Origin of the sequence: Janthinobacterium sp. UMAB-60 (assembly GCF_900095235.1) — a bacterium.
Lineage (GTDB): Bacteria > Pseudomonadota > Gammaproteobacteria > Burkholderiales > Burkholderiaceae_D > Janthinobacterium.
The window spans coordinates 48,451-98,148 of record NZ_LT607494.1 but is presented as its reverse complement, the minus strand read 5'-3'; the positions used below and the strand labels follow the sequence as shown (position 1 = coordinate 98,148).

The window sequence follows — 49,698 nt, the reverse complement described above, 5'->3', positions numbered from 1 at the left end:
CGGCGGACCACCGCCGCGCGGCAGCAGCGTCATCGACTCCTTGGTGCCGAGCATCATCCTGCCCTCGCTGCCGCCCACCGACCTGTCCGTCCTGCCGGCCGTGCCGGAACCGCAGACCTGGGCCATGCTGCTGGCGGGATTGGCGCTGCTGGCCTGCGCCACGCTGCGCCGCCGGCCAGCGGCGACCTGAACGCCGAGGGCGCTATTCGCCGTCGGCCTCGGCGGACAGCCCCGCGTCCGCCGCGCCCAGCAGCAAGGCGGCCGCCTCGCCCGGCAAGGCTTCCACGGATTTCAGTTTGCGCGCCATCTGCCGGCTGCGCACTTCCGCGCTTTCGATATTTTTCGCCGCCTTTTCCAGGGTCAGCCGGGTTTGCGACAGCACATCGCCAAACTTGCCGAATTCCGTCTTGACGGCGCCCAGCACTTGCCACACTTCCGACGAGCGTTTTTCCAGCGCCAGGGTGCGGAAACCCATCTGCAGGCTGTTGAGCAAGGCCGTCAGCGTGGATGGCCCGGCAATGCTGACCCTGTGTACGCGCTGCAATTCGTCGGCCAAGCCCGGGCGGCGCAGCACTTCCGCATACAAGCCTTCCGTGGGCAGGAACAAAATGGCGAAATCCGTCGTCTGCGGCGGCGCCAGGTATTTCTCGGCGATGGTTTTCGCCTCGCCCCGCACGGCCCGTTCCAGCTCGCGGCCGGCCACGGCCACACCGTCCGCATCGGCCCGCTCGGCCGCGTCCACCAGGCGCTCGTACTGTTCCTTGGGGAACTTCGCGTCAATCGGCATCCACACGGGCGGACCGCCGTCGACCATGCCCGGCAGTTTCAGCGCGAATTCCACGCGCGCGCCGCTACCCGGCAGCGTTTCCACGTTCTTCGCGTACTGGTCGACAGTGAGTACCTGCTCCAGCAGCATTTCCAGCTGCACTTCGCCCCACGTTCCCCGTGTCTTGACGTTGGTGAGCACCCGCTTCAGATCGCCCACGCCCAGCGCCAGCTGCTGCATTTCACCGAGGCCCTGGTGGACTTTTTCCAGCCGCTCCGACACTTGCTGGAACGACGCACTAAGGCGCGTTTCCAAGGTGGCGTGCAGTTTTTCATCGACCGTCTTGCGCATCTCTTCCAGGCGCGCGCCGTTATCGGCCTGCAAGTCGCGGATCTTGTTTTCCAGGGTGGCGCGCACTTCCAGCATGCGCTGCGCATTCGATTCCGTCAGCTGCGCCAGCGTTTGATTGGTGCTGTCGGCAAAACGCGCCAGGCTTTGCGCCTGTTCCTCGCGCCCGACTTTCCCCTGCGCCTGCATCTGCGTGCGCAGGCTGTCGAGCTGTTGCAAAGTTGCCGCCTGGAATTGCGCCAGGCCGGCCGCCAGGTCTTGCCGCGTGGCTTGCGCCGACGCCTGCAACTGCAGCCGCACTTCGCGTTCGACCCGGTCGATGCGTTCCAGGCTTTGCTGCTGGTGCTGTTGCACCAGCGCCAGCGTGGTGGCGCCATCGCCGGCCGCGCCACGCGGGCGCAGCAGCAGCAAAATCAACAGGACGATGGCGACGATGGCGGCGCCCAGCAGGCTGTAAAACTCGATTGGACTCATGGGTGTCAGTCAGGTTTGTTGCGCATCCAGTCGGCCGTCTGATAGAACGATTCCATCAGGCGCACGCGCAGGGACTCTTCGATGCCCGTGTCTTCCATGGCCCAGGCCATGGCGCGCAGCCACTGGTCGCGCTCGCTGGTGCCGATGGCGTAAGGCAAGTGGCGGGCGCGCAGGCGCGGGTGGCCGAATTTCTCGATATACAAATCCGGCCCGCCCATCCAGCCCGTCAGGAAAAAATACAGCTTGTCGCGCGAACCGTCCGTCGATGGCGGATGCATGACGCGGATGCCGGCAAACTCGGGCTCAAGTTCCATCAGATCATAAAAACGGTCGACCATTTCACGCAGCACAGGGGCGCCGCCGATGGTCTCGTACAGGGTGGGGGCAGTGGTATCAGTCATGGCCGCCATGATAGCGCAAGCGCCGGCGGCCCACGCGGCGCCCGCTGTCACTGCCACAATAAATGGCAACATACTTGACTACTCAAGCTTGAATCAACTACCATGCAATCTTTAAACCCGAACTGATAACCATGTCGACCACCGCAGAATCCCCTTTGCTACGCAATAGCAACTTCCGCTGGCTGCTGGGCGGCGGCCTCGTTTCCATGCTGGGCGACCAGTTCAGCATGCTGGCCCTGCCGTGGCTGGTGCTGAGCCTGACGGGCGATAGCCTCAGCCTGGGCATCGCCGTGGCCCTGATGGGCGCCCCGCGCGCCGTACTCATCTTGCTGGGCGGCACCGTCGCCGACCGTTACTCGCCCCGGCGCGTGCTGCTGCTGAGCAAATATGCGAACGCTGTCATCCTGCTGGCGCTGGCCGGGCTGCTGATGCTGGACCAGGTCAGCCTGGCACTCGCGTATGCGGCCGCGCTGGCGCTGGGCATCGCGTCCGCCTTTGGCATCCCGGCCGGCACGGCCATCCTGCCGCAAGCCGTGCCGCCGCAATCGCTGCAGAATGCCAACGGCTTGCAGATGGGCACGCGCCAGTTGTCGCTGCTGGCCGGCCCCCTGCTGGCGGCGCTGGTGCTGGGCGCCCACGACGGCGCGCAGAAAACCCCCATGGCGGCGCTGGCCGTCGCCTTTGCCATCGATGCGCTGACGTTTGTGTTTTCCGCCTGGACCTTGCGCCAAGTCAAGCTGCGGCCACTGGCCGCCGCCGCGACGCAAGGCATGTGGCGCGACATGGCGGCGGGCCTGTCCATGGTGTGGCGCGACCTGCCCCTGCGCAGCTGCTATGCCTACTGGGCGCTGGTGGCCTTCTTCGTCATGGGGCCGCTGCACGTGGCCTTACCCGTGCTGGCCAGCGAACGCCTGCACGGCGCCGCGGCGCTGGGCTTGCTGATGGGCGCGCACGGCGCCGGCACCCTGGCCGGCATGCTGGCCTCCAGCCTGGGCGGCGCCTGGCTGCGCCGCCATTTCGGCGCCACCCTGCTGCTGGTCGATGCCGTCGTGGCTTGCTTGCTGATGGCGCTGGGACAAATCAGCACAGCCTGGCAAGGCGCGGCCCTGCTGGCCGTCACGGGGCTGCTGGGCGGCTACTTGCAGGTGGCCATCTTTACGTGGATACAGCGGCGCGTGGCGCCCGCCATGCTGGGACGGGCGATGGCGCTGTTCATGGGCATCTTCCTGGGCCTCGCGCCGCTGTCGGCGGCCGCCACGGGCGCGCTGCTGCGCCACCTGAGCGTGGGCGAGCTGTTCTGCGGCGGCGGCGCCCTGCTGCTGGCGGCCGCCGTGGCCGCCGCCCTGTGGACGGACATCCCGCACATCGCGGGCAACCCTTCCGTATCTTCACCTTGAGAAAGTTCCACCATGGATAAAACACGACAAGCGGCCCTGAAAACGGCCTACCGGCAACAAGCGCCAGCGCTGGGCATCATCGCGCTGTGCCACGTGCCCAGCGGGCGCACCCTGCTCGAACGCAGCCGCAACGCGCCGGGCGCGCTGAACCGCCACCGCTTCGAACTCAAGCTGGGCACGCACCGCAACGCCCGCCTGCAGGCGGACTGGCGGCGCGACGGGGAAGCGGCCTTCCACTTCGAGCTGCTCGACGCCGTCAAGGTGCCCGACGACCCCGCCTTCGATGCGGAGGCCGAGCTCGATGCCCTGCTGGCGCTGCACCAGGAGCAACTGCAGGAGCGGGGGCAAGCACTGTATTGAACAGTATTGCTTTACACTTGCGCACTCAAGCACTGCGCAGCCAACACAAAGAAAACCATGACCGATCACACTTCCCCGTCGCCGGACGGCGCCAGCGCGCTGGACTTTTGCCTGCGCCTGGCGCGCGCCCAGGCGCTCATCGTGCGCCGCTTCGACAGCATCCTGGGCAATCTGCACGGCCTGAGCTTTGGCGATTATCAATTGCTGTACCACTTGCAGCGGGCGCCCGGTGGCCGCCTGCGCCGCATCGACCTGGCCGAGCGCCTGGCGCTGACGGCGTCCGGCATCACGCGCTCGCTGATACCGCTGGAAAAAATCGGCCTGGTGGCGCGCCAGGCCGATGCGCGCGATGCCCGCGTCGGCTATGCCGTCATCACCGAGGCGGGGCAAGCCCTGCTGATCCACGCCGATGCGACGGCGCAGGCGCTGGGCCAGGAATTGCTGGGCAGCGCCAGCGCGGAGCAGCTGGCACCGCTGTCCATGCTGCTGGGCGGCATCGCCGGCAGCCAGCCAGGCAACGGCTGACGCGCTCCCCCTTATACCAGCGCCAGCCTGCGCAGGCGCCGCGTCGATGGCCACTGCTCCACGCCCGTCTCGTCGCGGATGGCGGTGCAGGCGGCCAGCAGCCTGGCGATGTCTGCGTCGTCGAGGGCGGAATTGAGGGTCAGGCGCACGAGGGCGCGGTTCTTCGCCGTGGCCGGGGCGCAGAACATGGCGCCATAAATGCCGTGCCGTTCCAGCGCCTGGCGCAGGGCCAGGGTGGCCGGTTCGCCGCCCGCCTCCAGCGCCACGATCTGCTCCGTGCCGTCGCTGACGTTGTAGCCGAGCTCGCGCAAGCCCTCGCGCACCTGCAGCGTGTGGCGCCGCAAGGCGGCGCGGCGCCCGTCGGCGGCCATGATGAAATCGAGCGCCGCCCCCAGCCAGGCCAGTTCATGCGCCAGCAGGCAGGAACTGAAGATGGCGGGGCGCGATTCGGACAAGAAATATCCCTTGAAGCGGCTGGAACAGCTGATGAAGCCGGCACGCCCGGCAAACGCCTTGGCCAGCGAAGCCGTGCGGAAATGCACACGGTGTCCCAGTCCCCACTCCTCCACCAGGCCCGCGCCCTGCGGGCCGTGCGTGCCCAGCGAATGCGACTCGTCGACCACCACCACGCAATCGCTGCGCTCGGCGATGTCCAGCAATTCCAGCAGGGGCGCCAGGCTGCCGTTGGTGCTGTACAGGGCATCGACGACGATCACGCCGCGGCCATGCTTTTCTACCTGCCGCCGCAAATGCGTCATGTCGTTGTGCAAAAAGGCGACGGCCTGGGCCTGGGCCGACAGCACGCCTTCCCACAGCGACGCATGGGCCTGCATATCGAGGTAGACGGGAATGCCGGGGCCGGCAATACACTGCAACAAGCCGACGTTAGCCGCCATGCCGGACTGCGCCAGGATGCCATCCTCGCAGCCCATGAAGCGGGCCAGCCGGCTTTCCAGCCGGTGCTGCTCGCTGCCTTCCTGCAAATACACGGCCGACATCAGCATGCCGCCCGCGTTCGCCTGCAGGGATGCCACCTGGGCCGCCACCAGGGCCGGTTCGGCGGCGATGGACAGGTAATCATTACCTGCCAGAAAAATGGCATCGGCCGGCGTGGGCTGCCAGGCATGCGGATGCTGGCCGCCCAGCAATTGCTCGATGCGCGTGACATGATGCGCATCCATGCGCCGCACGATGTAATCGGGCAGGCAGTGTTCGGCGCGGGCAAACGACGGGGCGTGAAGGCTGGTCATAATGGTCATAAGTTTTCTCCTGGGGAAATGTTTGCTGCAGATTAAAACCTTGACCGTGTTGCCAACCCGTCCATTGACGTATATCAATGTCCAGTCAGATAGCCGTTCAACCAGGAAAAATTACGCGATGATGACGTTCTGGAAAGCATCAAGGCAGAGTCATGACGCAGCAATGGCAAGGACGATGGACATACTGGCGGCAACGCGTGCGCCAGACACTGCTCCATTCGCTGCTGCATGAGCGCGCGCCGCATGAGCACCTGGCCACCCGGGTTGCCATGCTGGCTGCCGTGGGCACGGTGGCCATGCCGCTGTACTACCTGCTGTGGCAGTTTTTTTTCCCGCAAGCCTATGAAAACCTGACCCTGCGCCTGACGGGCGTGGGCATCTGCGTGGCCGGCCTGTTCGCGCGCTGCTTTTCGGCCCGCTGGCTGTCGCGCTACCTGCTGTTCGCCCTCAGCTACATCCTGCCGTTCTTCTTTACCTTCATGTTCGTGATGAACCATGCGTCGTCCATCTGGAGCGAATCGCTGCTGATCGGCCTGGTGGTGCTGTTTCATTTCGAGACAAAACTGGCGTGCCGCGCCTACCTGATCGGCACGGGCGCCGCCTGCCTGGCCGTCATCGTGCAGGGCGAAGGCGGCTTCCTGCTGCAGCGCGCAGTGCTGCAGCAGCTGCCCGTGCACTGGTTCACCATCGCCGCGCTGTCCGTCGTGAAAGTGGGCGGCAAGGTGCTGGAACAGGAGCGGCTGGCGGGTCTGGCCGCCGGGCTCGGTTCCGTGGCGCACGAACTGCGCACGCCGCTGACCAGCGTGGAGGCGAACGTGCGCGGCATGCGCCGCCTGCTGCCGCAGCTGGCGGGCGAAGCCGAGGCCATGTCGCCGCTGCAGGAAGCGCTGTCGCGCATCCAGTTCGAGGTGCGCCACATGCAGCACATGATCGACCTGTTCCTCCTGAGCGCCAGCGCCGTCAACCGCAACCTGGAACCGAGCCAGGCGCTGTCGATGCTGGACATGGTGAATTCCGTGCTCAAGCGCTATCCGTTTACCGGCAACAAGCAGCGCGCCAGCGTCACGGTGGACGTGCGCGCCGACTTCCAGTTCGCGGGACAGGACGAACTGTGCGTGGTGATCCTGCTGAACCTGCTGCGCAATGCCTTGAAAAGCATCCACCGCGCCGGCAAGGGCCGCGTGCGCATCATCATCGACGGCGCCCGCCCCGTGCCCAGGCTGCTGTTCATCGACACGGGCTGCGGCATCGCGCGCAACCGCCTGCCGCTGATCTTCGAGCGTTTTTATTCGTATCCCGTGCACAACGGCAGCGGCATCGGCCTGGCCCTGTGCCGGCAGATCGCCCACGCCTGGCAGGCGCGCATCCGCTGCGTCTCGCGCGAGCATGCGTATGCGATCTTCATCCTGGAATTTCCCCAGCCCGTGCCTGCCCGCTTCCAACCCACTTCCTAGCAAGGTGACGCATGCAACTGCCCGTCTACACCCATCCGACCCTCACCGTGCTGATCGATGACAGCGATTCCTTTCTGAAAAGCATGGCTTTCCAGCTCGATCCCGCGCTGGCGCGCAAGACCTTCCACGACACGAGCACCGCGCTGCGCTGGCTGCAGCAAACGCACCAGAGTGAAGCCATGCCCCTGCATGTGAATTTCGACCTGCACAGCACGGCGCCCAACGACTGCAATGTCGCCATCGACATCGAGCGCATCTGGCGCATCAGCGGCCAGCCCCAGCGCTTTGCCGTGCCCTCCGTACTGGTGGTTGATTATTCGATGCCGCAGATGAATGGGCTGGAATTCTGCCAGGCCGTACGCGACTTGCCGTGCAAGAAGATTCTATTTACGGGGGCGGCCGATGAAAAAGTGGCCGTGACAGCGTTCAACCGGGGCTTGATCGACCGCTACATCAAGAAGAGCGACGACGATGCGCTCGATATCCTGGAACTGGAAATCGTTGCCCTGCAACGCGAATTTTTCCTGCAGCAATCGGACACCGTACGCGACTTGCTATTGCTGCACGACTATAGTTTTCTGCAAGACGATGCGCTGGCCGCCGTCGTGCACGAGCTGTGCCGGCGCCATGGCTTTGTCGAGTTCTATATTTTTCCGAATCCCAGCGGCATCCTGTTTTTCACGCGCGACGGCCACGCCAGGCTGATGATCATCGAGACGGAACGCAGCCTGCACACGCAGTACGAAATGGCGCGCGACAACGACGCGCCCGAATCCTTGCTGCTGGCCCTGCTGGAAATGCGCGTGATTCCGTATTTTTCCGACGCCGACAGCGATGGCATGTACGCGGCGCACATCGGCGAAAACTGGTTCCGCTACTGCGCCGCGCCCACCATCTGCCTGGGCCGCGTGACGTATTTCTGGGCCCTGTTCGACGTGCCGCCGCATCAGCTTGGCCAGCCGATTCTGTCCTACGCACAATTTTTACGCGCGCAGGCGGGCGACAGCGTGGGCGCTTAGCCTTCGCGCAAGGTTTGCAGCGGTGGATGCTTGAGCACGTTGCGCAAGCCCAGCCAGCCGCCGGCGATCGCGCACAGGGCGCCGGCCAGCAAGCCGAACGCCCACACGCCCGGCGCGAAGCTCCAGGCGAACTTGAACTGGTACGTGGCCAGGGCCCAGCCCATGGCCGCCGCACCCGTCGCCGCCAGCAAGCCGGCCAGCGCGCCGACGAGCGAAAATTCGATCAGCTGCGCCTGCGCCAGCTGGCGCCGCGTGGCGCCCAGCGCGCGCAGCAGGCCCGCTTCGCGCGTGCGCTCGTCCTGCGAGCCCATCAAGGCCGCATACAGCACCAGCAAGCCCGAGGCCAAAGTGAAGGCAAAGAGGAATTCGACGGCCGTGACCACTTGGTCCAGCACGCCCTGTATCTGTTTCAGCACGCCGCCCACGTCGACCACCGTCAAATTCGGGTAGTCGCGCAGCAAGGCGTTGCCCAGGTCCGCCTGCGCGGGCGGCAGGTGAAACGCCGTGATCCACGTCTGCGGCGTGTCCGCCATGGCGGCCGGATTGATGATGACAAAGAAATTGACGCGCATCGAGCCCCATTCCAGCTTGCGCAAACTGGTAATGGCCGCTTCGACGGGTTGGCCGGCGATGTCGAAACGCAGCTTGTCGCCCAGTTTCAGCTTCAATGTCCTGGCGATGCCCTCTTCCACCGACGCCTCAGCCGGCGCACCGGGCGCATTGCTGAACCACTTGCCGGCCACCAGCTTGTTTTCTTCCTGCATGGTCGCCATCGTCGACAGGTTGAATTCGCGGTCGGCCAGGCCCTTGGCGCGGTCATCCTCGTAGGTGCTTTCCGTGATGGCATTGCCGTTCACGGCCACCAGACGCCCGCGTATCATCGGGTACAGCGGCGCATTGGCCACGCCGGCCTGGGCCAGGCGCGCGGCGATCGGGTCTTTTTGCTCGGGCAGAATATTGATCATGAAGCGGTTCGGCGCATCGGGCGGCGTGGCATTGCGCCAAGCCACCATCAAGTCGCCGCGCACCACCGTCAGCAGCAGCAAGGCCATCAGGCCCAGCGCCAGCGATACCACCTGGATGACGGTGGCGCCCGGACGGCGCTGCAGGGACGTGACGGCAAAGCGCCAGCCCTGGTGATTGAAAGCGCCGCGCAGGGTTTTCAGCGAGCGGATGCCCAGCCAGCCGGCCAGGCCGAACAGGGCGAAGCCGCCCAGGAAGCCGGCCGCCGTCAGCAAGGCCAGTTTCACGTCGCCCGCCTGCCACAGCAGCAGCACGACGAAGGCGGCAATGCCCAGGCCATACGTGGCCAGGGCCAGCGCCTGCGGCGGCTCCTGTTCGCGGCGGATCACGCGGTTGTGCGGCACATTGCGCAATTGCAAAATCGGCGGCAGGGCAAAGCCCAGCAACAGCAGCATGCCGGTGGCCACGCCCTGCAGCGCGGGCAGTACGGAGACGGGCGGCAAGTCGCTCTGCACCAGCTTGCCCAACAGCTCCAGCAGCACCAGGTGGCCGCCGAAGCCCACCATCACGCCGATCAGGCTGCCCACCAGGCCGACCAGTAAAAATTCGATCACGTACATGGCCGTCACCTGGTTTTGCGTCAAGCCCAGGCAGCGCAGCATGGCGCAGGCATCGAGGTGCCGCAGCATGAAGCGGCGCGCCGCCATGGCCACGGCGACGGCCGCCAGCATGGCCGACAGCAAGCCGACGAGGGACAGGAAACGGTCGGCGCGGTCCAGGGTCGATTGCATCTGCGGGCTGCCCGATTCCAGCGATTCGATGCGCACGCCTTTTATTGATTGCGCCTTGATCTGGCTTTCCAGCCAGGCTTGATATTGCGCAAGCTCGGCTGCCTTGGCGGGCGGCGCCGACAGCAGCAGCCGGTACGATACGCGCGAGCCGTTCTGCACCAGCGCCGTGGCGGCCAGGTCGCTCAAGGGCAGCATCACGCGCGGGGCGAAATTGAGGAAGGAGGCACCCCGGTCCGGCTCGCTGGCGATCAGTTGCGTAACGGTAAATGCCTTGTCGCCCAGGGTCAGCGTGTCGCCCAGCTTCGCGTTCAGGCTGGACAAGATCGCCGCGTCGACCCACACGGTGCCCGGCGCCGGTACCTGGCTGGTCGGCCGGCCCACGGCATCCTGCGCCTCGCTGAGCCTGGTCGTGATTTTCAGCTTGCCCCGCTGCGGGTAGCCCGGTGACACAGCCTTGATGGACGCCAGTTGCGAGGTCGATTGCTCGCCTTCGCCCGCCTGCGCCATGCTGGGAAACGTGACCGTGTCGGCCAGGATAAAACCGCGCTTGACGGCTTCGGCGCGCCAGACCGCATTGACGGGCTGGTCGGCGCTGATGACCAGGTCGGCCCCCAGCAGCTGGTGCGCGTCGCGGTTCAGGCCCGCGCGCAAACGGTCGACGAAAAAGCCCACGGCCGACAGGGCCGCCACGGCGACGATCAGCGCGACGAGCAGGAAACGCAGTTGCCCGGCGCGCCAGTCGCGGCCGGTCATTTTCAGGGAGAGGCGGAACATGGGCGGCGGGTCTTTATGCAGATTTTATTGCGCGATGCCGTGGGCGGCCGCGTGTTGGGCGAAATACGCATCGACGGTAGCGAGAAACGCGTCTTTTTGCGCCTGCGGCAGGAAAGCGGCAATAAAACCGTTGCGCGCCAGGCGCTGCCCGTGGGACAGGCCCAGCGGCAGCGCATCGAAGATGGCGTCGAAGTTGTCGTTCATGTAGCCGCCGAAATACGCGGGATCGTCGGAATTGACAGTCACGAGCAGACCGGCGTCGAGCAGTTGCACCAGGTTATGGTCATGCATCTGGTCGAACACGCGCAGCTTGGTGTTCGACAGCGGGCAGACGGTGAGCGCGATCTGTTCGCGCGCCAGGCGGGCCGTCAGTTCCGCGTCTTCCAGGCAGCGCACGCCATGGTCGATGCGCTCGACTTTTAAGTCGTCGAGCGCCGTGCGGATGTAGGCTGGCGGACCTTCCTCGCCCGCATGGGCCACCAGGTGCAGGCCCAGCTCGCGGCAGCGGGCAAACACGCGCGAGAATTTCTCGGGCGGATTACCCACTTCCGAGGAATCGAGGCCGATGCCGATGAATTTGTCGCGGTGCGGCAGCGCGTCTTCCAGGGTCTCGAACGCTTCTTCCTCGCTCAGGTGGCGCAGGAAGCACAGGATCAGGGCCGCGCTGACGGGGCTGTCCTGGCAGGCGCGGTGGATGCCGTTGATCACATCGGCGATGGCCACGCCGCGCGCCGTGTGCGTTTGCGGGTCGAAGAAGATTTCCGTGTGCAGCACGTTATCGGCTTCGGCGCGGCGCAGATAGGCTTGCGTCATGTCATAGAAATCCTGCTCTTTCAAGAGCACGCTTGCGCCAGCGTAATAAATGTCGAGAAAAGACTGCAAATCTGTAAAAGCATAGGCGCTGCGCAAGTGTTCTACCGATTCATAGCCCAGCGGCACGCCATTGCGCTCGGCCAGTGCGAAAATCAGTTCTGGCTCCAGCGAGCCTTCGATATGGATATGCAACTCGGCCTTCGGCATGCCGCGGACGATCGCGCGCAATTGGGGGTTCATCATGGGGGTTCCTCATAGGGTGACAATAACAATGCTGGCTCGCGCACGCGCACGCGCAGGGCCATCAGACATGCAGGCATCTTAGCGCAAGATGGCCGGCCGCACCGGCGAGCGGCCGCCGTGGCGCCGGCAACGGCAGCGCCATGGGCCGTACCGGCACGCGCTGGCGAATTGTCGTATGATGGTTTAAAAGGTACAAAAAGGTTCCTTGAAATCGATGAAAAATTTGATGATTTATCCAATTAAATCAACAATTTACAAACAAGTATTAAGGATATGCTGACATATCTTTTGACTTCCTGATCCTTTAGAGCAATAATAAATTTCATGGGGTAATGGTAGGTGCAACAAGCGCTATCAACAGTGAAAAAAAGCCGGCTGGCCACGTCAGCGCACGGCATCAAGCGCCAGTTTTTTGGTCCGGGCAATCCGGACTCGCAAAGACAGCCGGGCTTGAAACAACAATAAAAATCGGTACGGGGTACAGGAAAAATTCAGACGGCAAGCCCAGGCGAGTGCCAGGCGGGCGGCCATGGTGACTGGCAGTTCAGGTTTACATTAAAGGACATTGACATGACCATTTTTGATAACTATGCAGCACGCTACGAGCGCACCCGCGAAGAGGAAATGTCGCTCACCGAATACCTGGCCCTGTGCAAGAAGGACAAGCTGACGTATGCCAGCGCGCCCGAACGCATGCTGGCCGCCATCGGCGAGCCGCAACTGGTCGACACGCGCAACGATACGCGCCTGTCGCGCATCTTCGCCAACAAGGTCATCAAGATTTATCCCGCCTTCCGCGAGTTCTACGGCACCGAGGAAGTCATCGAGCAAGTCGTCTCCTACTTCCGCCACGCGGCGCAAGGCCTGGAAGAACGCAAGCAGATCCTGTATCTGCTGGGGCCTGTCGGCGGCGGCAAGTCGTCGATCGCGGAAAAACTCAAGTCGCTGATGGAACACGTGCCCTTCTATTGCCTGAAAGGCTCGCCCGTCAACGAATCGCCGCTGGGCCTGTTCAACGAGCAAGAGGACGGCACCATCCTGGAAGAGGATTACGGCATCCCGCGCCGCTACCTGCGCAACATCCCCAGCCCGTGGGCCGTGAAACGCCTGCATGAATACAATGGCGACATCAACCAGTTCCGCGTCGTCAAGCGCTACCCGTCCGTGCTGAAACAGATCGCCATCTCGAAAACGGAGCCGGGCGACGAGAACAACCAGGATATTTCCTCACTGGTGGGCAAGGTCGACATCCGCAAGCTGGAGGACTATGCGCAGGACGACCCGGACGCCTACAGCTATTCGGGCGGCCTGTGCCTGGCCAACCAGGGCTTGATGGAATTCGTGGAAATGTTCAAGGCGCCGATCAAGGTCTTGCATCCGCTGCTGACGGCCACGCAGGAAGGCAACTACAAGGGCACGGAAGGCTTCGGCGCGATTCCGTTCGACGGCATCATCCTGGCCCACTCGAACGAGTCGGAATGGAAGACCTTCAAGAACAACCGCAACAACGAGGCCTTCCTTGACCGTATCTATATCGTCAAGGTGCCGTATTGCCTGCGCGTGACCGATGAAATCAAGATCTACGACAAACTGGTGGCCAATTCCTCGCTCGTCAAGGCCCCGTGCGCGCCCGGCACCCTGCGCATGATGGCGCAGTTCGCCATCCTGTCACGGCTGAAAGACCCGGAAAACTCCAGCATTTTCTCGAAAATGCTCGTCTACGATGGCGAAAACCTCAAGGATACGGACCCGAAAGCCAAGTCCATGCACGAATACGTCGATTACGCGGGCGTGGACGAGGGCATGAACGGGCTGTCGACGCGCTTTGCCTTCAAGATCCTGTCAAAAGTATTCAACTTTGACAATTCCGAAGTGGCCGCCAATCCCGTGCACTTATTATATGTACTGGAACAGCAGGTCGAGCGCGAGCAGTTCGCGCCGGAACTCGAGCAGCGCTACTTCTCTTATATTAAAGAGCACCTGGCGCAGCGCTATGTGGAATTCATCGGCAAGGAGATTCAGACGGCTTACCTGGAAAGCTATTCGGAATACGGCCAGAACATCTTCGACCGCTATGTGACGTTTGCCGATTTCTGGATACAGGACCAGGAATACCGCGATCCGGACACGGGCGAAAGTTTCGATCGCGAATCGCTGAACAATGAACTGGAAAAAATCGAGAAACCGGCGGGCATTTCCAATCCGAAAGACTTCCGCAACGAAATCGTGAATTTCGGGCTGCGCGCGCGGGCCTCGAACGGCGGCAAGAATCCCGCCTGGACCAGTTATGAAAAGTTCCGCACCGTGATCGAAAAGAAAATGTTCTCGAATACGGAGGAATTGCTGCCCGTGATTTCCTTCAATGCCAAGGCCAGCGCCGACGATGCCAACAAGCACGCCGACTTCGTGGCCCGCATGGTGGAAAAAGGCTATACGGCCAAGCAGGTACGCCTGTTATGCGAATGGTACTTGCGCGTACGCAAGTCATCCTAGCGCGGACAGCGGAGGCGCGCTCCCGCCCGGCGACTGGCGGGGCGCGCAAGACGAGAGGCAAGGAGGCACCCTTTGACATACCTCATCGACAGGCGCTTGCAAAGCAAGAATAAATCCGCCGTCAACCGCGAGCGTTTCCTGCGGCGTTACAAGGGCCAGATCAAGGATGCCGTGGGGCGCGCCATCAAGGGGCGCTCGATCACGGACGTCGAGAATGGCGAAAAGGTCAGCATCCCCGTCAAGGACGTGGGCGAACCGTCGTTCGGCCACGCGCATGGCGGCGTATGGGAAGTGGTCAATCCCGGCAACAAGGAATACCTGAAAGGCGACCAGATCGCCCGGCCGAAAGGCGGCGCTGGCGGCGGGCGGGGCAAGGCCGGCAATAGCGACGAGACGACGGAAGACGACTTCATCTTCGAATTGTCGCGCGAAGAATTCATGAATTATTTCTTCGAGGACCTGGAATTGCCGCACATGGTGAAAACCCAGCTGACGGCCACCACGGAATTCAAGAACCAGCGCGCCGGCTACAATATGTCGGGCACGCCATCGAATATCCATGTGCTGCGCTCCCTGCGCGGCGCGCTGGGCCGGCGCATCGCCGTCGGCGGCGGCGCCCGCAAGCAGCTGGCGCAGGCCGAGGAACAGCTGGCCGCCCTGCTGCTCGACGGCGCCGCCGAGGACGACGTGCTGGTGCAGGAATTGCGGCAATTGATCCACCACATCCATACGCGTTTGCTGGCGATTCCCTTCATCGACCCGTTCGACTTGCGCTACAGCAACCGCATCAAGGTGCCCAAGCCGATGACGCAAGCCGTCATGTTCTGCATCATGGACGTCTCCGGCTCCATGGACGAATCGCGCAAGGACACGGCCAAGCGCTTCTTCATCCTCTTGTATCTGTTCCTCAAGCGCGCCTACGACAAGATCGAGGTGGTCTTCATCCGCCACCATACGGCGGCGGCGGAAGTGGACGAGCATGAATTCTTCAATTCGCGCGAGTCAGGCGGCACCGTGGTGTCGTCCGCCCTGCACTTGCTCAATACCATCATCGACGAACGCTATGGCGCCGGGCAATGGAACAGCTATGTGGCGCAGGCGTCCGACGGCGATAACTGGGACAACGATTCCGTGCTGTGCCGCCAATTGCTGATCAACACCATCCTGCCCAAGGTGCAGTACTACACCTATGTCGAGATCACCGACGGCCCGCAGCAAAACCTGTGGGAGCAATACGCGGGCGTGCTCGACCATCACGCCCATTTCGCCATGCAAAAGATCGTCACGCCGGCCGATATCTACCCGGTCTTCCGCGAACTGTTCAAGAAACAGGTGAAATGATGAGTGCAGCCTTTGACCGCGCCAGCAACACCCCGGGCGAACCGTTCGTGCGCCTGCGCCACCCGAACGCCCTGCCCGAGCAGTCGGAATGGACGTTCGAACTGATCGAGCAAATCCACGAGGAAATTCGCCGTGTGGCGAAGCAGTTCGGCCTGGACACCTATCCGAACCAGCTGGAAATCATCACGGCCGAGCAGATGATGGATGCCTACACCTCGGTCGGCATGCCCGTCTCGTATAACCACTGGTCGTTCGGCAAGCATTTCCTTTCCACCGAGAAAAGCTACAAGCGGGGCCAGATGGGCCTGGCCTACGAGATCGTCATCAACTCGAACCCGTGCATCGCCTATTTAATGGAGGAAAACAGCCTGACCATGCAGTCGCTGGTGATCGCGCATGCGGCTTACGGCCACAACTCCTTCTTCAAGGGCAACTATCTGTTCCGCGCCTGGACGGATGCGGACGCCATCATCGACTATATGGTGTTTGCCAAGAATTACATCGCCGAATGCGAGCAGCGCCATGGCGTCGATGCGGTGGAATTGCTGCTCGACTCGTGCCACGCCATCCAGAACTATGGCGTGGACCGCTACAAGCGCCCGGCGAAACTGTCGATGGCGAAGGAATATGCCCGCCAGAAAGAGCGCGAAGCCTATGTGCAGTCGCAGATCAACCAGCTGTGGCGCACCCTGCCCCGGCGCGAGGATGACGATGACGAGGACGAGCAGCGCAAGGCCGCGCCCCGTTTTCCGCCCGAGCCCGAGGAAAACCTGCTGTACTTCATAGAGAAGTACGCGCCGCTGCTGGAACCATGGCAGCGCGAGATGGTGCGCATCGTGCGCAAGATTTCCCAGTATTTCTATCCGCAGCGGCAAACCCAGGTCATGAACGAGGGCTGGGCCACCTTCTGGCACTACACGATCTTGAACCAGCTGTATGACGAAGGCGTGGTGGGCGACGGCTTCATGATGGAATTCCTGAAAAGCCATACCAACGTGGTCTACCAGCCGCCCATCGACAGCCCGTATTACAGCGGCATCAATCCGTATGCGCTGGGTTTTGCCATGATGAGCGACATCCGCCGCATCTGCGAGCATCCGACGGACGAAGACCGCGCCTGGTTCCCCGACATGGCCGGCAGCGACTGGCGCAAGAGCCTGGACTTCGCCATGCGCAATTTCAAGGATGAAAGCTTCATCGCCCAGTACCTGTCGCCGCGGCTGATCCGCGAATTCCACTTCTTTGCCGTGCTCGACGACGACAAGAATGAAAAACTGGCCGTTTCCGCCATCCACGACGATGCCGGCTACCGCTACGTGCGCCAGCAGCTGGCCGAGCAGTACAACCTGGGCAACCGCGAGCCGAATATCCAGGTCTGGTCCGTCAATACGCGCGACGACAGGGCATTGACCCTGCGCCACACGCAATTCCAGCGCCGCCCGCTGAACCAGCAGGCGGCCGAAGTGCTCAAGCACGTAGCACGGCTGTGGGGCTTCGATGTCCACCTCGATACGGTCGATCCGCAAGGCATCGTCCTGGGCACCCTGAATTGCCGGCGCGAGAAGCGCAACCGGCGCGACGATGCGCCGGCACGGCCATAAGTAGATTTCTTGACAATTATTTTAGCAAGAATATAAGCGGATCCTATGCCGCCATAGGAATTCCGTATGGCCTGGCGACGTCGAAACGGCCGCCGGAAGCGTCTTTTTTGACCTGGGTGAAGTTTCTTTCGCACCTGATTGGTGCGCGCGTATGGCGAAGTGGTCTGGTTCAGAGGCAAAACATTTCCTATGGGAAATATTTTTCTCCAAATTTAGCGGTTTCCATATTGATTATCACGAAATATAATTCCGCCATATGGGCACATCGGAGAACTTAGCAGTGGTCGCCCAAAACGGCTGTCAAAAACCGATAAGACCGCCTTTTTTTATGTCCGAAAGCGTGCAAAGATGACATAAGCAAGTACGTTTTCAGGGCGCAAAAGCGCCAAAAATTTAACCGGTTTTAGGCGTTAAAAATCTGTGTAAAATAAAGAATTCGTATGTATAATTCGGCGACGTCCCGGATACGGCTGGAGCTTTGTGTCGTCATTTTGGGGTTCAGTTGCAAGACAAGAGATGGTATTTGGAGAAAGCAGGCATGAATTTTTCGAACGAGAAAAGTCCCAAGAACTACACAGGCATAACCGTCGTTGTCCTGCTGCACGTTCTCGCGGCTTACGGGATCGCGACGGGCTTGGGCAAGCGGTTGGTCACCAAAATGATGGAACCGGTTGAAACCAAGATTATCGAGGAAGTCAAACCGCCTCCACCGAAGGATCTTCCACCGCCACCACCGCCGCCAGAAATGAAGGCGCCACCGCCGCCATTCATTCCGCCAGTCGAGGTGAACGTGCAGCAGCCGCCACCACAGCAGAACGTGATTGCAAATACGACTGCCGTGAAGCCAGCCACGAATGTATTGGCACCGCCAACGGCGCCTGCACAGCCTGCGCCAACTCCTGGACCAGCCAAATCGGTGCGTACGCCCGCCGTGGTTGACTTCAGTGTCTGCGAAAAACCGGCTTATCCAAAGTCGTCGCAGCGCAACGAGGAAACCGGTGTGGTGACACTGTCGTTCCTGATCGGTGTGGACGGCAAGGTCGCTGATTCGAAGATCGTGAAGTCCAGCGGCTTCAGAGACCTGGACAAAGCTGCGGTGCAAGGTATCAGCCGCTGTACATTTAAGCCGGCAACAGTTGACGGCAAGCCGGAACAAGGCTGGCAGCAAATGCAATACGTTTGGTCGCTGGATTAAAACCCGAGACAGTTATCCCCTGTCTCACACCATGATTTCGTTGTCATTACGTTCAGCGATCTGTTATTTTTAATTTTGGAGGAAGCATGTTTAAGAATACCCGTTTGTCCGCATTTTTTGCCGCGGTTCTGTTGTCCGTCACCGCTACTACCGCTCTGGTAGCAGCTCCGGCATTCGCTGACGCGCCAGCATCGGCTGCCGCTTCGGCCCCTGCGGCAGACGCTGCACCAGCACCGGCACCAGTTGCCGCCGATGCAGCCGCTCCAGCAGCAGACGCAGCAGCTCCAGCCAAAACCGAAGAAGTGCACAACCCGTTCGGCCTGTCCGCAGTCTGGGACGGCGGCTTCGTGCCACGCGCTACCCTGATCATCCTGTCCATCATGTCGATCGGCAGCTGGTACATCATCATCACCAAGCTGCTGGATCAAATGAAGATCTTCAAGCAAGCCAAAGAAGCCGCTTCCAAATTCTGGAAAGCTCCTTCGATCGCTGCTGGTTCGGCAACCTTGAGCGAAGGCTCGCCATTCCGCTTCATCGCTGAATCGGGCACCAAGGCAACCGCGCACCATGACGGCGCCCTGCTGGAACAAATCGATCTGTCGACCTGGGTAACGATGTCGATCCAGCGCGCTTCGGACAAAGTCCAATCGCGTCTGCAAGATGGCCTGTCGTTCCTGGCAACCGTTGGTTCGACCGCACCGTTTATCGGTCTGTTCGGTACCGTCTGGGGTATTTACGGCGCGCTGACCGCTATCGGCATGACCGGTAACGCATCGATCGATAAAGTGGCAGGTCCAGTTGGTGAAGCACTGATCATGACCGCTTTCGGTCTGCTGGTCGCCGTTCCTGCCGTTCTGGGTTACAACTGGCTGGTGCGTCGTAACAAATCCGCAATGGAAGACATCCGCTCGTTCAGCGCCGACGTTCACTCGGTACTGATCTCCGGCGCCATGTCGACCAGCGAAGCTGGCCGTGCTGCCGGCGCTAAAAAGATCGGATAAGAATCATGTCGATGTCCGTCGGCTCCGACAGCGGAGATGAAGATCAAGTAATGTCAGAAATCAACACGACGCCGCTCGTCGACATCATGTTGGTTTTGCTGATCATTTTCTTGATTACGAGTCCAGTTGTCCTCAAGCTGCAGAAAATCGATCTGCCGATTGAGGCCAATCAAGCCCTGCAAACCAAGCCAGAGAACGTTAACATCGTTGTTAACAAGGATGGCGATATTTACCTGGGCCAGACCAGACTGAAAGACACGAACGAACTGTTCGATTATCTTAAAGTTGAAGCAGTGAAAGTACCGCAGCCGGAAGTACACGTTCGTGGCGACCAAGAAACACGCTACGAATCGATCGGCCGGGTTATTTACACGACCCAACGTGCCGGGATCCAGAAGGTCGGCTTCATCACCGAACCACCTGACAAGGGCTGATAGCGGCTGGCAGCGGCGTCCCGGCAACAGGGGATGCCACTGCCGGAAGCTGACCGGGCGGCAGTTTCGCCCGGTGCTTCGTTGGACTTCTTAAAGGAAACACTATGAGTATGAATGTCGGTTCGGGAAGCGCAGCAGGCGCGGATCCGGAACCAATGATGGAACTGAACATGACGCCCCTCATCGACGTGATGCTGGTGCTGATTATCATGTTGATCATCACGATTCCTAAGCAAAACCACTCGGTGAACTTGAACATGCCGGTCGGCACCCCGCCGCCACCGACAACCGAACCAGTGGTCGTCACGATCGATGTCGATTTCGACGGTACGATCTTGTGGGACAATCAGGTCGTTCCTGACCGCGCTTCGCTGGAAGCCAAGCTGAGCAACGTTGCTGCGCAAGCAGACCAGCCGGAAGTGCATCTGCGTCCGAACAAGCTGGTGGAATACAAAGTCGTCGCCGGTGTGATGGCGTCGGCGCAGCGTCTGGGCGTGACCAAAATCGGTCTGGTCGGCAACGAGCAATTCCAGTAAGCTGCAGCAATCAGGTTCTCTTTACATCCGAATAGGCAGGACTTCCTGCCTATTCGCTTTTTACTGAAAGACTTTCTTATGTCCAAGTTTCGTCTCGCTCATCTCGGCCTCGTCATGGCCGCTATCGGTTTTACCGCAGCAACTCCCGTAATCGGCCTGGGCTCGCTGGCATACGCCGCGGACACCGTGCGTGCCGAAGTGGGCAAGCCACTGCAAGAAGCGCAAAAACTCGCTAGCAGCGGCAAAAACAAGGAAGCGCTGGCCAAGCTGCGCGAAGCTGACAGCGTCGGCGGCAAGACCGCCTTTGAAAGCTACCAGATCGAGCGCGTGCGCGCCTCGGCCGCCGCTGCCTCCGGCGATAACGGCACCGCCATCAAGGCTTTCGAAGCCGTCATCAATTCCGGCCGCCTGAGCGCCGCCGAAGCCCCCAAATTCACGCAAGCGCTGGCAGGCATGTACTACCGCGCCAAGGACTGGCCGAACACCATCACCTGGATCAAACGCTCGCTGAAAGACCGCGAAGATCCACAGATGCGCGAACTGCTGATCCAGACCTACTACGTCAGCGGCAACTACGCCGAAGCGGCGAAAGAACTGCAATCGCGCGGCGGCAACTCGGAAGCGAGCCTGCAAATGCTGGCCAACATCCAGTTGAAGCAAAACGACAAGGCCGGCTATGTGGCCACCCTGGAAAAACTGGCATCGAGCTATCCGAAAACCAGCTACTGGGCCGACCTGCTGAACCGCGTTTCGGGCAAACCTGGCTTCTCGCAACGCCTGAGCCTGGACGTCCAGCGCCTGCGCCTGGCCAACGGCCTGTTCACCAAGCCGTCCGAATACATGGAAATCAGCCAGCTGGCCCTGCAAGCAGGCAATCCAGGCGAAGCTTTGAGCATCATCGAGCAAGGCTACAAAAAAGGCGTGCTGGGCACCGGCGCCGACGCACCGCGTCACCAGCGCCTGAAAGACCTGGCCCTGAAAACCCAGGCCGAGCTGAAAGCCAGCGCCGCCAAGTCGGAAGCGGAATACGTCAAGAACAAGGACGCCGACAGCTTGAGCAAGCTGGGCTTCGCCCTGGTCTACGATGGCCAGGCCGACAAGGGCCTGGGCTTGATGAACGACGCCGTGAAACTGGGCACCGCCAAGTACGCGGAAGAAGCCAAGCTGCATCTGGGCATCGCCTACATGCACGCAGGCAAGAAGGCCAATGCCACGACGGCGTTCAAGGCCGTCAAGGGCACGGATGGCGCGGCTGACCTGGCCCGTTACTGGACTTTGATGAATAAATAAGTTCACGTTGAGATTGCGCTGAGTATTTGGCGCGTCCCCAAAAGCGTTGCCAGCACACCCGCCGGCAACGCTTTTTGTTATTTCAGCAGTGAAATTCACCCTGCGCCAGCCCTGCCGGGTGTGCATCCCTGAAACAGTCCGTATAATCCCCCTTTTGGCACAGTTTTTCATCAGATTCCTATGAAGGTATTCCGCGGACTTCCCAATGCCCAGGCACGAGCGCCTTGCGCTCTGACCATCGGCAATTTTGACGGTGTCCACATCGGCCATCAGGCGTTGCTGGCGCGCGTGCGCGGCGCGGCGACCGAACTCGGCATTGAAGCGGCCGTGATGACGTTCGAACCGCACCCGCGCGAATTCTTCGCGCAGCGCGCGGGCGACCTGTCGAAGGCGCCGCAGCGCATCGCCAACCTGCGCGACAAGCTGCAATCGCTGGACGACGCCGGCATCGACAGAGTCGTCGTCGAGCACTTCAGCGCGCAATTCGCCGCCTTGACGCCGCAGGAATTCACGCAAAAAGTCCTCGTCGACGGCTTGCACGTGAAATGGCTGATGGTCGGCGACGATTTCTGCTACGGCGCCCGGCGCGCCGGCGACGTCGCCATGCTGCAGGAAGCGGGCCGCGAATACGGCTTCCATGTGGAAACATTGCCGACCGTCATGAATGGCAGCACGCGCATCTCGTCGTCGGCCGTGCGCCTGGCCCTGGCCGCCGGCGACTTCCCGCTGGCCACGCAGTTGCTGGGCCACCCGTACGCCATTTCCGGCCATGTGATCCACGGTCAGAAGCTGGGCCGCACCCTGGGTTTTCCCACCCTGAACCTGCGCGTGGCGCACCGCCCCGCCCTGTCCGGCGTCTTCATCGTGCAAGTGCACGGTCTGGCCTCAACGCCGCTGCCGGCCGTGGCCAGCCTGGGCGTGCGCCCCACCGTCGACGACAGCGGCCGCGTCTTGCTGGAAGTGCATCTGTTTAATTTCAATCAATCCTGTTACGGCAAGCTGGTACGCGTGGAGTTTTTGCAAAAGCTGCGCGATGAAGAAAAGTATGACGACTTGCCCACCCTGACGGCCGCCATCGAGCGCGACTCGAACCAGGCGCGCGCCTATTTTGAGCAGCGCAGCGGTGCCATTACCGCCACCGACCGAATTTGACGCCGGCCAACTCCGCTGCCTGGCGGCACTTGCCGCCGCAAACCATTCAATATCATTAAAGAAGATTATGTCCGATCAAAACAAGCCAGCCACGCCCAAACAGAACAAGAAGCCAGAAAGCAAATACCCGGTCAACATGACGGAAACCCCGTTCCCGATGCGCGGCGACATGGCCAAGCGCGAGCCGCAATGGGTACAGCAATGGCAAGACAAGAAGATTTACGAGCGCGTGCGCAAGGCTGCCGCCGGCCGTCCTAAATTCATCCTGCATGACGGTCCGCCATACGCGAATGGCGACATCCACCTGGGCCACGCCGTCAACAAGATCCTGAAGGACATGGTCGTCAAGTCGCGCTCGCTGGCCGGCTTCGACGCGCCGTATGTACCGGGCTGGGATTGCCACGGCATGCCGATCGAGATCCAGATCGAAAAACTGCACGGCAAGAACCTGCCGACGGCCGAGGTGCTGGAAAAGGCCCGCGCCTATGCCAACGTGCAGGTCGAGCGCCAGAAGAAGGATTTCATCCGCCTGGGCGTGCTGGGCGAGTGGGACAACCCGTACCTGACCATGGCGCACGGCAATGAAGCCGACGAATTGCGCGCGCTGGGCAAGCTGCTGGAAAAAGGCTATGTCTACCGTGGCCTGAAACCCGTCAACTGGTGTTTTGACTGCCAGTCGGCGCTGGCGGAAGCTGAAATCGAATACGAAAACAAACGCGACCCGGCCATCGATGTCGGCTTCAAGTTCGCCCAATTCGACAAGCTGGCCAAGGCTTTCAATCTGCCGAAACTGCCGACCGAAAACGGCTTCGTCGTCATCTGGACGACGACCCCGTGGACCATCCCGTCGAATCAGGCACTGAACGTCCATCCTGAATTGAAATACGCGCTGGTCGAAACCACTCGCGACGGCCAGCCTTTGCTGCTGATCCTGGCGCAAGACCTGGTCGAATCCTGCCTGGCGCGCTTCAAGCTCGATGGCACGACGATCGCCACCTGCGACGGCGCCGCGCTGGAAGGCATCAGCTTCCGCCATCCGCTGCACGCATCGGACGCTTTCTACGACCGCCTGTCGCCGATGTATCTGGCCGATTACGTGACCGCCGAAAGCGGCACGGGCGTGGTGCACTCGGCGCCCGCGTATGGCGTGGACGACTTTATCTCGTGCAAAGCGCACGGCATGAAGGACGACGACATCATCAAGCCCGTCATGGGCGACGGCAATTACGTTTCGACCTTGCCGCTGTTCGGTGGCATGAGCATCTGGGACGCTTCCAAGCCGATCTGCGCCGCCCTGAAAGAAGCGGGCGCCCTGTTCGAAGTCAAGATGTTCGACCACAGCTACATGCACTGCTGGCGTCATAAAAAGCCTGTCATCTACCGCGCCACCTCGCAGTGGTTCGCCGGCATGGACGTGACGCCGAAGGACGGCGGCGCGACCCTGCGCGAAACCGCGTTGAAAGGCATCGCCGAAACCGAATTCTTCCCGGACTGGGGCCAGGCGCGCCTGCACGGCATGATCGCCAACCGTCCTGACTGGACCTTGTCGCGCCAGCGCCAGTGGGGCGTGCCGATGGCCTTCATCGTGCACAAGGAAACGGGCGACCTGCATCCGCGCACGCCGGAACTGCTGGAGCAAGTGGCCAAGCTGATCGAAAAAGACGGCATCGAGGCATGGCAGTCGCTGGACCTGAAAGACCTGATCGGCGACGAAGCGGCCATCTACGCGAAGAACAAGGATACCTTGGACGTATGGTTCGATTCCGGCGCCACGCACCAGACGGTGCTGGGCGGCCCGCAAGGCCATGGCTCGCACTCGACGCAGCTGCAATTCCCGGCCGACCTGTACCTGGAAGGCTCGGACCAGCATCGCGGCTGGTTCCACTCGTCGCTGCTCGTGTCGTCGATGCTGAACGGCCGTCCGCCGTACAAAGCCCTGCTGACGCACGGCTTCACGGTCGATGGCGAAGGCAAGAAGATGTCCAAGTCGCTGGGCAACACCCTGGCGCCGCAAAAGATCTCGGACACCCTGGGCGCCGACATCCTGCGCCTGTGGATCGCCTCGACCGACTACACGGGCGAGCTGTCGATCTCCGACGAGATCCTGAAACGCGTGACCGAATCGTACCGCCGCATCCGCAACACCCTGCGCTTCCTGCTGGCCAACACCTCGGACTTCAATCCGGCCACGGACGCCGTGCCGGTGGCGGAGATGGTCGAGATCGACCGCTATGCGCTGGCCAACATGGCATCGCTGCAGCAGCAGATCGAAAACAACTACGCGCGCTACGAGTTCCACCCTATCGTGTCGAAGCTGCAGACGTACTGTTCGGAAGACCTGGGCGGCTTCTACCTGGACATCCTGAAGGACCGCCTGTACACGACGGGCCTGAGCTCGCACGCGCGCCGTTCGGCGCAGACGGCCCTGTGGCACATCACGCAAAGCCTGCTGCGCCTGATGGCCCCGGCCCTGTCGTTCACGGCCGAAGAAGCGTGGGCCGTCTTCGCCGGAGCGGAAGCGTATGCCGCCAGCGATGAAACCATCTTCACGCAAACCTGGTGGCAACTGCCGGAAGTGTCGGACGCGGCCGCCCTGCTGGAGAAATACACGGCCCTGCGCGCCGTGCGCACGGACGTGACGAAACAGCTGGAAGACTTGCGTACCTCGGGCGCCATCGGCTCCTCGCTGCAGGCGGAACTGACGATCAAGGCCGCGCCGATGAAGTACAAGCTGTTGACGACCCTGGGCGACGACTTGAAATTCGTCTTCATCACCTCGCAGGCCACCGTGGCCGAAGTCGCCGACGAAGCGGCAGAGGAAGTGGTCGTGGCCGCGTCGACGGCGCCGAAGTGCGAGCGCTGCTGGCACTACCGTGCGGACGTGGGCACGGACGCCGCGCATGCTACCCTGTGCGGCCGCTGCGTCAGCAACCTGTTTGGCGCGGGCGAGAAACGCCGCTTCGCATAAAACAGCGCGGGACAGATTCCTGCGCCGCTTCCCACCGCCGCTGCCCGCAAGGGTGGCGGCGGCTTTATCTTCCCTGGAAAAATATGGCCACTAAAAACCGTTTTTCATCGAAATCGTCCTCCTCCTCGTCGCTGGTGCCCTGGCTGGGCATTGCCGCCATCGTCATCCTGTTCGACCAGATCACCAAGATCACGATCCTGAAAACCTTCCGTTATGCGCAGGAGATGGTCATCACCTCGTATTTCAACCTGGTGCTCGCGTATAACAAGGGCGCCGCATTCAGCTTCCTGTCCGACCAGGGCGGCTGGCAGCGCTATTTCTTCACCGCCATCGCCCTCGTGGCGGCCGTCTACATCATCTATCTGCTGAAAAAGCACGCCGGCCAGCGCATGTTCTGCTGGGCCCTGGCGCTGATCCTGGGCGGCGCGCTGGGCAATGCCATCGACCGCCTGATCTACGGCCACGTGGTCGACTTCCTCGACTTCCACTGGAAAAGCTGGGGCCACTTCCCCGCCTTCAACATCGCCGACAGCGCCATCTGCATCGGCGCGGCGCTGTTCATCATCGATGAACTGCGCCGGGTAAACAAATAAACACGCGGGAGAACGGCATGGAATTGTCCGGCAAAAAAATCGTCCTGGGACTCTCGGGCGGCGTCGCCTGCTACAAGGCGGCGGAACTGTGCCGCGCCCTGACCAAGTCTGGCGCCTCGGTGCAGGTGGTGATGACGGATGCGGCCAGCCACTTCATCACGGCCGTGACCATGCAGGCGCTGTCCGGCCACCCCGTGCACACGAGCCAGTGGGATGCGCGCATCGATAACAACATGGCGCATATCGATTTGACGCGCCATGCGGATGCCATCCTGATCGCGCCGTGTTCGGCCGATTTTCTGCGTAAACTCACGCACGGCGTGTGCGACGACCTGCTCTCGACCCTGTGCCTGGCCCGCCCGGCCCACCTGCCCCTGCTGGTGGCGCCGGCCATGAACGTGGAAATGTGGCAGAACCCCGCCACGCAGCGCAATGTGCAGCAACTGCGCGACGACGGCATCAAGCTGTTCGGCCCTGCCGCCGGCGAACAGGCCTGCGGCGAAGTTGGCCTGGGCCGCATGCTTGAACCGGAACAGCTGTTGACGGAGCTGATCGCCGCCTTCCAGCCGAAAGTCCTGGCCGGCAGGCGCGTGCTGGTCACGGCCGGTCCTACTTTTGAAGCCATCGACCCCGTACGCGGCATCACCAATCTATCCTCGGGCAAGATGGGCTATGCTGTGGCGCGCGCGGCGCGCGAAGCGGGCGCCGAAGTGCTGCTCATTTCCGGCCCCACGGCCCTGGAAGCACCGTTTGGCGTGCGCCGCATCGACGTGCAAAGCGCGCAGCAGATGCACGATGCGGTACTGGCCCACGTCGACGGCCAGCATGTCTTCGTCGCCGTGGCCGCCGTGGCCGACTGGAGAGTCGCCAACGCCAGCGACCAGAAGATGAAAAAGCAGGCCGACGGCTCCGTGCCCGAACTGCAGTTCGTGCAAAATCCCGATATCCTCGCCACCGTGGCGGCGCGCACCAACCTGGCCGGCTATCCCTACTGCGTGGGGTTTGCCGCCGAATCGGAAAACCTGGTGGAATTCGGCTCGGTCAAGCGCGAGAAAAAAGGCATTCCTCTCCTGGTCGGCAATATCGGCCAGAACACCTTTGGCCAGGACGACAACACCATCATCCTGTTCGATGAAGAAGGCCATACCGTGCTGCCGCGCGCCTCGAAACTGAACCTGGCGCGCCAGCTGATTTCGGAAATCTCGAAGCGACTGGCAAAAAATTCGCTGCTCAAATAATCACTTTTAAACGACTTAGCTTCAATGAAAAATATCGACATCAAGATCCTCGACGCCCGCATGCAGGAACTGCTGCCGGCCTACGCCACCCCGGGCAGCGCGGGGCTGGACCTGCGCGCCTGCATCGATGCGCCCATCACCATCGAAGCGGGCCAGACCGTGCTCATTCCCACCGGCCTGGCCATCCACATCGGCGACCCGTCGTATGCGGCAATGATTTTGCCGCGTAGCGGCATGGGCCACAAAAACGGCATCGTCCTGGGGAATCTGGTAGGCTTGATCGATTCCGATTACCAGGGCCAGCTGATGGTATCGACCTGGAACCGGGGCCAGAGCGCTTTCACGCTCAATCCCATGGAACGCCTGGCGCAGCTGATTATCGTGCCGGTGCTGCAAGTGGGCTTTAACGTCGTCGAGGAATTCGGCGACAGCGAACGCGGTGTTGGCGGTTTCGGCAGCACCGGCAAACATTAAGGATTTACACTTATGCCAGGTTTCCGCCATCTGATCCCAGCCCCAACCTCGCTGCGCCGATTGGCCACTCCCCTCCTGTTGGCCGGCGCGGCCATTCTGGCCGGCTGCACCACGCCGACGACGACTGTCAGCGGCCCGTTCAATGTCGTGCCGGCGCCCGATGCGCCCGCGCCGACGGCGCAACAGAAGGCGGCGCAGGAAGAGCTGGTGAAGATGGTGGCACTGCAGGATCGCCTGTCGAAAGTTTCGGCGCCCCTGCTGATCAACAATGCGGACCTGTGCAAGACGTATGCGCGCAACCTGCTGGGCTTCACGGCGCAGAACAAGTATTCCTACCCCGGTATCTATGCCGATGCGGCGCAGGCGGCGCTCGGCTATGGCGAACAGATGCAAGTCTCGGGCGTGCTGCCTGGCAGCGGCGCCGCGCGCGCCGGCTTGCGCAAGGGCGACGGCTTGCTGGCCGCGGAAGGCAAGCCGCTGCCGGCCGGCCCGAAAGCGGAAGGCCCGTTCGCCGCCATCGTCGGCCCGCTGGCCTCGAAGAGCGCCAGCCTGAACATGACCATCGCCCGCGACGGCCAGCCGCAGGATTTAAAGATTCCCGTCACGCGCGCCTGCGCCTTCCGCGTCGCCCTGGGCAATGCGGACAATGTCAACGCGTATTCGGACGGCGCACGCATCATGCTCACGCGCGGCATGCTCAATGCGGCGCAAAACGACGAAGGCATCGCCTTCGTGATCGCCCGTGAAATGGCGCACAACATCCTCGATCATGCGCGCAGCCAGCGCACGGCCGGTACGGCCGGCAGCATCATCGACAGCCTGGGCGCCGTGCAGCCCGACGTATCGATGCTGACGGGCGCCGCCGGCATCAAGGCCATGCCGCAGGAACTCGACGTACAAGCCGATACCCTGGCCATCTACCTGCTGGCGCGCGCCGGCTACAACGTCGACAACGCCGCCCGCTTCTGGCAGCGCCTGGCCACGCAAGTGCCGGCGACAGTCGCCAACGGCTACACGGCCCTGCATCCGGGTACCAACTCACGCATGGCGGCCATCAACCGCGCCGTCACCGACGTGCGCGCCAAGCAGGCAGCCAAGAAACCGCTCAAGCCTTAAGCACGGAGGCGCCTGACAAAACCGGGGTTGCTCAGGCGCCGGGAAAGTTCGGGAAGTAAGTACCCATGATCCAGGTCAGGGCGCCGCAGAACACCACGGCCAGAAACAGGACGATGAGCAGCTTGCCGAACTTGGGAATACCCTCTTCTTGCGTCTTGACTTCATTTGACATGAAAATTCTCCGCAGGGTGGTGGAGCAGGTAGTATATCCACAATCTTGAATACTTTTCCATACTTTGCCGCAAACATGCGACATCACTCCCGCGCCCCATGGACAGCATCGACCTTGAAGTTCTGAAAACCAGCGCCGCCTGGCTCGCCGCCGGGCATCGCTGCGAACTCGTCACCGTCATCAAGACCTGGGGTTCCAGCCCGCGCCCCGTGGGCGCCACGCTGGCCATCTGCGACGATGGCACGGTGGTCGGTTCCGTTTCCGGCGGCTGCATCGAAGATGACCTGATCGACACCGTCCGCACACGCGGCATCGTGCGCACGCTGCCCGAAATCGTCAGCTACGGCATCAGCGCCGACGAGGCGCACCGCTTCGGCCTGCCCTGCGGCGGCACCATCGAACTGGCCATCGAGCCGCTGCATGCGGACAGCCGCGTGGCCGAACTGCTGGCGCGCCTGGAAGCGCATGAACTGGTCGAACGCCGTCTGGATTTGCACAGCGGCGCCGTCACCCTGCGCACCGCCGTGCCGGGCGCCGTGCTGGCCCTGGAAAACACCGTGCTCACCACGCAGCACGGCCCGCGCTGGCGCTTGCTGATCATCGGCGCCAGCCAGCTGTCGCGCTTCGTGGCGCAGATCGCCATGGCCATGGATTACCACGTCATCGTCTGCGACCCGCGCGAGGAATACCGGGGCGGCTGGAACGTGCCCGGCGTGCCCCTGCTGTACGCCATGCCCGACGACCTCGTGCTGGATTTAAAGCTCGACAGCCGCAGCGCCGTCGTCGCCCTCACGCACGATCCCAAGCTCGACGACCTGGCCCTGATGGAAGCGCTCAAATCCCCGGCTTTTTATGTCGGCGCCATCGGCTCGCGCGCGAATAACGCCAAGCGCCGCGAGCGGCTGCTGCAGTTCGACGTCAGCGCCGAACAACTGGCACGCCTGCACGGCCCCATCGGCCTGTACATCGGCAGCAAGACGCCGGCCGAAATCGCCATTTCCATCCTGGCCGAGCTGACTGCCGTGAAAAACGGCGTGCCCGACGCGCTGCAGATCCAGCACGCGGCCGCCTTGACGCCGCCCAACCCGGACCTCTGCGTGCGCTGAAGCCTGAAAGCAAGAAACAAGATGCGCCTGCGGCGCGCCCCTGCTACCTTCCCTGATTTTTGGCCACCATGACCCTGCTGCACTGGACCCTGCCCCTGCCCGCCGGCTACCGCCGCGACGATGTCATCGCCTTCCATGGCCGCGACGGGGAAGGCGTGGCGGAACAGGTCACCGCGACAGGCCTGCGCAAGGGCATCCTGCTTGCCGGCGTGCCCGTGGTGCTGGACGCGGCCTTCACCGGCGATGCCGCCATCTGCCGCGCCGAAATCGACGGCAGCGCCAGCGACGCTCTGCAAACGCCGCTGCACGGCGCCCTGCTCAACATCCTCGGCCTGCGTATCGACCCGCAGCCATTCGCGCAACTGGCCGCCGGAGACCCGCTGCTGGCGCCTTTGATCCGGCTCAATCCGGGCTTGCGCATCGTGCAATCGGCCAGCCCGTTCGAGGCGCTGACCTGGGCCATCATCGGCCAGCAGATCAACCTGCCGTTCGCCATTTCCCTGCGCCGCACGTTTATTCTGCAGGCGGGACGCCGGCACGGCAGCGGTTTGTGGTGCTACCCGGAGGCGCGCGACGTGGCGCAGCTTGAGATCGAGGATTTGACCAGCCGCAAATTCTCGCGCGCCAAGGCGGAAACCGTGCTGCGCCTGGCGCGCCTGGTCGATGACGGGGAATTGTCGCTGGAACTCCCCCCTTCCGGCGACGTGGCGGCCATTTCGCAGGCGCTGCTGGCCGTGAAGGGCATCGGCCCGTGGACCGTCAACTACGCGCTGCTGCGCGGCTACGGCTATGCCGACTGCTCGCTGCACGGCGACGTGGCCATCCGCGCCGCCCTGCAAAAGCTGCTCGGCGAAGTAACGAAACCTGACATGGCGCGCACGGAACAGTGGCTGCGCCAGTATGCGCCGCACCGCACCATGGCCGCCGCCCACCTGTGGGCCAGCCTGCACCCGAAAAATAATCCATCAGCGGTGGAATAAACGGGCCGCGTCGCGCGTCTATCCCTTGCAAGCCCACCAAACCTCAAGGAGATCATCATGCGCTTTACTGCTATCGCCACCCTCGCCGCCCTGTTGTCCGCTCCCCTCGCCTTCGCCGCCGACGTCATGCCCGCCAACGGCATGCTGGTCAACGCCAGCGGCATGACCGTGTACGTGTTCGACAAGGATGTCGCCGACAGCGGCAAGAGCGCCTGCGGCGGCGGCTGCCTGGTGGCCTGGCCCGCCGTCATTGCCACCGACGCGGCGCCCGCCGCCCCGTATGGCAGCATCAAGCGCGAAGACAACGGCGCCATGCAGCTGACGTACAAGGGCAAGCCCCTGTACCTGTACAAGGAAGACAAGAAGCCGGGCGACGTGGCCGGCGACAATTTCAAGAACGTGTGGCACGTCGTCAAGCCCTAAGCCCCTTCCCGCCACCACGATGACCACGCCAGAGGACAGCCGCCAGCTGCAAGCCTGCCTGCCGGGCCTGCGCCGCTATGCGCGCGCGCTGGCGGGCGCCGTGCACGCGGACGACCTGGTGCAGGACACCGTGGAGCGGGCCTGGCGCAAATTCGACCAGTGGCAGCGCGGCGGCGAGCTGCGGCCCTGGCTGTTCTCCATCATGCACAACCTGCACGTGGATCAATTGCGCCGCCCCGGCCTGGCGCTGCAGGAGCTGGACGACGACAGCGTGCTGCCCGCCCCTGAACGGGCGCCGGGCCAGGCCATCGCCATCGGCGAAATGGATGCGGCGCTGGCCCGCCTGCCGCTGGGGCAGCGCGAAGTGATCCTGCTCGTCGCGCTGGAACAGATGCCGTACGAGCAGGTGGCGGCCACCCTGGACATCCCCGTCGGCACCGTCATGTCGCGCCTGTCGCGCGGACGCGACAAACTGCGCGCCCTGCTCGATGGCCGCCCTGCCGGCAGCCAGGGCAGCGGCCCACCCACCCTGAAAGTCGTGAAATGACAAGGCAAGCCATCAGCGAAGCGCAATTGCACGCCCTGGCCGACGGCGTCCTGCCCGAAGAGCAGCGCGCGGCCGTCGACGCCCACCTGCGCGCGCATCCGCAAGACGCCGCCAGGGTCGATGCGTGGCGCGAACAGAACCGCCAGTTGCGCGCGCTGTTCGACCCCGTGCTGGACGAAGCCGTGCCGCCTGCCCTGCTGCAGGCGGCGCCGCCGCTGGCGGCGAACGGCGCCTGGCATCGCCCCGCCATGCAGGCGGCGGCAGCCGTCGTGCTGGTGCTCGCTGGCGGCATGGGCGGCTGGCTGCTGCGTGGCGGCGACAGCGTGACTGCCAGCGCCAGCCCGATCTCCCTGGCGCGCAGCGCCGCCATCGCCCATGCCGTCTACACGCCCGAGGTGCGCCACCCCGTCGAAGTGGGGGTGGCACAGGAAGCGCACCTGGTGCAATGGCTGTCGAAACGCCTGGGCACGAAACTGCAGCCACCCGCGCTGTCGCCGCTCGGCTACCAGCTGATCGGCGGGCGCCTGCTGCCCGGCGATGGCGACGGCCCCGTGGCGCAATTCATGTATGAAGATGGCAAAGGCCAGCGCCTGACCCTGTACGTGGCCAGGGAACGGGCCGGCAAGCAGGAAACGGCCTTCCGCTACACGCAGGAAAAGGACCTGGGCGTGTTTTACTGGATCGATGGCCAGATGGGCTACGCCCTCTCGGCCAGGCTGCCGAAAACCGAGTTGGGCAAGATCGCCGACGCCGTGTATGCGCAGCTGGAAAGTCACTAAACAGACTCTTCCATTTTCCGGAATTCTGCAATCCATTTCACGCCGCACCATTGCAGCAGCAACGCCGCGGTGGCGACCAGGGCGGTGCCGGCCGCCAGCAGCCACATGGGCCAGTCCAGCAGGAGCAGCACCCCGCCCGTGGCGGCGCCGATGGCGCTGCCCAGGTACAGCGCCGATTCATTGAGGGCGATGGCCAGGTTGCCGTCGCCCTGCCGCGCGCGCACGGCCAGCAACTGCTGGTTCTGCGGCACTTGCAGGGCCCAGCCAGCCGCGCCCCACAACGCAATCGGCGCCAGCATCAGCCAGGCCGACCAGCCGGCTGCCAACGGCAGCGCGCACAGGGCCAGCGCCAGCAGCAGCAAGATGAAACAGCTCAGTTTCGGCGCCGCCACCTTGTCCGCCCATGGCCCCACCAGCACGCTGCCCGCGATCCCTCCCACGCCCCATGCCCACAGGAGGGGCGTGGCGGACACCGGCGCGCCGTGCGCGGACCAGGCCAGCAGCGGCGCGATGAAGGTGTACATGCCCAGGCTGGCAATCGCCGCCAGTAGCGACACCAGCAGGATGCCCAGCACCTGCCCATCGGCCAGCAAGGCCAGCTTGCGGCGCAGTGACATGGCCGGTGCGGCCGATGCCGTCGGCAGCGCGGGCAGCTTCCACAGCAAGCCCGCCAGCGCCAGCGCGCCGAGGACGGCGACCAGCCACAAGGCCGCCGTCCAGCCCAGCTGCTGCGCCAGCAACAGGCTCAATGGCACGCCCAGCACCGTGCCGCCCGCCATGCCGCCCATGATCACGCCGATGGCCTTGCCCCGCTGCCGCGGCGCCGACACGCCCGCCGCCGCCGCGATACCCAGCGCCAGATACACGCCTGCCCCGATGCCGGCAATGGCCCGCCACGCCAGCAAACTGGCAAATCCGGGCGCCAGCGCGCTGGCCCCGTTCGCCAGCACGAACACGCCCAGGGCGAGCAACAGGCCGGTGCGTTGCGCGCGCGCCGGCAGCAAGGCCACGACAAGCGGCGAGCCCAGGCCATAGGCCAGGGTAAATGCCGTCACCAGTTGCGCGGCCATGGCCAGCGAGATGGAAAACGCGCTGGCGATCAGCGGCATCAAGCCCGCCGTCACATACGACGCCATGCCCAGCGCGAACGCGCCCACGGCGATCAGATAGACGGTGGCGGGAAGAACGGCACGGGAAGAAGAAGAGTCAGACATGGGCCAGCTTTCGGAAAGAAAGCAGGCATTCTGGAATACAATATAAACAATTACAATTTAACTGTTTATGCTATTACTGATAGCAACAGGCTCACAGGAAAGACCGCACCATGCGCACTTTGGCCCGCACCCGCCACGAACTGGCCGCCTACCTGCAGGCGCGGCGCGCGCGGCTGTCGCCGGAAGACGTGGGCTTGCCCGGCGGTGGAAGGCGGCGTACGCCGGGTTTACGCCGCGAAGAAGTGGCGGCGCTGGCCGGCGTGGGGCTGACCTGGTACACCTGGCTGGAGCAGGGGCGCGACATCGGCGTCTCCAGCGTCTTCCTCGACAAACTGGCCGAAGTGCTGAAACTGGACGGGGGCGAGCGCCGCCACCTGTTCCTGCTGGCGCATGCGCGTCCGCCGGCCGAAGAGGGCAAGACGTTTTGCGTGGTGCCGCCGCTGGTACGGCGCCTGATGCACGAGCTGGCGCATCCGGCCTATGTGCTCAATCTGCGCTGGGACGTGCTGGCGTTCAATGCGGGCGCCGATGCCCTGTTTGGCTTCGGCGCGCATGCCGCCTCGCGCCGCAACCTGCTGTGGCTCTTGTTTACCGATCCGCTGCTGCGCTCGCGCTTTGCCGGCTGGGAAGAGCAGGCGCCGCTGATGCTGTCGAGCTTTCGCCGCGACTACGCGCGCGCCACGCAGGAAGCGGACATCCACGCACTGGTGCAGGAACTGGAAAAAGTCTCGCCCGAGTTCAAGCTGTGGTGGCGCCGCCACGACGTGCATGCGCCGTGCGTCGGCGTGCGCCAGCTGGACGTCGACGGCGAGCAGGTCGCATATGAGCACACCTCGCTGACCATCGATGCGGACCGCCACTTGCGCCTGGTGGTGTATGCGAGCCAGGTGCAAGAGTAAACACTACCGCACAACGAAAAAACCGCTGGCCCTCTTGCGAGGAACCAGCGGCTTCGAATTGGTTGCGGGGACAGGATTTGAACCTGTGACCTTCGGGTTATGAGCCCGACGAGCTGCCAGACTGCTCCACCCCGCACTCGAATTATATACCAGATTGTTGCGCGGCGTAAAGGGCAAGAATTGACAATCGCATTCCTGCCCCGTCTGCCGGAGTTTGCCGCGGGCCAGCAATGGAAAAAGCCGCTGATCTTTTGCAAGAGTCAGCGGCTTTCCGGTATTGGTTGCGGGGACAGGATTTGAACCTGTGACCTTCGGGTTATGAGCCCGACGAGCTGCCAGACTGCTCCACCCCGCACTCGAATTATAAGGGCAAACGGGTGGCTTAGGCAATAGCTATCTCAACTTAGACTGCAATAGAGCTATTTAATTATAAAACTTGGCCAATTGCCGGTTGGCATTGTGTCCGCTCGTCACGCCACACAGCACGCAATCGGTGTACAGTAAGCGTTACACCAGACACCCATTTTTCCGAAGCCCGCCCATGAAATTCTGCTCCGAATGCGCCCATCCTGTCAGCCTGTCCATCCCGGAAGGCGACAACCGTCCGCGCTATGTGTGCGCCAACTGTGACGCCATCCATTACCAGAACCCGAAAATGGTGGTCGGCTCGATTCCCGTCTGGGAAGAGGATGGCCAGCTGCAGGTCTTGCTGTGCAAGCGCGCCATCGAGCCGCGCCTCGGCTACTGGACCCTGCCGGCCGGCTTCATGGAAAACGATGAAACCACGTCCGACGCGGCCGAGCGCGAAACGGTGGAGGAAGCGGGCGCCAATATCGAACTGGGGCCCCTGTTTTCGCTGCTCAACGTACAGCGCGTGCACCAGGTGCACCTGTTCTACCTGGCGCGCTTGCGCGACCTCGATTTCGCGCCGGGCATCGAAAGCCTGGAGGTGCAGCTGTTTACGGAAGCGCAGATTCCCTGGGATGACCTGGCCTTCCCCACCATCCGCGCCACCTTGGAACTGTTCTTTGCCGACCGCGTGAAAATCCGCGAAGGCGGCAGCTATGGTTTCCATACGGGCGACATCACGCGCCCGATGGCGCGCGCCGACGCCGAGTAAGCCCATCCACCCCATTACCATTGCGATGGCATGATTCCCTGGCTCGATATCCACACCCCCTTTCCCGACGTCTCGCGCGCCCTCACCGATGAAGCGCCCGGCCTGCTGGCGGCCGGCGCCGACCTGTCGCCCGCGCGCCTGCTCGACGCCTACAAACACGGCATCTTCCCCTGGTTTTCCGAAGGCCAGCCCATACTCTGGTGGAGCACCGATCCGCGCATGGTGCTGATGACGGAGGACTTCAAGGTCTCCGACAGTCTGGCCAAGGCCATCCGCAAGGTCGAGCGCAGCGCCGCCACGGACGGGCGCTGGCAGCTGCGCTTCGACGGCGATTTCGACGCCGTCATGCGCGCCTGCGCGGCGCCGCGCAAGGATGGCCCGGGCACCTGGATTTCCGACGAGATCATCGCCGGCTACACGGGCTTGCACAAGCTGGGCTACGCGCACTCGTCGGAGTTGTGGCTGGACGGCGAACTGGTGGGCGGCGCGTATGGCGTGTCGATCGGGCGCATGTTCTATGGCGAATCGATGTTTGCGCGCGTCTCGGATGGGTCGAAGATCGCGCTGGCGCACCTCGTGCGCTTTTTGCGGGCGCGCGGCGTGACCATGATTGACTGCCAGCAAGAAACAAAACACCTGGCCTCGCTGGGCGCGGCGCCCATTTCGCGCGCGCGCTTCCTGGCCCATGTGAGGATCGCCATTGAAGCAGCGCAAATCACCGATTGGCATGCTGCGCCAGCGACGTAAAAAAGCTATGATAGCTTCACACAGACATCCATTGCCGCGGCCAGACCAGACAGGATCAGCATGACGCACCTGAACGAACTACCGTTTGCCACCCTGCAGTTCTACACGACGGCGCCGTATCCGTGCAGCTACCTGGACGACCGCCAGGCCCGCTCGCAGGTGGCCACGCCTTCGCACCTGATCAACAGCGACGTGTATTCGGAACTGGTGCGCAACGGCTTTCGCCGCAGCGGCATTTTTACTTACCGGCCGTACTGCGACGGCTGCCAGGCCTGCATCCCCGTGCGCGTGGTGGCGCAATCGTTCACCCCCAACCGCAACCAGCGCCGCGCCTGGAACCGGCACGCCGACCTGCAAGCGGGCGTGGCCACCCTGTCCTTCCTCGACGAGCACTACGAACTGTATCTGCGCTACCAGAGCACGCGCCACGCGGGCGGCGGCATGGACCAGGACAGCCGCGACCAGTACGCGCAATTTTTGCTGCAAAGCCGGGTCAACACGCGCCTGGTGGAATTTCGCGATACCGACGGCATCCTGCGCATGGTCAGCATCATCGACGTGCTGGCCGATGGCCTGTCGTCCGTCTACACGTTTTTCGATCCCGACGTGCCGGGCGCCTCGTACGGCACCTACAACGTGCTGTGGCAAATCGCCCAGGCGCGCGAACTGAACCTGCCGTATATCTACCTGGGCTACTGGATAGAACAAAGCCCGAAGATGGCGTATAAAATCAACTTCAAGCCGCTGGAAGCGCGCATCAAGGGGCAGTGGGTGATCATGTAAGGTAGGTCGGATTAGCGCAAAGCGCGTAATCCGACACTGCAAAGCCAACAATGGTGTCGGATTACGCTGCGCTAATCCGACCTACCAGCTCGAACATTTAATCCAACGCCCCCGGTCTTTGCAACGGGGTTGCCGTTTTTATTTGCTCTTGTCCGGAAATGCCGGACGCGCAGGCCGCGCGGGCGGATTCTTCGCCAGTTCGGCCTGGATCACCTCGATCGCCTTTTCCAGTTGCGGATCGCGTCCGGCGATGACGTCGGCCGGCGTTTGCTCGACTTCGATATCGGGCGGCACGCCTTCGTTTTCCACGCCCCAACCGTTTTCGCGCGTCCAGAACGCCAGGTTCGGCGCCGTGATGAAGCCGCCATCCATCAGCACGGGAAAACCCAGCACGCCCACCAGGCCGCCCCACGTCGCCTTGCCGATCAGCGGGCCCATGTTGTTTTTGCGGAACATCCACGGCAGCAGGTCGCCGCCCGAACCGGCCGTCTCGTCGATCAGCATGGCGCGCGGTCCCTGGATCGAGGCGGACGGCGTCTTCATGTCGGCGCCGTAGCGCATGGTCCACCAGGCGATTTCCTTCTTCTGCAGGATCTCGATGTAGTAATCGGCCACGCTGCCGCCGCCATTGAAACGCTCGTCGACGATGATGGCCTGCTTGTCCGCCTGCGGGAAGAAATAGCGCTTGAAGTAAGTGTGGCCCAGGCCCGCCGTATTGGGCACGTACACGTATGCCACCTTGCCGCCCGTCGCCGCATTGACCTTGCGCATATTGCCTTCAATCCAGTCGCGGTTGCGCAAGGCATCTTCGGTCGGCACGGGCACCACGGTGATCGTGCGCGCGCCCTTGCCGTCGGCCGATGGCCCCACGGTCAGGTCGATGGCCTTGCCGGCCGTGTTCTCGAAGGCGCTGTACAAGTTGGTGGGCGGCAACAAAGGGCGGCTATCGACGGCCAGCAGGTATTCGCCCGCCTTCACATTCAAGCCCGGCTCTGTCAGCGGCGCGCGCAGGGCCGGATTCCAGTTCAAGCCGCCATACACTTTCTTGAAGCGGTAATGGCCGTCGCGCACTTCGTAATCGGCGCCCAGCAAGCCGCCCGGCACTTTCTTCGCCTCGACAAAATCGTCGCCGCCGCCGCCGCGGTGGTGGCCCACGGCCAGTTCGCTGCACATCCACTGGATCAATCGGTTCAGATCCGCGCGGCTAGCCAGTTCGGGCAGGAACACGGCGTACTTGTCGCGCATGGCCTTCCAGTCCACCCCATGCATGCCCGGATCATAGAAATAGTCGCGGTTGATGCGCCACACCTCATTGAAAATCTGCGCCCACTCGGCGCGCGGATCGGCTTTCACTTCGATGGCGTCGACCTTGATCTTGCCCTCGCCAGGCGCCAGCAGCTTGCCCGTGGCGGAGCCCATGGCCCAGTTATCCTTCTGCCGGTACAGCAGCTTCTTGCCGTCGGCCGACACTTCGAAGTCGTCCGCTTCGGCCACCACGGTTTCCGCCTTGCGCTCTTTCAGGTCAAAGCGCTGCACGGCCTTCTTGCCGTCGCTTTCGCGCAGCAAAAAGATCTGCCCTGCGGCGCCGGCGGCCAGGCTGGAGAACTGCGCGGCCGGCAGCGGCAAGTCGACGATGCGCGTGGCGATGCCGTCGAAATCGATGGCAATCGGCGCCACGGGCGCCACCGCCACTTTCGGATCGTCGCGGCCCGTCTTCGGATCGACCTTCGGCTCGTTTTTCGACTCCGCTTCCGCCTTCGCCGTGTCTTTCTTGCTCTCCGCGCTGGCGGCCTTTTCCTCGTCGCTTTCCTTGATCAGCGGCGACGGCAAGTCGCGCCGCAGCACGGCCATCCACACGGTGCGCGTCACCAGGTTGTCTTCGTTCTGCTGCGAGAACCAGTTGTTGCTGGGGCCTGCGTTGGTCGACGCGAAGAAGTACAGATATTTGCCGCTCTTGTCGAACACGGGTTCGGCCACGTCGGACAGGCCATCGGTCACTGGCATGGACTTGTTCTGCTCGACGGAATAGATGTAGGCGCTGCGCGTGTAGGTGGGCGAATTGAGCGTATAGGCCAGCCAGCGCGAATCGGGTGCCCACGAGGCGCGCATGCTCTTGTCGACGCCATACATCGGCTCCGTGGCTATCTTTTGCACCTTGCCGTTGCCCACGTCGATCACGTACATGCTCCAGCCATTGTCGGCAAACGCGATCTTCCGGCTGTCGGGCGACCAGACGGCGTTGTCATAGAAGCCGCTGCCATTGAGCTTGAACTTGCGCACGGCGCCCTTGCCGTCCTGCGCCCGCACATGCAGTTCATATTCTCCCGACTCGTCCGAGAAATACGCGACCGAGCGGCCATCGAGCGACCAGATGGGCGTGCGCTCGTGCGCGCCGGCCGTCTGCGTCAGGTTGCGCACGTCGCCCTTGTCGGCGGGGATGGTGACGATCTCGCCCCGGTACTCGAAGGCGATGCGCGCGCCCGACGGCGAAATCGACGCGTCGCGGATGTATTTCGCATTCTTGACCCAGCGGGGGCGCGTCTGCCCCAGGTCGCTGGCCACGCCGATGGCAAGTTTCCGCGCCTGGCCGCTGGCGATGTCAAACGCGTGCAGGTAACCCGCCTGCTCGTAGACGATGGTGCCGTCCGCGGCCGAAGCGTTCAGCACGGGGAAATCCGCATGCCGCGTCAGCTGGCGCACAGCCTTCGTCTTGACGTCATACGCGAACAGGTTGAATTCGCCGTTGCGGTCCGAGCGGAAGTACACGGTGTCCTTGATCCACATCGGATCGACGTCGTTCGAGCGCGTGGTCGGCTGGGGGATTTTTTCAATGGATTTGTCGCTGGACGAAAACAGCCACAGCCAGGAATTGGTGCCGCCCCGGTAGCGCTTCCACTGTTTGAAGGCCGGCATCAGCGGGTTGTACGCAATGCGCTGGCCATCGGGCGAATACGCGGCGCGCGACGCGTTGGGGATTTCCAGCTGGGTTTCCACGCCGCCCGCCACGGGCACCGTGAACAGCTTCTGGAAGCGGTTATTGAAGGCGGCGCGGGGCGAGGTGAACATCACGGCCTGACCATCGGGCGTGAACGACTGCGCCAGGTCCGCGCCCGGGTGGAAGGTCAGGCGGCGCGGCACGCCGCCCGCCGCCGCGATCACATACACGTCGATATTGCCGTCGATGTTGGCGCTATACGCGATCTGGCTGCCGTCGGGCGAGAACACAGGGTTGGACTTGTCGCCCAGGTCGGACGTGAGGCGCCGCGCGCCGCCGCCGTCCAGGTTCGACAGCCACAGGTCGCCCGCATAGATGAAGGCGATATGGCGGCTGGAGACGGCCGGTTCGCTCAGCATGCGGGTGTCTTGCGTATTGGGCAGGGCCAAGGCCGGGTGGCTCAGCAGCAGTGCGCTGGCGGCCGCGATGGCGGTCAGGATGCGTGTCTTTTTCAATCGATGTCTCGCTTATGAAGTAAACAGAACAGGGAAAAAACAGGAAAGTCCACGGCCGGATGCAAATTAGCAAGGAATCAATATTGCATCAGACCAACAAGAACTATACACCCGACAGCCGCGTGGAACACGGTAAAATACGGCACTTATTTCGCGCGCCGCCAGCCCTTCCCGGCGGCCTGCGCACCACCCTAAAAGCGCCCCCATGTCTGAAAAATTCCTGTACTCCCTCGCCCGCCCGCTGCTGTTTTCGATGGATGCCGAAGCAGCCCACCATTTCACCCTGCCCGCCCTGAAACGCGCCAGCGCGCTGGGCCTGACCAAGCTGGCCGGCAAACCGGCGCTTGATCCGCGCACGGTGATGGGCATTACCTTCCCCAATCCCGTGGGCCTGGCCGCCGGTCTGGACAAGGATGGCGCCTACATCGACGCGCTGGCCGACCTGGGTTTTGGCTCCATCGAAGTGGGCACCGTCACGCCGCGCGCGCAGGCGGGCAATCCGAAACCGCGCATGTTCCGCCTGCCGCAGGCGCAGGGCATCATCAACCGCATGGGTTTCAACAATGGCGGCGTGGACGCCTTCGTGGCCAACGTGCAGGCGTCCAAGTTTTACCAGAACCGCGCCGGCGTGCTGGGCCTGAACATCGGCAAGAACGCCGACACGCCCATCGAACGGGCGGCCGACGATTACCTGCTGTGCCTGGAAAAAGTCTACCCGTATGCCAGCTATGTGACGGTGAACATCTCGTCGCCGAACACGAAAAACCTGCGCCAGTTGCAGGGCGCGTCCGAACTCGACGCCCTGCTGTCGCAGCTCAAGGATGCCCAGGCGCGCCTGGCGGACAAGCACAAGCGCTACGTGCCGCTAGCCCTGAAAATCGCGCCGGACATGGATGGTGAACAGGTCAAAAGCATCGCCGAGTCGCTCACGCGCCACCGCATCGACGGCGTCATCGCCACCAACACGACCCTGTCGCGCAGCGCCGTCGAAGGCATGCCGCATGGCGCGGAAGCGGGCGGCCTGTCGGGCGCGCCCGTGTTCGAGCTGTCGAACAATGTCATCCGCCTGCTGAAGGCGGAACTGGGCGACGCGCTGCCCATCATCGGCGTGGGCGGCATCATGCAGGGCAAGGATGCCTTGGCCAAGTTCGAGGCGGGCGCGCAGCTGGTGCAGCTGTACAGCGGCCTGATTTACGCCGGTCCGGCCTTGATCAAGGATTGCGCGCGCGCGCTGCACGGCAAACAGGCGGCATAAGCAGCAAGATCAAGACGCCCGACATGCGTTTTGCGGGGCTGCCGGCCGCTCTTGTGTCAGTCCCGCCGCATATTCTGCCAGCATGGCAAACGCCATCGTCCGGGCATTTACTTGTATTTGATAAACTCTACCGGTGTCCCCCGGCCAGCCCAGTGCGTGGGCCAGACCTGCAGGATCGGCCACGCGGCCAATGGTCGGGCAGGAATGCGCTGACGTGAATATCATGCAGATGACTCAGCCTGCCCTCGGCGTTTGCAGGCGCGAGGCCAGGAAGGCCGCCAGCAGCAGTACGGCCGCGCTGGCAATGAACGTGCTCTGATATCCACTTGTATCGAACAGCAAGCCGCCGACCGTGGAACCGAGGGCGATGGCGAGTTGCACGACAGCGACCATCAGGCCGCCACCCGCCTCCGCATCCCCGGGCAGCGTTGTTGCCAGCCATGCCCACCAGCCTACCGGCGCGGCAGTCGCGACAAGGCCCCATATGCCCAGCAGTACCGTCACGGCAGCGACCTTGCTGCCAAAGACGGTCAGCGCCACGGCGATCAAGGCCATCAGGACGGGAATGCCAACCAGCGTCCGGAAAAAATTCCACTTCAAGAACTTGCTGATGACGGTGGTGCCGATGAAGCCGCCCACGCCAATTGCCAGCAGAATCAGCGACAGCGTGGAGATGCCTACCCGCGTGACGCTTTCAAGGTAGGGGCGCAAATAGGTGAACAGGGCGAACTGTCCCATGAAAAACGTGCTGACAGCCAGCATGCCCAGGGCAACCTTCGGGTCCCGCAGCAGCTTGAAGACGTTGCGCGAACCGGCCGCCCCCGCCCGGGGCGGCATGGAAGGCAGGCTGATCCACTGCCAGACAAAGGCAATCAAGGCCACTGGCACCAGGCAGAAAAAAGCGCCACGCCATCCGACAACGGCACCCAGGTAACTGCCCAGCGGCGCGGCAACGACGGTCGCCAGCGCATTGCCGCCATTGAAGATGGCCAGGGCACGCGGCACCTGATCGGATGGCACCAGGCGTATGGCGGTAGCGGCCGATAACGACCAGAATCCGCCCACCACCACGCCGATCAGCGCGCGGCCGACCATGTATAGAAAATAATTCGGCGCCATCGCAACCACGGCCCCGGAGACGGCCATCAGTGCGGTCAGCCCCAGCAACAGGGACTTGCGGTTCATGCTGCCTGTCATCGCTGAAATCGATAGGCTGGTCAGTACCGCAAACGCGCCGGAGATGGCGATCCCCTGTCCCGCCAGGCCTTCGCTGACCAGCAGATCCCTGGCCATCGGCGTCAACAGGCTGACCGGCATGAACTCCGAGGCGATCAGCGCGAACACGCACAGCGTCATCGCAAAGACACCGCCCCACATGGCCGCTGGCGCCCCGGTATCGCCGTGCCCGTGGACGCCATCCGGAGCCGCGCTGCTTATCGGTGCTGTCATGGTATGCGCCTATGCCAGATGCTTGAGGAAGAAGGCCTGCAGCTTTTCCCAGGGGATGAGTTTCACGCGGTCATACAGATCGACGTGTCCGGCGCCTGGCACGATCACCAGTTCCTTGGGCTGGGCCGAAAGCCGGTAGGCCTCTTCGCTGAACTCTTTGGAGTGCGCCTGGTCGCCCGTGATGAACAGCATGGGACGCGGGGAAATCGTCTCGATGTCGTTGAACGGATAAAAGTTCATGAACTTGACGTTGCTGCTCATCGTCGGGTGCGTCGTCAGCTCGCGCGACGATCCTGCCGGCGTGAACTCTCCGCGCGGAGTGCGATAGAAGTCATGGAACTCGCGCTGGATCGGATGCGTATTGCCATCGAGCTTGTGCACGGTGCCGCCCGTGTACGCGATTGCGCCACCGGTAAATTCCACGTAGCGCTGTTGCGCCGCCTCGGCAATGATCTGCTTGCGTTGCCCGAGCGTCTGCGAGTGGTTCAGCGCATTGCGGTTGGCCGCGCCCATGTCGTACATGCTGACCGTGGCAACGGCCTTCATGCGCGGATCGATCTTGGCGGCGCTGATGACGAAACTGCCGCTGCCGCAAATGCCGAGAACGCCGATCCGTTCCCTGTCCACGAATGGCTGGGTGCCCAGGTAATCGACCGCCGCACTGAATGCTTCGGCGTAGATGTCCGGCGCCACGGCGTTGCGTGGCTGGCCCGCGCTGTCACCCCAGAACGACTGATCGATGGCCAGCGTGACGAAGCCCTGTTCGGCCAGCTTTTGTGCATACAGGTTCGAGCTTTGCTCTTTCACCGCGCCCATCGGATGGCCGATGATGATCGCCGCATGCCTGGAATGCCGGTTGAGCTTCTTTGGCGTGAAGAGATTCCCGGCCACCTTCATTTTGTACTGGTTCTCAAACGCGACCTTTTGCGCGACGACTGCCTCGCTCCGGTAGAAATTGTCAGCCTGGTTCGACATATCAGGCACTGGCTGGCTTTCGGCAGCGAACGCGGAAGCACCTGCAATGGAAAGGCTGCCCAGCACGGCCATGCCGGTGCCAGCAGTCTTGAGGAAATCGCGGCGCGCTACATCATTGATGGTCATGTCTGTTCTCCAGTTCGTAGGGTTTGGGATGGGCGGAATACCTTGGCGACATCGTACGTGGCGCTTGCCGCAGCAGCACACCGAAAACCCGAACAGGTATATGTGCCACAGCCATGAATATTCTGTATATTCATATGAATATTCGCATATTCTCCTTGGCATCATCGCGTGCCAGACGCCACCACGGGATACCATCCACCGCCGGTTCAGGAATGATTCACATGGCCAGAGATAACATTATTGATATTCTGATATTTTTTGAGGTGGCTCGCCAACGCAGTTTCACGCGTGCCGCCGTCAAGCTCGGCATGTCCCAGTCCACGCTCAGTCACATTATTCGTGACCTGGAAGCACGGCTGGGCGTGCGGCTGCTCAATCGCACGACGCGCAGTGTTTCGCCGACAGAAGCAGGCGAGCGCCTGCTGACCAACGTCGCGCCGCGGCTGGAAGAGGTCAATGCCGAAATCGCTGCTGTCAGCGATTTGAATGGCAAGCCGGCCGGTACCGTGCGCATCACCGCCATCGACCATATTATCGATACGCTGCTGTGGCCAAGACTTGCGCCAGTGCTGCCCCACTATCCCGATCTGCATGTGGAGATTCAGTCCGATTACAAGCTGGTCGATATCGCGGCGGACCGCTATGACATCGGCGTGCGCTACGGAGACCAGGTCGAAGAGGATATGATCGCAGTGCGGCTCACCCCCGACATTCCGACCATGATCGTCGGTTCGCCAGACTACTTCTCCTGGCATGCGCAACCAGCCAGCCTGCAAGAGCTGCTGAAACATAATTGCATCACGCTGCGCCTCGCCAGCAGTGGCGGCATCTACGCGTGGGAGCTCCAGCATGAGGGGCGCAATGTGGCAGCGCGGGTGAGCGGCCAGACCGTGTTTACCAGCGCCGGGCCCATGGTGCAAGCCGCCTTGAGCGGCAATGGCCTGGCATTTGTCACGGAAGACCTGGTAGCGGGGCACATACGGGAAGGCCGATTAATCAGCGTCATGAAAGACTGGTGTGGAACGTTTCCTGGCCTCCATGCCTACTACCCCAGCCGCCGACACGAATCGAGGGCGCTGCGGATCGTAATCGAAGCTATCCGCCAGCACGGGTCCACCCCGAGTCATCCGCCGTGAGACTGCCAGTACTGCCCCGGCCGCCATCATTGCGAAATCCAGGGCAATAACCGAGCAAGCCGCGCGTTCATAGTCGCATTTATACAACAGCCAGCAATTTACTGCGGTGCAGCATTGCAGCCTGCCATGCCCGGTCGTATGCTGGAGACAAGGCCATATGCACTACTCGCGCCATTTTGACGAGTATCAGACATTTATTGCATATCGATAGACAGAACAATTCGTAAGCACGCCGTTCGCCCGCTGCTAAGCTGATTTCGTCATCGGACCGTCATGGTCCGCGCAACCACTAACCGAAGAGATATTGTCGATGAGTTCCAGCACCGCCCGCTCCCAGCTTCCCGCCCTCCCCGTGAAAACCGTTATCGCCGCCAGCCTGATCGCCTGCTTCAGCCTGCCAATGCATGTGCAAGCGCAGCAAGAACTGCCGGCCGAAGGGGAGTTGCAATCGGTGGTGGTCACCGGTACCTTCGCCAAGAACCGCCGCACCATCGATTCCGAATCGCCGATCGACATCCTCACCTCGCGCGACCTGCAAAGCACCGGTTCGGGCGAACTGGCCACCGTGCTGGCGCGCCTGCTGCCATCGCTGAACTTTGCCCGCGCCACGGGCGCCGACGCCAGCGACGCCGTGCGTCCGGCGCAATTGCGCGGCCTGTCGCCCGACCAGACCCTGGTACTGGTGAACGGCAAGCGCCGCTACACCTCGGCCGTAGTCAACGTCAACGGCTCGCTGGGCCGCGGCTCGGCGCCCGTCGACCTGAACGCCATTCCGCTGGCCGCCATCGACCACGTGGAAGTGCTGCGCGATGGCGCGGCGGCCCAGTACGGCTCCGATGCGATCGCCGGCGTAATCAACATCATCCTGAAAAAAGGCGCGGCCGGCGGCGATATCGAAGTGGGCTATGGCCAGACGCAGGAACGCGACGGCAAGCAAAAATCCATCAAGGGCTCGGCCGGCTTCGCTCTGGGCGACGACGGCTGGGTGCGCGTCTCGGCCGAAGTGGCGGAACGCGATCCGACCAACCGTGCCGGCGCCGATTTCCGCAATCCGCTGGAACCGCGCTACGGCAAGGTCAACCAGCGCTATGGCGACCCGGAAAGCAAGCCGGCGACGATTTTCCTCAACAGCGAATACCACATCAATGACAATGTGGACTGGTACGCCTTCGGCAACTACGGCAAGCGCGACACGTCGGCCGCCGCCACCTGGCGCACGGCGCTGATCACGGACCCGAATAATTCGAAGCTGTTCGTCCAGCGCACGCCGCTCTTCCCGGAAGGCTTTTTGCCATTACAAAACAGCACATTGACCGACCAGTCCATCGTCACAGGCTTGCGCGGTGAAGCGGCCGGCTGGCGCTGGGATGCCAGCCTGAACTACGGCAGCAACAAGTTCGAACTGGACCTGGACAACACGGTCAACCAGTCGCTGGGCGCAGCCAGCCCCACGCACTTTTATGCCGGTTCGCTGAAAAACGAACAGACCGTGTTCAATCTCGATGCGGCGCGCGAATTTCCCGTGTCGTACTTTACGGGACCGCTGACGGTAGCCGTCGGTGCCGAAGCGCGCCATGAAAAGTACAGCATCGGTGCAGGCGACGCAGCGTCGTACACGGGTGGCGGCTCACAAGGCTTTGCCGGTTTCCGCCCTGCCAATGCGGGCAGCCACTCGCGCCACAACGAGTCGATCTATGTGAACCTGGAAGCGGAAGCGACGAAAAACCTGTCGGGCGGGGTGGCCCTGCGCCATGAGCGCTACAGCGACTTCGGCAGCACCACCTCGGCCAAAGGCTCGGCCCGCTATTCGTTCAACGATGCGCTGTCCCTGCGCGGCACCGTGTCGAGCGGCTTCCGCGCGCCATCGCTGGCACAGCAGTACTACACCATCACCACCACCAACTTCCAGGTCGTCAACGGCGTCAACACGCCGATCGAGACGGGCACCTTCGCCGTCAACACGCCACAGGCGCGCGCCCTGGGCGCACAGGACCTGAAACCGGAAAAGGCCCGCAACTACAGCCTGGGCCTGCAGTTCCAGCCCAGCCGCAACTTCACGACGACAGTGGACGCCTACCGCATCGACATCGACAACCGCATCCTGTTCTCGGCCAATCTGATACTCAGCAATGCTTTGAAGAACATCCTGGCCGCCCAGGGCACGCCGGTGGGCTCGGGACGCTACTTCACCAACGCTGTCGACACGCGCACGGAAGGCGTGGACATCGTCAGCACCTACCGCATCGACCTGCAGGACAAGGACCGCCTGGACCTCACCGCGGCTTACAACCATAACAAGAGCACGGTACAGAAAATCGCCGACAATCCAGCCATCCTGACGGCCAACAACCTGAAACTGATCGACCGCCAGAGCATCGACCGCATCACGGTGGCGTCGCCGAAGGACAAGTTCAGCCTGGCCGCCGACTACGGCTTCGGCATCTGGAACGTGCACGGACTGGTGACGCGCTACGGCAGCTTCACCGTGCCGCAGAACGATGTCAAGCTGGACCAGACGTATGATCCGCAATGGGTGCTGGACGTGTCCGGTTCCGTGAAACTGGGCAAGAACTGGCGCCTGGTGGCCGGCATCGACAACGTCACCAACCGCTACCCGGCGCAAGTGACCAGCAACGGCAACCTGAACGTCAACGGCACGCAGCCTTACAGCATCTTCGCGCCGAACGGCTTCAACGGCCGCTATTACTACGCCAAGGCGGGCTATAGCTGGTAATAACTGGCAATAGCAACGCAGCACGGGAGGCATCTGCCTCCCGTTTTTTATTCCGGCCTATCAAATACAGCTTTGGCGTACGGGTGGCCATCCTGGCAGGCAATCGGCTACCATGGACATTCCCCCACTCTGACGACGGAATACCATGCCCAGCTGGCATCTGACCGACGCCGCCGATCTGGCGGCGCGCCATCCCTACACTTTCTATAAATCGCCGCCCGAGGCCATTGCCCAGGTGCGCCCCGGCGAGGTGGTCAAGCTGATCTTCGCCTTCCACAGCGACGATCCGCAGGCGCCGGGCGCCGAGCGCATGTGGGTGCTGGTGGAGACGATCGAACCGCATGGCCATTTCACAGGCAAGCTCGACAACATGCCCGGCTACATCGCCGACTTGCAGGCCAAGGACCCCGTCGCCTTCGAAGCGCGCCACATCATCAATACGCAGCACGACGATGACGATAACCTCGTCAACCGCTATGCGGGCCTGTGCTTTGTGACGAAACGCGTGCTGGAAGACGGCGCGCCCGTCGGCTATCTGTACCGCGAGGAGCCGGACAACGACGACGACAGCGGCTGGCGCTTCACGGCCAACGACGAGAGCGACGACTACATCAACGACAGCGCCAACGTGGCCCTCGTCTCGCTCGGCGCCGTGCTCAGCGTGGACGACCGCTTCATCCGCCTGCTGGACTCTCCTGCCGGCGCGGCGTATGCCTTCGACCACAGCACGCAACAATTCAAGGCGGTTGAGGAATGACAAGCGATGAACTGAAAGACTTTTGCG

Annotated in this window: 43 protein-coding genes and 2 tRNA genes; 33 read left to right on the top strand and 12 right to left on the bottom strand. The window is 62.7% G+C overall.

Going from position 1 to position 49,698, the window contains the following annotated elements; all coding sequences use genetic code 11:
* Positions 1-190, top strand: a 190-nt coding sequence (locus tag K0F86_RS19915; protein WP_219135978.1) for a PEPxxWA-CTERM sorting domain-containing protein, incomplete at its 5' end; no start/stop codon positions are given.
* A gap of 12 nt (positions 191-202) precedes the next feature.
* Here K0F86_RS19915 and rmuC read toward each other — a convergent pair.
* Complete coding sequence (gene rmuC / locus K0F86_RS19910; protein ID WP_219135977.1) at positions 203-1,588, bottom strand: DNA recombination protein RmuC; 1,386 nt, start codon at positions 1,586-1,588, stop codon at positions 203-205.
* A 5-nt stretch (positions 1,589-1,593) separates the two neighbouring features.
* Positions 1,594-1,989 (bottom strand): group II truncated hemoglobin, encoded by a 396-nt coding sequence (locus tag K0F86_RS19905; RefSeq protein WP_034754244.1) that lies wholly within the window; start codon positions 1,987-1,989, stop codon positions 1,594-1,596.
* A 131-nt stretch (positions 1,990-2,120) separates the two neighbouring features.
* On the opposite strand from K0F86_RS19905, the gene K0F86_RS19900 reads away from it, so the two are divergent.
* Genes K0F86_RS19900 through K0F86_RS19890 form a run of 3 tightly spaced genes read left to right on the top strand, consistent with a single transcriptional unit; the run spans position 2,121 to position 4,271 of the window.
* Positions 2,121-3,386: an MFS transporter gene (locus K0F86_RS19900; protein ID WP_219135976.1), complete on the top strand. Its 1,266-nt coding sequence runs from the start codon at positions 2,121-2,123 to the stop codon at positions 3,384-3,386.
* Between the two features lie 12 nt (positions 3,387-3,398).
* Complete coding sequence (locus K0F86_RS19895) at positions 3,399-3,746, top strand: GIY-YIG nuclease family protein (RefSeq protein ID WP_219135975.1); 348 nt, start codon at positions 3,399-3,401, stop codon at positions 3,744-3,746.
* A gap of 57 nt (positions 3,747-3,803) precedes the next feature.
* A complete protein-coding gene (locus K0F86_RS19890; protein WP_219135974.1) occupies positions 3,804-4,271 on the top strand; it encodes a MarR family winged helix-turn-helix transcriptional regulator in 468 nt (155 codons plus the stop codon).
* 11 nt (positions 4,272-4,282) lie between these two features.
* On the opposite strand, the gene cqsA is transcribed toward K0F86_RS19890, so the two are convergent.
* Positions 4,283-5,530, bottom strand: coding sequence for an alpha-hydroxyketone-type quorum-sensing autoinducer synthase (cqsA, locus tag K0F86_RS19885; protein WP_219135973.1), 1,248 nt, complete (start codon positions 5,528-5,530; stop codon positions 4,283-4,285).
* 197 nt (positions 5,531-5,727) lie between these two features.
* Here cqsA and K0F86_RS19880 point away from each other — a divergent pair, with 197 nt between their 5' ends.
* Positions 5,728-6,984: a HAMP domain-containing sensor histidine kinase gene (locus K0F86_RS19880; protein ID WP_257572254.1), complete on the top strand. Its 1,257-nt coding sequence runs from the start codon at positions 5,728-5,730 to the stop codon at positions 6,982-6,984.
* A gap of 11 nt (positions 6,985-6,995) precedes the next feature.
* A complete protein-coding gene (locus K0F86_RS19875) occupies positions 6,996-8,003 on the top strand; it encodes a response regulator (protein WP_219135971.1) in 1,008 nt (335 codons plus the stop codon).
* Here K0F86_RS19875 and K0F86_RS19870 read toward each other — a convergent pair.
* Entirely contained in the window at positions 8,000-10,531 is a 2,532-nt protein-coding gene (locus tag K0F86_RS19870) for an ABC transporter permease (protein WP_219135970.1), read from the bottom strand. The genes K0F86_RS19875 and K0F86_RS19870 overlap by 4 nt on opposite strands.
* 24 nt (positions 10,532-10,555) lie before the next feature.
* Positions 10,556-11,587 (bottom strand): adenosine deaminase, encoded by a 1,032-nt coding sequence (locus K0F86_RS19865; protein ID WP_219135969.1) that lies wholly within the window; start codon positions 11,585-11,587, stop codon positions 10,556-10,558.
* Between the two features lie 570 nt (positions 11,588-12,157).
* Here K0F86_RS19865 and K0F86_RS19860 point away from each other — a divergent pair.
* The 14 genes from K0F86_RS19860 to K0F86_RS19795 all read left to right on the top strand — a co-directional run bounded on the left by K0F86_RS19860 (position 12,158) and on the right by K0F86_RS19795 (position 29,019).
* The gene (locus K0F86_RS19860; RefSeq protein WP_071075815.1) at positions 12,158-14,080 is read left to right on the top strand and encodes a PrkA family serine protein kinase; all 1,923 of its coding nucleotides are present in this window, start codon (positions 12,158-12,160) and stop codon (positions 14,078-14,080) included.
* 72 nt (positions 14,081-14,152) lie between these two features.
* Entirely contained in the window at positions 14,153-15,421 is a 1,269-nt protein-coding gene (locus K0F86_RS19855) for a YeaH/YhbH family protein (protein ID WP_219135968.1), read from the top strand.
* The gene (locus K0F86_RS19850; protein ID WP_219135967.1) at positions 15,421-17,022 is read left to right on the top strand and encodes a SpoVR family protein; all 1,602 of its coding nucleotides are present in this window, start codon (positions 15,421-15,423) and stop codon (positions 17,020-17,022) included. The genes K0F86_RS19855 and K0F86_RS19850 overlap by 1 nt, the downstream gene beginning before the upstream one ends.
* A 538-nt stretch (positions 17,023-17,560) precedes the next feature.
* A complete protein-coding gene (locus K0F86_RS19845) occupies positions 17,561-18,217 on the top strand; it encodes an energy transducer TonB (protein ID WP_219135966.1) in 657 nt (218 codons plus the stop codon).
* 86 nt (positions 18,218-18,303) lie between these two features.
* Complete coding sequence (locus K0F86_RS19840; RefSeq protein ID WP_141170456.1) at positions 18,304-19,218, top strand: MotA/TolQ/ExbB proton channel family protein; 915 nt, start codon at positions 18,304-18,306, stop codon at positions 19,216-19,218.
* Between the two features lie 5 nt (positions 19,219-19,223).
* Positions 19,224-19,652 carry a biopolymer transporter ExbD gene (locus tag K0F86_RS19835; protein ID WP_219135965.1) on the top strand — a complete coding sequence of 143 codons (429 nt, stop codon included), beginning with the start codon at positions 19,224-19,226 and terminating at the stop codon, positions 19,650-19,652.
* A 104-nt stretch (positions 19,653-19,756) separates the two neighbouring features.
* Positions 19,757-20,188 carry a biopolymer transporter ExbD gene (locus K0F86_RS19830; RefSeq protein ID WP_180977327.1) on the top strand — a complete coding sequence of 144 codons (432 nt, stop codon included), beginning with the start codon at positions 19,757-19,759 and terminating at the stop codon, positions 20,186-20,188.
* A 78-nt stretch (positions 20,189-20,266) separates the two neighbouring features.
* Positions 20,267-21,478 (top strand): tetratricopeptide repeat protein, encoded by a 1,212-nt coding sequence (locus K0F86_RS19825; RefSeq protein WP_219135964.1) that lies wholly within the window; start codon positions 20,267-20,269, stop codon positions 21,476-21,478.
* Between the two features lie 180 nt (positions 21,479-21,658).
* Positions 21,659-22,630, top strand: a complete 972-nt coding sequence (locus K0F86_RS19820) for a bifunctional riboflavin kinase/FAD synthetase (RefSeq protein WP_219135963.1) — start codon at positions 21,659-21,661, stop codon at positions 22,628-22,630.
* A gap of 67 nt (positions 22,631-22,697) precedes the next feature.
* Positions 22,698-25,598 (top strand): isoleucine--tRNA ligase, encoded by a 2,901-nt coding sequence (gene ileS / locus K0F86_RS19815; protein WP_219135962.1) that lies wholly within the window; start codon positions 22,698-22,700, stop codon positions 25,596-25,598.
* 83 nt (positions 25,599-25,681) lie between these two features.
* Positions 25,682-26,191, top strand: coding sequence for a signal peptidase II (gene lspA, locus K0F86_RS19810; protein ID WP_219135961.1), 510 nt, complete (start codon positions 25,682-25,684; stop codon positions 26,189-26,191).
* A gap of 17 nt (positions 26,192-26,208) precedes the next feature.
* Positions 26,209-27,429, top strand: a complete 1,221-nt coding sequence (gene coaBC / locus K0F86_RS19805) for a bifunctional phosphopantothenoylcysteine decarboxylase/phosphopantothenate--cysteine ligase CoaBC (protein ID WP_219135960.1) — start codon at positions 26,209-26,211, stop codon at positions 27,427-27,429.
* Positions 27,430-27,453: 24 nt separating this feature from the next.
* Entirely contained in the window at positions 27,454-27,903 is a 450-nt protein-coding gene (gene dut / locus K0F86_RS19800; RefSeq protein WP_086140592.1) for a dUTP diphosphatase, read from the top strand.
* 12 nt (positions 27,904-27,915) lie between these two features.
* The gene (locus K0F86_RS19795) at positions 27,916-29,019 is read left to right on the top strand and encodes a M48 family metallopeptidase (RefSeq protein WP_219135959.1); all 1,104 of its coding nucleotides are present in this window, start codon (positions 27,916-27,918) and stop codon (positions 29,017-29,019) included.
* Positions 29,020-29,050: 31 nt separating this feature from the next.
* Here K0F86_RS19795 and K0F86_RS19790 read toward each other — a convergent pair whose 3' ends face one another.
* Positions 29,051-29,191, bottom strand: coding sequence for a hypothetical protein (locus tag K0F86_RS19790; RefSeq protein WP_162835767.1), 141 nt, complete (start codon positions 29,189-29,191; stop codon positions 29,051-29,053).
* A gap of 98 nt (positions 29,192-29,289) precedes the next feature.
* Between K0F86_RS19790 and K0F86_RS19785 the strand changes: the two genes are divergently transcribed.
* From K0F86_RS19785 to K0F86_RS19765, 5 genes are all read left to right on the top strand, one after another.
* On the top strand, positions 29,290-30,297 hold the full coding sequence (locus tag K0F86_RS19785) for an XdhC family protein (RefSeq protein ID WP_219135958.1): 1,008 nt from the start codon (positions 29,290-29,292) through the stop codon (positions 30,295-30,297).
* A 68-nt stretch (positions 30,298-30,365) separates the two neighbouring features.
* Positions 30,366-31,277, top strand: coding sequence for a DNA-3-methyladenine glycosylase (locus K0F86_RS19780; protein ID WP_219135957.1), 912 nt, complete (start codon positions 30,366-30,368; stop codon positions 31,275-31,277).
* Between the two features lie 57 nt (positions 31,278-31,334).
* On the top strand, positions 31,335-31,700 hold the full coding sequence (locus K0F86_RS19775) for a hypothetical protein (RefSeq protein ID WP_219135956.1): 366 nt from the start codon (positions 31,335-31,337) through the stop codon (positions 31,698-31,700).
* 19 nt (positions 31,701-31,719) lie between these two features.
* Complete coding sequence (locus tag K0F86_RS19770; protein WP_219135955.1) at positions 31,720-32,247, top strand: RNA polymerase sigma factor; 528 nt, start codon at positions 31,720-31,722, stop codon at positions 32,245-32,247.
* Complete coding sequence (locus tag K0F86_RS19765) at positions 32,244-33,026, top strand: anti-sigma factor (RefSeq protein WP_219135954.1); 783 nt, start codon at positions 32,244-32,246, stop codon at positions 33,024-33,026. Before K0F86_RS19770 ends, K0F86_RS19765 begins: the two co-directional genes overlap by 4 nt.
* On the opposite strand, the gene K0F86_RS19760 is transcribed toward K0F86_RS19765, so the two are convergent.
* Positions 33,023-34,240, bottom strand: coding sequence for an MFS transporter (locus K0F86_RS19760; protein WP_219135953.1), 1,218 nt, complete (start codon positions 34,238-34,240; stop codon positions 33,023-33,025). The genes K0F86_RS19765 and K0F86_RS19760 overlap by 4 nt on opposite strands.
* Before the next feature lie 110 nt (positions 34,241-34,350).
* Between K0F86_RS19760 and K0F86_RS19755 the strand changes: the two genes are divergently transcribed.
* Positions 34,351-35,139, top strand: a complete 789-nt coding sequence (locus tag K0F86_RS19755; protein ID WP_219135952.1) for a helix-turn-helix transcriptional regulator — start codon at positions 34,351-34,353, stop codon at positions 35,137-35,139.
* Positions 35,140-35,198: 59 nt separating this feature from the next.
* Here K0F86_RS19755 and K0F86_RS19750 read toward each other — a convergent pair.
* A tRNA-Met gene (locus K0F86_RS19750) sits at positions 35,199-35,275 on the bottom strand.
* Between the two features lie 142 nt (positions 35,276-35,417).
* Positions 35,418-35,494 (bottom strand) — tRNA-Met (locus K0F86_RS19745).
* A 186-nt stretch (positions 35,495-35,680) separates the two neighbouring features.
* Here K0F86_RS19745 and K0F86_RS19740 point away from each other — a divergent pair.
* Genes K0F86_RS19740 through K0F86_RS19730 form a run of 3 tightly spaced genes read left to right on the top strand, consistent with a single transcriptional unit; the run spans position 35,681 to position 37,789 of the window.
* Entirely contained in the window at positions 35,681-36,259 is a 579-nt protein-coding gene (locus tag K0F86_RS19740) for an NUDIX hydrolase (protein ID WP_219135951.1), read from the top strand.
* Between the two features lie 30 nt (positions 36,260-36,289).
* Positions 36,290-37,006: a leucyl/phenylalanyl-tRNA--protein transferase gene (gene aat / locus K0F86_RS19735; protein ID WP_219135950.1), complete on the top strand. Its 717-nt coding sequence runs from the start codon at positions 36,290-36,292 to the stop codon at positions 37,004-37,006.
* Positions 37,007-37,066: 60 nt separating this feature from the next.
* On the top strand, positions 37,067-37,789 hold the full coding sequence (locus K0F86_RS19730; protein ID WP_219135949.1) for an arginyltransferase: 723 nt from the start codon (positions 37,067-37,069) through the stop codon (positions 37,787-37,789).
* Positions 37,790-37,927: 138 nt separating this feature from the next.
* Here the strand turns inward: K0F86_RS19730 and K0F86_RS19725 are convergent, their stop codons facing one another.
* The gene (locus K0F86_RS19725; RefSeq protein ID WP_219135948.1) at positions 37,928-41,239 is read right to left on the bottom strand and encodes a S41 family peptidase; all 3,312 of its coding nucleotides are present in this window, start codon (positions 41,237-41,239) and stop codon (positions 37,928-37,930) included.
* Between the two features lie 205 nt (positions 41,240-41,444).
* On the opposite strand from K0F86_RS19725, the gene K0F86_RS19720 reads away from it, so the two are divergent.
* Positions 41,445-42,494, top strand: coding sequence for a quinone-dependent dihydroorotate dehydrogenase (locus tag K0F86_RS19720; RefSeq protein WP_219135947.1), 1,050 nt, complete (start codon positions 41,445-41,447; stop codon positions 42,492-42,494).
* Positions 42,495-42,728: 234 nt separating this feature from the next.
* On the opposite strand, the gene K0F86_RS19715 is transcribed toward K0F86_RS19720, so the two are convergent.
* Together K0F86_RS19715 and K0F86_RS19710 are read right to left on the bottom strand one after the other, a co-directional pair.
* Positions 42,729-43,943 (bottom strand): MFS transporter, encoded by a 1,215-nt coding sequence (locus K0F86_RS19715; RefSeq protein WP_374197308.1) that lies wholly within the window; start codon positions 43,941-43,943, stop codon positions 42,729-42,731.
* A 9-nt stretch (positions 43,944-43,952) separates the two neighbouring features.
* A complete protein-coding gene (locus tag K0F86_RS19710) occupies positions 43,953-45,044 on the bottom strand; it encodes an alpha/beta hydrolase (RefSeq protein ID WP_257572253.1) in 1,092 nt (363 codons plus the stop codon).
* Between the two features lie 221 nt (positions 45,045-45,265).
* Between K0F86_RS19710 and K0F86_RS19705 the strand changes: the two genes are divergently transcribed.
* The 3 genes from K0F86_RS19705 to K0F86_RS27660 all read left to right on the top strand — a co-directional run bounded on the left by K0F86_RS19705 (position 45,266) and on the right by K0F86_RS27660 (position 49,671).
* Entirely contained in the window at positions 45,266-46,180 is a 915-nt protein-coding gene (locus K0F86_RS19705; protein WP_219135946.1) for a LysR family transcriptional regulator, read from the top strand.
* 310 nt (positions 46,181-46,490) lie between these two features.
* Complete coding sequence (locus tag K0F86_RS19700) at positions 46,491-48,914, top strand: TonB-dependent siderophore receptor (protein WP_219135945.1); 2,424 nt, start codon at positions 46,491-46,493, stop codon at positions 48,912-48,914.
* Between the two features lie 145 nt (positions 48,915-49,059).
* Entirely contained in the window at positions 49,060-49,671 is a 612-nt protein-coding gene (locus K0F86_RS27660) for a DUF2185 domain-containing protein (protein ID WP_257572252.1), read from the top strand.
* Positions 49,672-49,698: the final 27 nt, after the last annotated feature.

Bases quoted from the DNA above. Each gene is read 5' to 3' on its own strand.
- rmuC (WP_219135977.1), bottom strand. From the start codon at position 1,588: ATGAGTCCAATCGAGTTTTACAGCCTGCTGGGCGCCGCCATCGTCGCC.
- K0F86_RS19905 (WP_034754244.1), bottom strand. From the start codon at position 1,989: ATGACTGATACCACTGCCCCCACCCTGTACGAGACCATCGGCGGCGCC.
- K0F86_RS19900 (WP_219135976.1), top strand. From the start codon at position 2,121: ATGTCGACCACCGCAGAATCCCCTTTGCTACGCAATAGCAACTTCCGC.
- K0F86_RS19895 (WP_219135975.1), top strand. From the start codon at position 3,399: ATGGATAAAACACGACAAGCGGCCCTGAAAACGGCCTACCGGCAACAA.
- K0F86_RS19890 (WP_219135974.1), top strand. From the start codon at position 3,804: ATGACCGATCACACTTCCCCGTCGCCGGACGGCGCCAGCGCGCTGGAC.
- cqsA (WP_219135973.1), bottom strand. From the start codon at position 5,530: ATGACCATTATGACCAGCCTTCACGCCCCGTCGTTTGCCCGCGCCGAA.
- K0F86_RS19875 (WP_219135971.1), top strand. From the start codon at position 6,996: ATGCAACTGCCCGTCTACACCCATCCGACCCTCACCGTGCTGATCGAT.
- K0F86_RS19870 (WP_219135970.1), bottom strand. From the start codon at position 10,531: ATGTTCCGCCTCTCCCTGAAAATGACCGGCCGCGACTGGCGCGCCGGG.
- K0F86_RS19865 (WP_219135969.1), bottom strand. From the start codon at position 11,587: ATGATGAACCCCCAATTGCGCGCGATCGTCCGCGGCATGCCGAAGGCC.
- K0F86_RS19860 (WP_071075815.1), top strand. From the start codon at position 12,158: ATGACCATTTTTGATAACTATGCAGCACGCTACGAGCGCACCCGCGAA.
- K0F86_RS19850 (WP_219135967.1), top strand. From the start codon at position 15,421: ATGAGTGCAGCCTTTGACCGCGCCAGCAACACCCCGGGCGAACCGTTC.
- K0F86_RS19845 (WP_219135966.1), top strand. From the start codon at position 17,561: ATGAATTTTTCGAACGAGAAAAGTCCCAAGAACTACACAGGCATAACC.
- K0F86_RS19840 (WP_141170456.1), top strand. From the start codon at position 18,304: ATGTTTAAGAATACCCGTTTGTCCGCATTTTTTGCCGCGGTTCTGTTG.
- K0F86_RS19835 (WP_219135965.1), top strand. From the start codon at position 19,224: ATGTCGATGTCCGTCGGCTCCGACAGCGGAGATGAAGATCAAGTAATG.
- K0F86_RS19830 (WP_180977327.1), top strand. From the start codon at position 19,757: ATGAGTATGAATGTCGGTTCGGGAAGCGCAGCAGGCGCGGATCCGGAA.
- K0F86_RS19825 (WP_219135964.1), top strand. From the start codon at position 20,267: ATGTCCAAGTTTCGTCTCGCTCATCTCGGCCTCGTCATGGCCGCTATC.
- K0F86_RS19820 (WP_219135963.1), top strand. From the start codon at position 21,659: ATGAAGGTATTCCGCGGACTTCCCAATGCCCAGGCACGAGCGCCTTGC.
- ileS (WP_219135962.1), top strand. From the start codon at position 22,698: ATGTCCGATCAAAACAAGCCAGCCACGCCCAAACAGAACAAGAAGCCA.
- lspA (WP_219135961.1), top strand. From the start codon at position 25,682: ATGGCCACTAAAAACCGTTTTTCATCGAAATCGTCCTCCTCCTCGTCG.
- coaBC (WP_219135960.1), top strand. From the start codon at position 26,209: ATGGAATTGTCCGGCAAAAAAATCGTCCTGGGACTCTCGGGCGGCGTC.
- dut (WP_086140592.1), top strand. From the start codon at position 27,454: ATGAAAAATATCGACATCAAGATCCTCGACGCCCGCATGCAGGAACTG.
- K0F86_RS19795 (WP_219135959.1), top strand. From the start codon at position 27,916: ATGCCAGGTTTCCGCCATCTGATCCCAGCCCCAACCTCGCTGCGCCGA.
- K0F86_RS19790 (WP_162835767.1), bottom strand. From the start codon at position 29,191: ATGTCAAATGAAGTCAAGACGCAAGAAGAGGGTATTCCCAAGTTCGGC.
- K0F86_RS19785 (WP_219135958.1), top strand. From the start codon at position 29,290: ATGGACAGCATCGACCTTGAAGTTCTGAAAACCAGCGCCGCCTGGCTC.
- K0F86_RS19780 (WP_219135957.1), top strand. From the start codon at position 30,366: ATGACCCTGCTGCACTGGACCCTGCCCCTGCCCGCCGGCTACCGCCGC.
- K0F86_RS19775 (WP_219135956.1), top strand. From the start codon at position 31,335: ATGCGCTTTACTGCTATCGCCACCCTCGCCGCCCTGTTGTCCGCTCCC.
- K0F86_RS19770 (WP_219135955.1), top strand. From the start codon at position 31,720: ATGACCACGCCAGAGGACAGCCGCCAGCTGCAAGCCTGCCTGCCGGGC.
- K0F86_RS19765 (WP_219135954.1), top strand. From the start codon at position 32,244: ATGACAAGGCAAGCCATCAGCGAAGCGCAATTGCACGCCCTGGCCGAC.
- K0F86_RS19760 (WP_219135953.1), bottom strand. From the start codon at position 34,240: ATGTCTGACTCTTCTTCTTCCCGTGCCGTTCTTCCCGCCACCGTCTAT.
- K0F86_RS19755 (WP_219135952.1), top strand. From the start codon at position 34,351: ATGCGCACTTTGGCCCGCACCCGCCACGAACTGGCCGCCTACCTGCAG.
- K0F86_RS19740 (WP_219135951.1), top strand. From the start codon at position 35,681: ATGAAATTCTGCTCCGAATGCGCCCATCCTGTCAGCCTGTCCATCCCG.
- aat (WP_219135950.1), top strand. From the start codon at position 36,290: ATGATTCCCTGGCTCGATATCCACACCCCCTTTCCCGACGTCTCGCGC.
- K0F86_RS19730 (WP_219135949.1), top strand. From the start codon at position 37,067: ATGACGCACCTGAACGAACTACCGTTTGCCACCCTGCAGTTCTACACG.
- K0F86_RS19720 (WP_219135947.1), top strand. From the start codon at position 41,445: ATGTCTGAAAAATTCCTGTACTCCCTCGCCCGCCCGCTGCTGTTTTCG.
- K0F86_RS19715 (WP_374197308.1), bottom strand. From the start codon at position 43,943: ATGACAGCACCGATAAGCAGCGCGGCTCCGGATGGCGTCCACGGGCAC.
- K0F86_RS19710 (WP_257572253.1), bottom strand. From the start codon at position 45,044: ATGACCATCAATGATGTAGCGCGCCGCGATTTCCTCAAGACTGCTGGC.
- K0F86_RS19705 (WP_219135946.1), top strand. From the start codon at position 45,266: ATGGCCAGAGATAACATTATTGATATTCTGATATTTTTTGAGGTGGCT.
- K0F86_RS19700 (WP_219135945.1), top strand. From the start codon at position 46,491: ATGAGTTCCAGCACCGCCCGCTCCCAGCTTCCCGCCCTCCCCGTGAAA.
- K0F86_RS27660 (WP_257572252.1), top strand. From the start codon at position 49,060: ATGCCCAGCTGGCATCTGACCGACGCCGCCGATCTGGCGGCGCGCCAT.